We start from the raw sequence: 55923 nt of genomic DNA on the forward strand, positions 1-55923 counted from the left end.
ACCAGAACGTGAAGGCTGATTACGTGAAGGCGATCTGGGACATCGTGAACTGGGCTGATGTCCAGGCACGGTTCGAGACGGCGCGCGCGACCGGTTCCGGTCTGGTCATCCCGCAGGTCTGATCCTGCCTCGTCGGCCCTGATCGGTTCGCAGGTTGATGGGTCGGCAGGTCGAGAGAGCGACGCAGCGGCCGGTCCCCGAGGAATCGGGGGCCGGCCGCTGCCGCGTGCGGCGTGGAGCGCCTCAGCGACCGTTCGCGAGCGCTTCGCCCAAGGGGGTCAGGGTGTGCAGGACGCGCACGCCGCTGCGTTCGCTGTCCACCAGGCCCGATTCCCGCAGCACCGAGAGGTGATGGGAGGCCGTGGAGACCGAGAGGTTCGTCAGCTCGGCACATTCCGACGTGGACAGGGGCTGCTGGAGCTCCAGCAGCAGGTGCGCCCGCCCCTGCCCGAGTAGGGCGGTGAGCGTTACGAGCGCGTCGGACCCGTCCCGGTACCACGTCTCGGACACCCCGTGGGCGGGGTAGAAGATCGTCGGCTGCGCCGGCTTCTCGGTGAGCACGGCGCACCCGCGCGGCTCCATCATCACCGAGGGGACCAGCACCAGGCCGGTGCCGCCGCAGTCGACCACCTCCTCATGGGCGGTCATCCTCACCTGCACGACCTCGTCGGACCAGGTCACCGAGGAATGCAGGGTGTTCGCCATCGCGGCGAGCCCCGCGTTGCTGCTGCGTCGGGCCCGCACACTGATGTCCGCGCGCATCAGATGGAGCATCTGCGGCCAGACCGGGGCCAGGAGCGACTCCCAGACCTCGTGCCAGGCGTCGGCGATCGCGGCGCGAGTCCGGTCCGGTGCCGCGATCAGCTCTCGGATCTCCTGCTGCCGGGCCCCTGAGGAGCGCACCGCTCTCTTGTCGAGGTCGAAGCAGAGACGGTCGGCCGGGGTCTCGCGAAGGCGTTCCAGCTCCTCCTCGGGGGACATGTCGCCGGACGGGGTCGCGGTGAGGAAGTCGGGCAGGTATCCGGAGGACCCGCAGACCAGGGTCATCACGTGGAAAGCCGGCCCCGTCGGCCGTCCCGACAGGGTGCGCAGCCACCCCCAGTGCAGCGGGGCGGATTGCGGACGGAGCAGGGCTCGGATCGCATGCACCAGCTCGTGCCCCGGTGAGATCCCGAAGCGTACCGCCGAGATGTCGCTCGAACCGAGGTGGAACTCCACGAACTTTCGATCCACATCGAAAGGGTAGCCAGACCCGCTCCGCACGGGAAGGGTAGGAGCTCACCGAGCACTCCCACCCGAGGGGCAGTCACCATGAGCACCGCCGATGTCATCCCCGCCGACGAGATCCGCATCGCCGGCAGCCGCACTCTCCGCTTCGAGGGCGAGGCCCACGGAGCGAACGTGTCGTTCTTCCTCGTCACCGGTGATCCCGGCCAGGGACCCCGCCTGCATCGCCACCCCTACGACGAGACCTTCCACGTCCTCCAGGGACAGGCCACCATCGTGATCGGGGACCGCACGGTCACCGCCGGTCCCGGAGAGACCGCGATCGCCCCGGCGAACGCCTGGCATCGCTTCACGAACACCGGCACCGGGGTGCTGCAGATCGTCTGCATCCACGCGTCCCCGGTCATGATCCAGGAGTACTTCGACCACTCCTGAACCGGTCCCGTCCGCCGCCCCACCACGCACGAGGAGCGCCATCCCATGACGCAGTACTTCCTGGCCCTACCGCACGACTCGACCGAGGAACCGACGATGGAATCGATGCAGGAGATGGACCCCGCCGCGCTCGAGGCCCTCTTCGCGGCGGTCGGAGACCTCAACACCGCCCTGCAGGAGTCAGGTGCGCTGATCGCCGCAGGCGGGCTCCAGCCCCCCTCGACCGCGATCACCGTCGACGCCACCGGGAACCCTCCGACCCGGACCCCCGGCCCGTTCGTCGAGGCCGCCGAGTACGTCGGCGGATTCTGGCTCATCGAGGCGGCCGACGACGAGACCGCGCTGGGGTGGGCGGAGAAGGCCTCCGCCGCAGTGCAGTCGCGGATCGAGGTCCGCGCGCTCCAGGAGCAGCCCGGGTGACCTGATCGCTGACGGATGAGCACCGGCGCGGTTACGCTCCTGGGGTGACGGTTCCCGTGGAGGATCTCGACCATTTCGAAGCAGCCAGGTATCACCTGGGTGCTGTCGCCTACCGCCTCCTCGGCTCCGCCGCCGATGCGGAAGACGCCGTGCAGGAGACCTATCTGCGCTGGTCGGCCACCGACCGGTCCGTCATCGAGGTGCCACAGGCCTGGCTCACCCGGGTGCTGACGAACTACTGCCTGAACCAGCTCACCTCGGCTCGCGCGCGCCGCGAGGACTATGTCGGTCAGTGGCTCCCGGAACCGCTCCTCGAGGGCGACCCCCTGCTGGGCCCCGCCGAGACCGTCGAGCAGCGCGACACCGTCTCCTTCGCCGTGCTGGGACTGCTCGAGACCCTCGCACCCCAGGAGCGCGCGGTCTTCGTGCTCAAGGAGGCGTTCGCCTATCCGCATGCGGAGATCGCCGAGATCCTCGGCACCACCGTGGCCGGCTGTCAGCAGGCGTTCGCTCGCGCCAAGCGGCGGTTGGAGAGGGGCGAGCGCCGCACCGTGGTCGACCAGGAGACCTCCAGGGCCGTCGTCGGCGCATTCCTCGAGGCAGCCGAGGGCGGCGACCTCGACCAGCTCATCGGGATGCTCAGCGAGAACGTCGTGAGCATCGCCGACGGTGGCGGGAAGGTCCCTGCGGCCCGTCGTCCCCTCAGCGGTGCCGAGACGGTCGCGAAGGTGCTGCGGGGCGCCCTGCGACCGACGGAGGCGAAACGGAACTTCCTCGGTGGGCCTCTGGACGTCTACGCCGATGTGGTCAACGGTGCCCCCGCCCTGCTCGCCGTGACCGACGGCCGTCTGGTCGGGGTGATCGTCCTCGAACTCGTCGACGGCCGGATCCGGGACATCCGCGTCCAGGGCAACCCCGACAAGCTCGAACGCGCGACGGAGCGCTGGCGTGCGGGCAGCCCCGGAGAGCCCCTCTCCAGCGCCTGGTGAGACGCCACTTCCGGGAAGCACGTCAGGAATCGGCGTGCTGCCCGGTCCAAGGGGTACATCTCTCGGACACAGGAGGTCCACCATGACCCACCGCATCCTCATCCTCGGCGCCGGATACGCCGGGGCACTCGCCGCCGGAGCGCTCGCCCGCCGGCTGCATCCCTCGGGCGTCGAGATCACGCTCGTCAATGCCGTCCCGCACTTCGTCGAGCGCATTCGTCTGCATCAGCTCGCCGTCGGCCAGACCCTTGCGCAGCGGCCGCTGCGCGACATGTTCGCGAAGACCGACGTGAACGTGGTCATCGATCGGGTGACCTCCCTCGAGGTCGATGCCCACCAGGTGACCCTCGAGGCCGGGGGAGCGCTCGGCTACGACTCGCTGATCATCAGCCTCGGGAGCACCCAGGCTCCACCAGCCCTCGAGGTCGAGGGGGACACCGTCCGCAGCGTCGCGAGCCACAGCGAGGCCCTGCGACTGCGCGACAGCCTCTCCGCGCTGGACCCGGGGAGATCCGTCGTCGTGGTCGGAGCCGGTCTGACCGGGCTCGAGGCCGTCACCGAGATCGCCGAATCCCGACCTGATCTCGACGTCTCCCTGCTCACCGGCGACGCGATCGGCGCGAACCTGTCGGCGAAAGGGGCCCGGCACGTGCGCGCCGTGCTCTCGCGTCTCGGGGTCACCGTCCACGAGCGCACCCGGGCGGGCCGGATCACTCCCGACGCGCTGATGACCGAGGACGGTCGCTCGCTGCCCGCGGATCTCGTGGTGTGGACGACCGGCTTCGTGACGAACCCGCTGGCCGCGGCCAGCAGCTTGGCGACCAGCGAGGACGGTCGGATCGTCGTGGACCGCACCATGCGCTCGGTGTCCCATCCGGCTGTCCGGGCGGTGGGGGATGCGGCCTGGGCGCTGGGGCACGGAGAGAAGCCGCTGCGGATGTGCTGCGCCTCCGGCAACGCCCTGGCCTGGCAGGCGGCGGAAGGGGTGGTCGCGGACGTCAGCGGCGGCCGTGCCCCGAGCGTCCCGCGTGCCTATGTCGCGCAGTGCATCAGCCTCGGTCGCCGCGACGGACTGCTCCAGATCGTGCGCCCGGACGACACCCCGCGCGAACTCGTCCTCACGGGACGGCTCGCGGCGCGGAACAAGGAGTTCGTGTGCAAGGGGGCGGCTTTCGGCGTCGCGAACCCGACCTTCCGGATTCCTGTCCCTTCCCGCGGACCAGCGCGCGTGACCGTCTGAGCACCGCAATCGGTATATTCCTTGACGGGAATATACCGATTGCGGTAGACAGGCGTCATGTCCACCGCCTACGCCGCGCTCTCCCTGCCGCTGCGGCGCGAGATCCTCGACCAGCTCCGGGCGGGCCCCGCCACCGTCGGGGATCTCGCGGAGGCGCTCGGCGTGCCCCAGGCCGTCGCCTCCAAACAGCTGGGAATCCTGCGCGAGGCGGGATTCGTCCAGGCCAGAGCCGATGCTCAGCGTCGTTGGTATGCGCTGCTCCCCGAGGCCTTCACCGAGGTCGCACAGTGGTTGGAGCCGTATCGCTGGCTGTGGGAGGACCGGCTCGACCGACTCGGCGACCGGCTCGATCAGATGCAGGAGCACGACCAGATGCAGGAGGAGGAGCAGTCATGACCAGTCCCGACCCGGTGCTCACGAAGGCCGATGGCAGGTCCGCCGTCGTCGTCGAGCGTCGATACCCCCACCCCATGGACCGCGTCTGGCGTGCGGTCACCGATCCCGAGCACCTTGCGCTGTGGTTCCCGGGTGCCCCCGAGTTCGAGCTGCGCGCCGGCGGCGCCGTGCGCTTCCCGGATTTCGCCGGCACCCCGGCGGAGCTCGGGACGGTCCTCGAGTGCGAGGCCCCGTGCCGGCTCCGCTTCAGCTGGGACACCGACGAACTGCTCTTCGAGCTCGCCGAGGAGGTCGACGGCACCCGCTTCGTGCTCACCCACGTCTTCGACGACCACGGCGGGGCGGCGAGCTTCGCAACCGGCTGGGAGGCATGCCTCGAGGGGCTGCGCTCGGTGATCGACGGCTCCGAGGTGTCCGATCCGGGACCGCGGCGCGACCGGCACGAGGAGCTGGCCCATCGCTTCGAGCTCGGCCGGGCGTCGGTGCTCGAGACGGCCGACGGGTGGTCCGCCCGCTTCGAGCGTCAGCTCGTCTGCCCGGCCCGGACGGCCTGGGAACTTTTCGTCGGGGGAGGCGTGGAGGGGCTCGACGGCCCTCCGGTGCTCGTCTCCGGCGAGGAGTTCCATGCTCCGCAGGCGCCCGAGGTCGTGCTCGGGTACCTCACCGAGGTGGACCCCCCGACGCTCCTCGCCTTCGACACCGCGCCGGGAGAGCCCGGCGATCACGTGCGCCTGGACCTCGTCGACGGCACCGGCCACGGCGCTCGGATGCTCCTCACCGTGCGCGGGAAGGACCCGACCGAGAAGGACGCGGCGCTCGACCAATGGGGCCCCGGAGCCGTCGAGTCGATCGCCCGAGCCGCCCTCGAGGCCGCGACGACAGGGCGGTAGAGCCACTGCCGCCACGACGGCCTGATCGCGTGATCTGCGCCTCGTGAGCAACTGGTGCCGTACTGACCTGCGCGTTCACTGCTGGACGCGGCCGGTCGGGCAGGAGGGTTCGCCGTAGCCTTCTCCCGGTGCACCCCGCCGCCGGGCGGAGAGACGGACAGGCGCCGCGAGACGCGTCGCGGCCAGGAGAGGACAGCCGTGACCACGGAACTGACACGTAATCTCGGGGTGGCGGGCATCGTGCTAATGGTCGTCGCCGCAGCCGCCCCCATCACCGTGGTGGTCGCGAACTTCCCGCTGATCATCCTGGAATCCGGATCCGTCGGCGCCCCGCTGATGATCCTCGCGGCCACCGTGATCCTGCTGCTGTTCTCCGTGGGCTACACCTGGATGACTCCCCACGTCCCGGACGCCGGGGCGTTCTACGCCTACGTGGACCGCGGGCTCGGCCGCCGCGCCGGGCTCGGCACCGCCGCGATCGCACTGCTCTCCTATGTCCTGCTCACGGTCTCGATGACCTGCTATCTCGGGGTCCAGGCCGGGAACCTGCTCGCACTGTGGACCGGGGTCGCTCTGCCCTGGTGGCTGATCTCGGCGCTCATGATCGTGATCGTCGGGCTGCTCGGATACCGCAAGATCGACCTGTCCGCCAAGGTCCTCGGCGTGGTGCTGGTGCTCGAGATCGTGGCGGTCGTCGCGATCGACCTCGGCGTGCTCTTCTCCGGCCGCGCGCTGAGCGTCGCCCCGTTCAGCCCTGTCGAGGCCCTGTCCGGGGCTCCCGGGCTCGGCCTGCTCTTCGCCTTCCTCGGCTTCTTCGGCTTCGAAGCCACCGCCGTGTTCCGTCACGAAGCGAAGGACCCGCTGCGCACCATCCCGCGCGCCACGTACATCGCGGTGATCCTGATCGGCGTGCTCTACACCGTCTCCGCGTGGCTCGTGATCTCCGGGCTCGGCGCCGACACCGCCCTCGCCGCGGCCACGGAGAACCCGGACGGCGTGATCGTCGCCCTCGCCGGTGAGGTGGTCGCCCCGATCATGGCCGACATCGCCCAGCTCCTCGTCGTGACCAGCATGTTCGCCTGCATGCTGGGATTCCACACCATCGTGACCCGCTACCTGTTCACCCTCGGCCGTCGCGGCGTGCTGCCCATGAGCCTCGGCCAGGCGCACCCCACCCGCCGCGCCCCGTCACGAGCCTCGCTGTGGGTCAGCGGCATGACGGCGACGATCGTCGTCGTCTCAGCGCTCGCCCAGCTCGACCCGGTGGTGGAGATCTACACCTGGTACTCCGGACTCGGCGCTGTCGGGGTCATCGTCATGATGGCCCTGACCAGCATCGCCGTGGTTCGTTTCGGCGCCACCCACCACGCGGCCCCGGCCTCGAAGCCCGTGCTGGTCCTGACCGGCATCGGCGGGCTCGGCCTGCTCGTGGTCCTCGCGATCTCGCTCGCGAACTTCCCGCTGCTGGTGGGCGGGGCGGTTGCGGCGATCGTCTGCGGCGTGATCCTGGTGGCTGCGTTCCTCGCCGGCGGCCTCGCCCCGAAACGCTCCGTGTCCACCGACGGGCTCGTGGACACAGTGCATCGCTGACAGGTCGCGGACAGCAAGCACCGGCGGCACCTGCTGCAGTGCCACCGGTGGGTTGGATGCCGGTGCCGGAAGAACTCCGAGGTCACCAGCGATGGGCGATGTCGACGACGAGCCGGGAGCCGTTCCCCGGTCCGTCCAGGACGAACGTCCGCATGGGCAGTCGGGCGCGCACGCCCAGGCCCACCAGCGTCTGCCCCTCGAAGCTGCCGGCGAAGGCGACCTGGTCGAAGGTGCGGTACCCGCTGACGTTCACAGCCGTGCGGGGACGGGGCGGGGAATAGGTTGCCCGGCCGGCGTCGTCGTAGGCCGGTGCATGGACGATGATCTCGAGATCGGCGCCACCGGCCAGGTGGACCCGGGTACCGGAGCCGAACTGATGGACCGCGCTCACGTACGTCACCGAATATCCGGTGACGTCGTGGTCGAGGTCGATGACGAGCCGGTCGTAGCAGGTGTGCTGACCGGCACGCAGATTCGTGACGTGGGCCGAGGACATGCCGGCCCGCGATGCAGGAAGGGACCCCCAGGTGATGCCGCAGTACGGTGCGGCATTCGCTGCGAGAGGCGTGATCATGCCCAGACCGATGAAGAGCGCAAGACTGGCGAGGACAGCGAGCAATCGTTTCACGGTTACCTCCTCCGAGGCCCGGCCGGTGCCAGGCGGCATCGCCCGTGTCCCGATTGTCCGCCTCGAGGGGAAGGTGGACCAGGTGCTCGACGGTATTGACGACTGAACCGTGACATGTGCTCTGACCTGCGTTCCCGGATCGTTCCTCGGGCAGGGTGAGTGGTGGCGGAGGGGAGAGGGCCCCGATCGCGGGGCCGCTCTCCGTACCTCTGGCAGGATGACCTCCATGAGCGTGCTCGTCGCCTACGCGACCCACTCCGGAGCCACCCGCACCCTGGCGGAGACCATCGCCCGGACTCTTGGGGACGAAGGCTTCGAGGTCGCGCTCCTCGATGTCGAAGAGGCGCCCGACCCGTCCGCCCACGACGCGCTCGTGCTGGGTTCCGCGGTGCGCGTCGAGTCCATCGAGAAGAGCGCCGTGGCCTGGATGGACCGGCACGCCTCGGCCGTCGCCGAGCGACCGTTCGCCTTCTTCTCCTGCTCCGGGTCCGCTTCCGACCCTGCCAAAGGTGGCAGGCAGAAGGCCACGGACGTGTTCCTCGACAGGCTCGACGCCACTCCGGTCGCGGTGAAGAACTTCCCCGGCTGGGTGATCATGGAGAAGATCCCGCTGCACGAGCGGGTCCTGCTGAGGTCCCTGCGCACGCCCATCGGAGACTTCCGCGACCTGCCCGCCGTCGCCGCGTGGGCGCGCGAGATCGCGCCGCTGCTCACCGCCTGAGGGCCCGCTCCAGGAAGCGGCGGTGGAATCGGGTCTCGCCCGTGGACTCCGGGTGGAACGCCGTGCCCAGCAGTGATCCCTGCTCCGCCGCGACCACGCGCCCGTCGGGCAGGGAGGCGAGCGCCGTCGCACCCGGCCCGAGCTGCTCGACCACCGGGGCGCGGATGAATGCGGCCCGCACCGCCGGCGGTCCCAGCACGCGCACGTCGAGGTCCGCCTCGAAGGAGTCGACCTGCCCGCCGAAGGCGTTGCGCCGCACCGTGACATCGAGCCCGCCGAAGGTCACCTGGCCGTCGATCCCGTCGGCCAGACGGTCCGCGAGCAGGATCAGCCCCGCGCAGGTGCCCAGCACCGGCAGGCCGTCGGCGATGGCCGCGCGCAACGGCCCCCGCAGGTCGAAGGCGCGCGACAGCTTGTCGATGACGGTCGATTCCCCGCCCGGCAGCACCAGGCCGTCGACCCCCGCCAGCTCACCGGGTCGGCGGACCAGGGCGACCTGAGCACCGAGCTCCGACAGCACCCGGGCGTGCTCGCGCACATCGCCCTGCAGCGAGAGGATGCCGATGCGCGGCCCCGTCCCGCGGGCGCTCACCAGCCGCGCTCGGCCAGACGGTGGGGTGCGGGCAGGTCGGCCACGTTGATGCCGACCATCGCCTCGCCGAGCCCGCGCGAGACCTCGGCGATCACGGCCGGGTCGTCATGGAACGTGGTCGCCTTGACGATCGCGGCGGCACGCTGCTCCGGGTTGTCGGCCGTGAAGATGCCGGAGCCGACGAAGACCCCGTCGGCCCCCAGCTGCATCATCATCGCGGCGTCTGCCGGGGTGGCCACGCCGCCCGCGGTGAACAGCACGATCGGGAGGGTTCCGGTCTCGGCGACCTCGACGACCAGGTCGTACGGGGCCTGCAGCTCCTTGGCCGCGAGGTAGAGCTCGTCCTTGCTCTTGGCGGCCAGCGCGTTGATCTCCGCGGTGATGGTGCGGATGTGCTTGGTGGCCTCGGAGACGTCGCCGGTGCCGGCCTCGCCCTTGGAGCGGATCATGGCGGCGCCCTCGGTGATGCGGCGCAGGGCCTCGCCGAGATTCGTCGCGCCGCACACGAAGGGCACCGTGAAGCGGTGCTTGTCGATGTGGTGGGCGTAGTCCGCGGGGGAGAGCACCTCGGACTCGTCGATGTAGTCCACGCCGAGCTGCTGCAGCACCTGAGCCTCGACGAAGTGGCCGATGCGGGCCTTGGCCATGACCGGGATCGAGACGGTCTCGATGATGCTGTCGATCATGTCGGGGTCGCTCATGCGGGAGACGCCGCCCTGGGCGCGGATATCGGCCGGGACGCGCTCGAGGGCCATCACGGCCACGGCGCCGGCGTCCTCGGCGATCTTCGCCTGTTCGGCGGTGACGACGTCCATGATGACGCCGCCCTTCAGCATCTCGGCCAGCCCGCGCTTGACCGTCGCCGTGCCTGTGGTGGAAGTGCTCATCGGATCCATCCCGTCGCTGTCGCGGCGCGGGCCGACGGCATCCGACGCGCCGGCCCTCCCTGCACCACATTGGCCTAGGTCAAAACGTAGCATGGCCTGTGCCGTCGGGCGAGGGGCTGTTCATGGAGCGATCCGGGAGGGCGTGAGCGGCGCCGCGCCGGAGCCTTCGGCGAGGCCGGCGCTCGCCGCGGAGCCGGTGCGGCCACGTGCTGCGCTCCGCCTAGACTCAGGAGCGTGCGAACGGACAGTGACCTGGTGATCAGCGGCGGGACCGCCGTGGAGATCGCCGACAGCGTGCGGGCGCTCGTCGACCGCGGCGAGCTGACTCCCGGGCAGAGCCTGCCCTCCGTGCGCGCGCTCGCCGAGCAGCTCGGCGTCAACCGCAACACCGCCGTGGCCGCCTATCGGAACCTCGCCCGCTCCGGAGTCGTCGTCTCCCAGGGGCGCGCCGGCACCCGGGTCGCGCAGCGGTCCGCCGTCGCGCAGGAGGGTTTCGCCGCCGCCGGATCGCTCCGCGACGTCGGCACCGGCAATCCCGATCCGCACCTGATCCCGGATCTCGGACCGGCGCTGTCCGCCGCCACGGGCCGCCCGGTGCTCTATGGGGAGCCCCTCATCGACCGGGACCTCGAGCAGTGGGCACGGGACTGGATGACCGTCGACGCTCCGGGGGATCCGGCCGACGTGCGCCTCACCCTGACCAGCGGCGCCGTCGACGCGGTGGAGCGGCTGCTCGCCCAGGCCCTCATACGGGACGACGCCGTGGCCCTCGAGGACCCGTGCTTCCTGGCCAGCATCCACATCGCCCGACTCGGCGGGTACCGCGCCGTGCCCGTCCCGGTCGATGCCGAGGGGATGACCGTCGCCGGTCTCCGAGCCGCCCTGGAGGACGGCGTGCGCGCGGTCGTGTGCACTCCGCGCGCGCAGAACCCCACCGGGGCCTCGCTCAGCGAACGCCGGGCGGCCCAGCTGCGGGAGTCGCTCGCCGAACACCCGTACGTCCTGGTCATCCAGGACGACTACTACTCGTTCCTCTCCCAGCGGCCCTTCCACTCGATCGTCGGTCCCGAGCATCGACGCTGGGCGCTGCTGCGGTCCGTCTCGAAGTTCGTAGGGCCCGATATGTGCCTGGCCGTGACCGCCACGGACCCCGACACCGCGGGCCGGCTCGCGCTGCGGCTCAGCCCCGGCACGACCTGGGTCAGCCACCTGCTGCAGCGTCTCACCCACGCCGTGCTGCGGGACCCCGACGCCCTCGCCCTGATCGACCGCGCAGGGGCCCACTACGCCGAACGGAACGCCGCCTTCGCCGCTCGCCTGACGGCGCAGGGACTGCCGGTCGAAGCGGGCGACGGGATGAGCCTGTGGACCCCCGTTCCGGCGCCGGCGCGGGACGTCGCCGAACGGCTCATGCGCCGCGGGTGGCTCGCGCGAACCGGGGACGACTTCCGCCTTGCACCGGACGCGGAACCCTCGCGCCACCTGCGGCTGACGGTGCACGACCTGTCCGAGGAGGACGCCGCGACGCTCGCTGCGGATGTCGCCGGAGCCTCCCGCGAAGCACTCTGACCGGCGCGAGAACCGAGCGGTGATGCACGTCACACGCTAGGATCCACGGCATGCTGGATTCCCTGACCCGCACCCGTCTCTCGGCCATGATGTTCCTCGAGTTCTTCGTGTGGGGAGCCTGGTTCGTCACCCTCGGCACCTACCTCGCCGCGAACCTCGAGGCCAGCGGCAGCCAGATCGCCCTCGCCTTCCTCACCCAGAGCCTCGGTGCGATCCTCGCCCCGTTCATCGTGGGCCTGATCGCAGACCGCTTCTTCGCTGCCCAGCGCATCCTCGGGGTGCTGCACCTGTTCAGCGCGGTGATGCTGTTCCTCGCCGGCCGCCAGGACGACTTCGGCGGCTTCTTCGTGTTCGCGCTGCTCGCGATGATCTCCTTCATGCCCACCCTCGCGCTGGCGAACTCGATCTCGTTCCGCCGCATGGAGAGCCCCGAGAAGCAGTTCCCCAGCGTGCGCGTGTTCGGCACCATCGGCTGGATCATCGCCGGGCTGCTCATCGGATGGCTCGGCTGGGAAAGCGGCGGCGCGCTCCAGCACACCTTCGTGATGGCCGCGATCGGCTCCGCACTGCTGGGCATCTACGCCTTCACCCTCCCGCACACCCCGCCCGAGCAGAGCGACGGCCCGCCCACGGTGCGCGACGTGCTGGGGTTGGATGCGCTGGCGCTGTTGACGTCCCGCTCCTACCTGGTCTTCTTCATCGCCTCCATCCTGATCTGCATCCCGCTGGCCTTCTACTACAACTTCACCAACCTGTACCTCAACGAGATCGGGGTGCCCAGGGCCGCCGCCGTGCAGTCCCTCGGGCAGGTCTCCGAGGTGCTGTTCCTGCTGGTCATGCCGCTCATGCTGAAGAAGCTCGGCATCAAGCGGACCCTGCTGATCGGCATGCTCGCCTGGGCTGCCCGTTACGCGCTGTTCGCCTTCGGCGACGCCGGCTCGCTGATCTGGCTGGTGATCCTCGGCCTGGTCCTGCACGGTGTCTGCTACGACTTCTTCTTCGTCGCCGGGCAGATCTACACCGACCGCTTCGCCCCGGCGAAGGTGCGCTCCGCCGCCCAGGGCCTCATCTCCCTGGCCACCTACGGCGTGGGCCTGCTGATCGGCTCGCTCATCTCCGGCCCGATCGTCGATGCCTTCCTCGCGAGCGACGGGACGCATGACTGGCTCACGATCTGGCTGATCCCGGCCGCCCTCGCCGTGCTGGTCACGGTCTTCTTCGCCGCCCTGTTCCGGGAGAAGGAGACGGTGAAGGCCGCCGACGTGCCGGCGTAGACGCGCAGCGCCCCGAGCGGCCGGTCCGGGCCGCATGTCGTTCCCGATCGTGATCGGTTCGGTGCGCTCCCGCTGCCAGCGCTCAGCCCAGCGACCCGTACCAGGGCCGGCAGACTCCCTCCTCGCTCGGGGCCGAGGTGATCTCCAGCAGGTGCCCGGTGTGGGTGCGGGTGAAGGTCGGCGAGTAGTTCGGGCAGTAGTTGTTGTACGGATCCTCGACCGGCACCGGGGCGGGTTCGACGACCCAGCGGATCCGTCCCTGCAGGGCGCGATCTCGCGTGCGCAGCACCACCTGACCGTTGTGCTCGGAGAGCTCTCCGTCGGAGGTGTAGTGCATCTGGGCGCCGAGGATCACGGAGCCGTCGTCATCGATCGTGAGAGTGGGAGTGTGGCGCGGCTCGGTGCCGTCCGCCGCCCGGATCAGCGGGTCCCGGGAGGTCGTCGGGCCCCACTCGCGCGGGTCCTCGGACGTGCGCAGGTACGTGCGGCAGTGGTCCTGCGGCCCGCAGATCTCGTAGCTCATGGCCCACCGGCCGGTGCGCAGGCGGCGCACGGTGGGCATGCCCGGGCGAGCGGTCGGATCCTCGAGCTCGATGATCGGCTGCGGCTCGGTCCAGGTCAGGCCGTCGAGGGAGGTCTGCTGCACGATCTTCTGCGAGTGCTTCTCCCCGTCGGTCTCGTCGCAGTACCAGAGCACCAGGGTGCCGTCGTCGGTCACGGCGAACTCCGGCTCCCACAGGCCTCCGGCGTTCTCGGCGACCGCGGTGATCGCGATCCGCTCCCAGCTGCGGCCGACGTCCGTGCTCGCCCAGAGACGGATCGACATGTGGCGATCCGCGATGTCGGCGCCGACCGAGGCGCTCCACAGCAAGGTGCCCTCCGGCAGGTCGCCGACCGCGCGGGGCAGCTCGTACAGCGTGGCGCAGCACAGCCCGCCGCCGGCATCGGTGGCTTCATCGAACACTGTGCTCACCTGCGCGAACGTGGCGCCGCCGTCGACGGATTCCCAGATCCTGCCGAATCCCGAGGGGCCCTCGAAGGAGACCGCGGAGGCGAGCAGGCGGTCGTTCGCCGGGCCGTTGTGGGCCAGGCGCACCACCCGTGGGTAGAGGCCGGTGCCGTCGAGGAGCAGCTGCGGGGGGCGATCCTCGGGCCGGTGGCGCCCTCCGGACGTGCCTGAGCGGTCAGTAGGGCCGGTCCCGTCGGCGAAGGAGGGGGCGGCCATTCCGGCAGCGGCCGTCGTGGTCAGGGCCGCGGTCAGGGCGGAGGTCAAGGTGCGTCGTCGCATGGTCGTGCCATCACTTTCTGCAGGGGGCGGGGGAGTCAGGGGCGCGCGTGGAGGCGGATCATGGCCCAGCTGATCGGGGGGAGGGTGGCGGTGAGCAGGGCGTCGTCGAGCTGCACGCCGGGCAGGGGGCGCGGCACGACACGGTCGGGGTCATCGGCCGTGTTCACGGCGTAGGGGTCCTCCTCGTGCAGAAGGACGGATTCGCTGATCTCGAACGTCCCGTCCTGTCCGCCAGCGCTCCGTTGTCCGAAGGCACCGAGCGGGAGCGAGATGTCGACCGCCTCGCCGGGGGCGCGGTTGACGGCGAACACGGTGAGGGCGCCGGCCCCCTCGTCCCAGGTGGCCACGGAGTCCAGGGCGAGACTCTGCCCGAACTTCGCATTCTCGGTGGCAGGGGAGTCGATCGCCGCTCGCAACACCTGACCGGAGGCGTGCTTCGAGGTGAGCGCGAAAGGATGGAAGATGGTCTGACGCCAGGCCCGCCCGCCCGGCTCGGTGCGGATCGGGCCGAGCACGTTGACCAGCTGCGCCTGCGAGGCAGAGGCCACCCGGTCCGTGTGCCGCAGCAGGCTGATCAGCAGCGACCCCACCACGACGGCGTCCTGCGCGGTGTACGTGGACTCGGCGAAGCGCGGCGCGATCGGCCAGTCGTCCCCCGTGGGCTCCGTGCCGGGGTCGCCGTGGGCATTGTTGGTCACGTTCCATTCGTCGAAGCTGATCATGATGCGCTTGTCGTGCCGCCCCAGCGCCCGCACGTGATCGCAGGCGGCGACGACAGCGTCGATGTAGGCGTCCATGTCGTCGGCAGAGGCGAGATAGGAGGCCTGGTCGCCGTCCTCCTCGCGGTAGTACACGTGCGCTGAGAGCATGTCGATCGCGTCGTACCCGGCTTCGAGCACCGCTTGCTCCCAGGCCCCGAACGTCGGCATCGAGGAGTGCGAGGACCCGCAGGCCACGAGCTCGAGGTCGGGATCCTCCAGGCGCATGGCGCGGGCGGTCTCCGCGGCGAGGCGGCCGTACACCTCGGCGGGACGATGCCCGATCTGCCACGGCCCGTCCATCTCGTTGCCCAGGCACCACATCCCGATGCCGTACGGCGCGGGATGTCCGTTGGCCGCGCGCCGGTCCGAGAGCGCGGTGCCCACGGGGGCGTTGGCGTACTCCAGCACGTCCAGGGCTTCCTGCAGCCCGCGGGTGCCGAGGTTGACGGCATACATCGGCTCGACGCCCGCCTCGGCCGCCCAGGCCATGAACTCGTCGAGACCGAAACTGTTGGGCTCCATCGAGTGCCAGGCCAGGTCGTGTCGCCGTGGTCGGTCCTCGGCCGGGCCCACGCCGTCCTCCCAGCGGTAGCCGGAGACGAAGTTCCCGCCGGGGTAGCGGACGGAGCTGACGCCCAGCTCACGGGTGAGCTCCAGGACGTCCGTGCGCCGTCCGGCGGCGTCGGCCGAGGGGTGTCCAGGTTCGAAGATGCCGGTGTACACGCAGCGCGCCATGTGCTCGACGAAGCTGCCGAAAGTGCGCCGGCGCACCGGGCCGACGCGGTGGGCGGGATGCAGATCGATCGTGCCGTGGAGGGTCATCGGTGACTCCTTCGCCCGCGGGGATCGACAGTGGGAGAGGTCCGCGGCCGGGTGCTTGCTGACTCTAGTTCAACGATGTACCTTGTGCCACACCTCACAGCGAATCTTTGCGAAGAGCGGTCGGCCGGCCGATGGGGGCCCCGACGCAGAACCCCGGGACGGCGTGCGCCGCCGGGTGGTCTCGACGACGAGACAGATCGGATCACGATGAGACGACGACGATTCCTGACCGGTGCAGTCGGCGCCGCCGCAGCCGCCACGGCGGGCGCCACCACCGGATGCGGCAACCTCCATTCCGGCGACCCCGACGTGCTGACCTTCATGTTCCGCGGCTCCACCGAAGAGCGCGAGGTGTTCTCCCGCGCCGTGGCCGTGTTCGAGGAGCGCACCGGGCACCAGGTCGACCTGATCTCCACCTCTGCCGACCAGTACGCGACGAAGCTGCAGACGGCGATCCTCGGCAATTCCACCCCCGACGTCTTCTACCTCGAACCGCCGCGAACCATGGCGTACGTGACCAACGGGGTGCTGGCGGACCTCACCCCCTTCGTCGAGGCGACCGACCTCCCCGTCGACGACATCTGGCCCGCCGGCCTGGACCTGTACCGCTTCGACGGTGATCGCGTCGGCACGGGGCCGCTGTACGCGATGCCCAAGGATGTCGGTCCGTTCTCCTTCGGCTATAACAAGACCCTTTTCGAGGAGATGGGCGTCGAGCCTCCCGACCCGAGCGTGCCGCTGGACTGGGATGAGTTCCTGGCCCGCTGTCTGGCGCTGACCGGGGACCGCGACGGCGACGGGGTCACCGACTCCTGGGGCACCTCGGTGAACATCGGGGCCGAGCTCCACAGCTACGTGTGGTCCAACGGGGGCTCCTGGCTCAGCGAAGACGCCCGCACCGTTACCATCGACACTCCCGAGTTCGCCGAAGCGCTGCAGTACGTCGTGGACCTGCGCGAGGTGCACGGGGTGACACCGTCGATCAACGAGACCGAGGGCCTGGACGGGTACCAGCGCTGGCTGCGTGGCCAGATCGGGTTCTTCCCGGTCGCACCGTGGGATCTGACCCTCTACCGCACCCTGGATTTCGAGTTCGACCTGTGCCCCTATCCGGCAGGCCGCACCGGCATCTCCGCCACGAACATCGGCTCCCTGGGAATCGGCGTCTCGGCGAGCAGTCGGCGCCCCGACCGGGCCGCCGAACTCGCGATGTTCCTCGCCTGCGATCCCGAGGCCCAGGCGATCATCGTCGGCGAGGGGCAGACCATCCCCAACACCCGCTCTCACGCTGCGACGTGGGTCCAGGACACGTCGATCGAACCGCAGAACAAGCAGGAGTACCTCGACATCGTCGAGGAGTACGGCCGGTTCGTCCCCAACACCCTCACCTACACCCCCGAATGGCTGGATGCCTTCTTCACCAATCTCCAACCCGTCCTCGAAGGCCGGCAGGACGTCGGCGAGTACCTCGCCGCCACCCAGCCCGTGATGCAGGGCTTCCTGGACACCGGGCGCGAGCAGTTCCGCATCGACCAGGAGGCGAACTCGCAATGAGCGCTACGACAGCCACGTCGAGCACGAGCCCGCCCATGAGCAGCCCCCTCCCGGCAGAGACCCGCCGGCCCGGACACATCCATCGCCCCGAACGGGTCTGGGGCCGGATCTTCATCGCCCCACCGGTGATCGGGTTCGCTCTGTTCGCGCTCGCGCCGCTGATCTTCTCCTTCTACGCGGCATTCACCCACTGGAACGGACTCTCCGCCCCCCTGTTCTCCGGGCTCGCGAACTTTCGCACCATGGCCGGGGACCCGCAGTTCTGGCAGTCTCTGGGCAACACCCTCTTCCTCATGCTGGGCGTCCCCCTCGGACTGGCCATCTCGCTGGCCCTCGCGCTCGCGCTGAACCGGCGCATCCCCGGCCGCGCCGCATTCCGCGTCATCTACTACCTGCCCGGGGTCTCTTCAGTCGCCGCCATCTCGATCCTGTGGCAGTGGGCCCTGAACGGCGACTTCGGCCTGGTCAACCAACTCCTGGCGACGGTCGGCATCGAGGGCCCGAACTGGCTGGCGGAGAAGATGTGGGTCAAGCCCGCGCTGATCATCATGGGCGTGTGGAAGGGCATCGGATTCTCCACCCTGCTCTATCTCGCGGCGCTGCAATCCGTGCCGCGCACCCTGCTGGAGGCGGCGATGCTCGACGGTGCCGGAGCCTGGCTGCGCTTTCGCCACGTCACCCTCCCGATGCTCAGCCCCGTCACGTTCTTCCTGGTCGTCACCGGGATAATCGGCAGCGCGCAGATGTTCGCCGAGATCAACATCATGACCCCGACGGGCGGCCCCGAATTCGGCTCCGCCACCATCGTCTGGTACATCTGGCAGCAGGGCTTCCAGAACCTCCAGCTGGGTTACGCGACCGCCATGAGCCTCGTCCTGGGGCTGATGATCTTCCTGGTCACGGCGATCCAGTTCTACCTGAACTCACGCAATGTCTTCACGGTGGAATGAGGAGGCCCCCATGGCTACCACCAGTGCTATCCCGACCGGACCCCTGCAGACCTCCGGGGTCACGCCCGACGATGCCCGTCCCCGTCCCAAGAAGAGCGACCGTCGCTTCCAGACCCCGGCCGATGTCGTCGTCTTCATCGTCCTGTGCCTCGGCGCGTTCACCATGCTGCTGCCCCTGGCGTGGATGCTCTCGACCTCCCTGAAGACCCAGGAGAACGTGTTCACCCTGCCGCCGCAGTGGATCCCCGATCCCGCGCAATGGGGCAACTATCTGCGGATCTGGGAGGCCGGTCCACTGCTGACCGGCATCATCAACTCCTCGATCGTGTCGCTGACGGTGATCACGATCGGCACGATCACCTCGTGCTTCGCGGCCTACGGGTTCGCGAAGATGCGAATCCCCGGCAAGAACGGGATCTTCCTGGCGCTGCTGGGAGGAATCATGATCCCGTTCCCGGCACTCATGATCCCCACCTTCATGCTGTTCTCGAAGATCGGCTGGGTGGACACGCTGCTGCCGCTCATCGTGCCGGGTCTGTTCGGCAACCTGATGATGGTGTTCTTCCTGCGCCAGTATCTGATGAGCGTGCCGGACTCCCTGATCGAGGCGGCCGTGATCGACGGGGCCACCCACCCGCAGATCTTCTCCCGCATCGTGCTGCCGCTGATCCGCCCAGCGATCGCTGCGCAGGTGATCCTGTGGTTCATGGGCACCTGGAACGATTACCTGGGCCCGATCATCTACCTGAACTCGGAGAACGTGCACACTCTGCAGCTGGTGATCGCGAACTTCAACGCCACGTACGCGGTCCAGACCGACTACCCGCTGATCATGGCGGCCTCGATCGTGGCGCTGCTGCCGGTGCTCGTGGTGTTCCTGGTGTTCCAACGCCAGATCATCGAGTCCATCGCGCTGACCGGCAACAAGGCGTGAGGGCGTGACCCTGACGGGCGCTCGCCCGAGCGCCGCCGGCGGCATCATGGTGGTCCTCGCCTGGGTGCCCCGGCTGGTCGCCGTCCACCTGACCTGGGTGGTGCTCGTGCTGATGGGGGCCGTGGTGGGCGGAGTCGCGCCGGCCACGGCGACTCTGGTCGCACTGCTGCATGGGGACGAGGATCTCGGTCGGGCCACCGGGCCCAGCGCGCTCGCCGTCGCGGTCCTGCGTCGGTTCCGCCGTGAGCTGGTCGCGGCGAATCGCGCCGCCGGGCCCTTCGTGGTGATCGCCCTGGCCGCCGGGCTGAACGTGGCCCTCGCGGCGGCGGGCGCCCTGCCCGGCTGGTTCTTCCCCGCGGGTTTCGCGGCCTCCGTCGTGCTGCTCGTGATCGCGACGCTCGCGGGCTTCCACGCGATCGCGCTGCACGTGCTGCGCCCCTCGGCCCCGGCGTCGACGCTCTGGCGCGGCGCGCTCGCCGGGGTGGTCCTGCTCCCGATCGCCACCGCGTCCTGGGCGATCACGCTGGCGGCGACGCTGCTGATCTCGGTGATCGTCCAACCCGTGGCCCTGGCCTGTGGAGGTGGGATCCTGGTGGCCGTGACCACTATCGTCCTCGTCCGCACCTGGCAGTCCCGGCTCGATGATGCCCTGCCCTCCGGGGCGGGTCGATGATGTCCGGGCCGGGGGAGCGGCCGCGCAATGCCACGATGCGGGACATCGCCGCCCGGCTCGGGGTGTCGATCAAGACGGTCTCCAACGTGGTCAACGACCGTCCCAATGTGGGCCCCGGCACTCGGGAGCGGGTGCAGGACGCGATCCGTGAGCTCAACTACCGACCCCAGGTCAGCGCGCAGCAGATGCGCACCGGCACCAGCGGGCTCATCACCCTCGCGATCCCCTCCCTGGCCGGCACCTACTTCTCCGAACTCGCCCAGGCCTTCGCGGACGAGGCTCAGCGGCGCGGGCGCAGCATCATGCTCCACAGCACCGCCGCCGGGCGCGAGGAGGAGCGCAGCGTGCTGGCAGGGTTCACGCGCGTGCTCGGCGACGGCGTCGTGTTCAACCCGTTGCTGATCGGAGAGGACGTGCTCGCGCACCTGGGACGCACCATCCTGCCCACCGTGTTCATCGGCGAGCACGTCGAGGAGGCGGACCTGCCCGCCGGCAGCGATTACGTGCGCACGGACAACCAGAGCGCCGCCCACGACGCGGCCGCGCACCTGCTCAGCCATGGCCGACGCCACCTCGCCTATCTCGGTGCGCTCGAGTCCACGGAGGCCCAGCAGGAGCACTCCACCAGCCGGCTGCGCCTGGGCGGCTTCCACCGGGCCCTCGCGGCGGCCGGTGTCATGGAGCCGGTGGTCCAGGCGGTGCCCGCCTGGAGCCAGGAGGGCGGCATCTCCGCCGTGCGCACCCTGATGCGGCAGCATCCGGAGATCGACGGGATCGTGTGCGGCAACGACGACCTGGCGCGCGGCGCCCTGCTGAGCCTTCACGCCCTGGGGATCGAGGTGCCCGGCAAGGTCTCGGTGATCGGCCATGACAACATCCTCGAGGCCCCGTTCACGTCGCCGCCGCTGACCACTGTCGACCCGGACAAGCGGACTCTCGCCGCGACCGTGCTGGACCTGCTGCTCGAGCGGATCGAGGGCTACGACGGCCCGCCGCGCGTGGTCGAGGCCCCGTATCAGCTGGTCGAGCGCGGAAGCACCGCAGCGCACGGCTGACGAGCCGCCCTCACACCACGCAGAACTCGTTTCCTTCGGGATCGGCCATGATCACGTGGTCGGGCCCGTCGGGGCCGGGGACCTCCTGGACCACGCGCGCCCCGAGGTCGGTGAGGCGCTCGACCTCCCTCCGTATCCGTGGCCAGCGCTGCTGCGCGGGGACCTGTCGGCCCCCTCCCACCTGCAGGTCGAGGTGGAGGCGGTTCTTGGCGATCTTGGGTTCGGGGACGCGCAGGAACGAGATCTTCGGTGCACTGCCCTGCGGATCATGGAGATAGGCGCCGTCGTCCCACTCCGCCTCGGGGACCTCGTGCGCGATCAGCCACGCCTCCCAGCTGTCGAATCCGGCTGGCACGGGGGCCGGCTCATAGCCGAGGGCCGCGGCCCAGAACCGGGCCAGCGCGGCGGGCGCGGAGCAGTCGATCGTGAGGTGCCAGGCGGTGGTCATGGCGCGGGGCGCTCCTGGTGTCGCGGGTGGTGTGTGGGCGGCCAGTTGATCATGACGGCACGACGTTCGACCCGCACCGGTCGTTCCTGGCCTTGCGCGCCCTGCCGGCGTGCCGTACGTTCGACGACGGATGTGTAAGCGGTTTCACCGCGGGAGTTCTCCGGCGACAGGTTCTCTCGCGCGCCCTGCCCCAGTGCGGCATCCGCCGCCCCACCTCGACCTGAAACCGTCGACCTCGATGCCTCTTGCGGAGGGCAGACCATGAGCCAGGACAGCGACCGCGCCGCGACCATCTACGCCGTCGCCCGGGAGGCGGGTGTCTCCACCGCCACGGTCTCCCGCACGCTCGCCGGCAGCGCCCAGGTCGCGCCACGCACCCGCGAGGCCGTGCTCGAGGCGGTGCGCGAGCTCAATTACCTGCCCGACGGCGCCGCCCGTGCCCTCGCCGGCCGGCGCACCCACGCGCTCGGCCTGGTCCTGCCCGATATCGACGGCCCCTACTACGCCGCCCTGCTGGTCGCCTTCGAGATGGCGGCCAGCGAGCTCGGTCTGTCCGTGGCGATCGCGCTGGCGGGCCAGGGGAGCCAGCCCGAACGCGCCGTGCGCAGGCTCGCCGGCAACGTCGACGGTCTCGCCTTCATGGCCCGCAGCTCCGCCGAGGATTCCCTCATCGCCGAGGTCGCCAAGCGCAAGCCCGTGGTCACTGCCGCTCGTGCCCGCATCCCCGGCCGGGATGCCCTGTTCGCCGAGAACCACGCGACCGCCGCGCGGCTGACCCGCCACCTGCTGGAGACCGGTCGGCGCCGCCTCGCTTTCGTCGGGCGGCCCGAGGAGCACTCCGACGTGGGAGCCCGTCATCGCGGCTTCGAGGCCGCCCTGGCCGAGGCGGGCCTGGAGCCCGCGCTCCTGATGGAGGTCGATTCCGTCGAATCGGAGGGGCTGGCCGTCGCTCGTCGCGTCGTCCAGGAGCGTCTGGAGCTCGACGCGGTGGTCTGCGGCAACGACGAACTGGCGCTCGCTCTCATGCACGAGCTGCAGGACCTCGGCGTGGACGTGCCCGGCGACATCGCCGTGGTGGGCTGGGACGACGTGATCGCCGCCCGCTACGTGCGACCGGGATTGACCACTGTGGCCCAGCCCGTCGACGAGCTCGGCGCCCTGGCCGCCCGCCGCCTCGCCGCCCTGATCGACGGCGATGAGGCCGCCGCGGAGCCCGTCGTGCTGCCCTCGCGCATCGTGCACCGAGCCACCTGCGGCTGCGATGCCCCGGGAGCCGAGCTCGAGGCATCGCCGTGACGAGCCTCCACCCTGCGGGCCGATCCCGGGCTCGACGAACCTGCCTGGAAGGGCGCTATCGGTACCGCAGAACGCCTTGTCAGGCGGGGTGCTCGCACGGGAGGGCCCGGTGCCCGACGGAACGAGGTGCTTCCCGGTGCGGATCTGGCTACGATCGACTCGGCCACTACACGCTCCAGTGACGGAGAGGGACACCATGCCCCACGAGGACCCCGCCGCGCCCCTGCGCGTCGGCATCATCGGCACCGGAGGGATCTCCCGCGCGCATACGCCCGGATGGATCGAGACCGGAGCCGAGCTGCACTGCCACAGCCTCGAGGGCGCCGACGCCTTCGCGGAGACCTTCGGCGCCACGGTCCACGCGACCCTCGAGGAGCTGCTCGCAGCGGTCGACGTCGTCGACGTCTGCACGCCCACCCCGGTGCACGCCGAGATCGTCCATCAGGCGCTCGACGCCGGCAAGGACGTCGTCTGCGAGAAGCCGCTCGCCCTGACCACCGAGGATGCCCGCTCCGTCGTCGAGCACGCCCAGCGCGTCGGCCGGACGCTCTTCCCCGCGCACGTCGTGCGGTTCTTCCCGCAGTACGCGGCGGCGCAGCGCGCCGTGGAGACCGGGGCCATCGGCCAGATCGCGGTGCTGCGCTTCGAGCGCACCGGCTCCTTCCCCACCCAGCCCTGGTTCGGGGACGAGTCGCAGTCCGGCGGCATCGTCATGGATCAGATGATCCATGACATCGACCAGGCCATCTGGCTGGCCGGGCCCGTCGAGCGGGTCTACGCGCAGCAGTCGATCTCGAGCGAGACCGACACCGTGCGCACCGCCCACGCGGTGCTCACCCACGTCGGCGGTGCCATCAGCCACTGCCGCGGGCTGTGGGGTGCCCCGGGAACCCAGTTCCGCTACACCTTCGACCTGGCCGGGGACGCCGGCCGCCTGCAGTACGACTCCGCAGGCGACCCGGGCGTCGTCTTCGACGAGGTCGCCACGCAGCGGCAGTCCACGGGTGACGGCTTCCTGCCCGACGTGAGCGGTATGCGCAGCCCGTACGCCGAGGAGATCCTCGAGTTCGCCGCCGCTCTCACCTCCGGCGGCCCCTCCCGGGTCAGTGCGGCCGACGGCGCCTACGCCGTCGAGGTCTCCCGCGCCGCCCTCGAATCCCTGCGCACCGGACGGAGCATCACATGCTGACCGCATCGCCCACCACGGGCACGCTGAAGATCGCGCTGATGAGCTGCGCGCACACCCACGCCGGCGCCTACGCCAGCCGCTTGGAGGCGAAGGCCGACATCGATCTCGTCGTCGCCGACCCCGATGGATACGGCGACGTGCAGGGCACGCGCCTCGTCGGCTCCTACCAGGAGGCCTGGAACGCCTGGCCCGATGGACCCGATGCCATCGTCGTGACCAGCGCGAACGCCCATCACAAGGATCTCGTGCTGGAAGCGGCCCGTCGCGGCGTCCATGTGCTGTGCGAGAAGCCCCTGGCCACGAACATCGCCGACGCCGAGGCGATGGTGGCCGCCTGCCGCGAGGCCGGTGTGGTGCTCATGACCGCGTTCCCGGTGCACTTCGCCCCGGCCGCTGAGGCCCTGCGCGCCGCGGTCGCCGACGGCGCCCTCGGCGAGGTCATCGGCATCACCGGCACCAACAACGGCAAACTGCCCGACACGCGAGCATGGTTCACCGACGTCGAGCTCGCCGGCGGCGGTTCGCTCGTGGACCACACCGTGCACATCGCCGAGATCCTCGATTCGATCTTCGGGGAGCCCGCCACGGTTCACGCCACCGTCAACCGCATCCTGTGGGCGGACCGGGCCGGCGAGGGCGCGGAGACCGGAGGGCTCGTCACACTCACCTACTCCTCCGGGCTGGTCGCCACCATCGACTGCTCCTGGTCCCAGCCGGCCGACGCCCCGACCTGGGGCGGCCTGCGCATCCAGGCGGTCGGCACCGGCGGGCAGCTCCAGGTCGACGCCTTCGCCGAGCACGTCGGCGGGCACGGCCAGTGGCTGGCCTATGGGGTCGACTCCGACTCGGCGCTGCTCGAGGCCTTCCTGGGTGCCGTCCGCTCCGGTGCGACCGCGGAGCCTTCGGGTGACGTCGGTCTGCGCACGGTGCGGGTGGTCGCCGCAGCGCAGGAGTCCGTGCGCAGCGGGCAGCCGGTGGAGCTGGCGAGCATCTGAGCGGAGCGGCGTCGGCGCCGCTCCCTGGGCAGGGGTCCGCTCCGAGCAAAGTCCTGATTCTGGTCCCCTGGCCAGGCCAGCTAGGTATCCTATGGGAAAACGGATAACCAGTGCGTGAGGGCATGGAGTACTGACCCGCCCTGACGCCGTCGAAGGGACTCACCATGGCCATCAAGCGACAGGTTCTGCGCGACGAGGTCGAGGGGCTCATGCTGGAGCGGCTGCTCGAGTCCCGCTGGGCCCCGGGCTCGCGTCTGAGCATCGATGGGCTGGCCCGGGACCTCGAGGTCTCGCCGACGCCGGTGCGGGAGGCGATGGTGTCCCTCGAGCGCTCCGGCCTGGTGGAGTATGTCGCTCTGCGCGGCTACGTGGTCGCCCCGATGCTGAATCGCGATCAGATCACCGAGCTCCTCGAGGCTCGCAAGACCATCGAGCTGGCCGTGCTGGACCGCGCCTTCGAGCACTGGGACGAGCTGGTCGAGGACCTCGAAGCGGCCCAGGCGGTGCACGCCGAGATCATCACCCGCATCGAAGCGGCGGGCGACGTGTCCTACGAACTGGTCAGCGAGCACTTCCAGGCCGACTGGGGCTTCCACCAGACTCTCTACAAGTACGCGGACAACCGCTACCTGGCGCAGATGTTCGAGAGCCTGCGCACCCACACCCACCGCATGCGCCAGACCTGGGAGGGCGGGCCCCTGCAGCTCGACGCCCGTGAGGCGTACGAGGAGCACGGCGCGATCCTGGAGAAGGTGCGCCGTCACCACCATGACGCGGCGCTGAAGGCGCTGACCGATCACCTCGACGCCGTGCTGGAGCGCTCGCTCACCACCGTTCAGGACGAGTCGGCGACGGCCGCGGATGGCGCCCCGGCCTGAGCTGGACCCCGACGACGCAGGGAGACTCCTCAGGGCCCGACCTGACGGAGGTCGGAGTCGACCTGGCTCCCGGAACCGGTCAGGTCCTTCCTCATCCACCGACACGGCTCTGCCGCATGATGTTCGGTGTGCTGATCGTCGATCCAGGTGTACCGGTCGATGTAGTCCTGACGGGTGTCCTCGTAGCCGAGCCGCAGGTACAGCGCCTTGGCCCGAGGATCGTCCACGCCGAGTCCGAGGACGCGATGCCCGCGCCCCGTCACCTCGTGCTCGAGCAGGCCGAGCATCTGGGTTCCGATCCCGTGGGATCGGAGATGCTCGGGCCATACCTGGAGACCGTTGACCTCGGGGCACCGGGGAACGGTCGGATCGACGCAGCCGTTCCACCGGATCTCGCAGGATCCGACGAATGCCTCCGGGGACTGCAGGCACGATGCCAGGTAGTACGTGCTGGTCCCGGCCTCCTGGCGCGCGAACCTCACCGAATGGGTGCGGCTGTTGCCGGTGGGCGCCCACGCTTCCAGCGCCTCCAGATCGGTTGGCTCGCACGGACGGAGGAACACGTCGCAGCTCTGCATGCCTCCATCGTCGGGCACATGAAGGGTCGACGCTATGCACCAACCGGGGCGAGGGGCACGTGACGGGCTAGCAGAGTGCGGGTTTCAGCGGTCCTCGAACGGGCTCGCGCTCTGGTCGGGGAGTCGCAGTCGGAGGAATTCGGAGTGGACGTCGAGCGATCTGGTGACCCCTTCGACGGCGTCGCGTTCGATGCGGTCCAGCTCTTCGCCGAGGGCCGTCAGCTGCTGGTCGATGCTGTGCAGATTCGTCAGCGCGCGCTCTTGAGCTTCACCCGTGACGGATGAGAGGAAGCCGATGGTGTCCTCCAGGGCGCTCACCAGGTCGGGGACGTAGCGGGCGGCCGTCCCTTCCAGCATCAGCATGTCCTGGTCCGACGCGCGACGCGCCTGCATCGGCGCGGAGTCCACCAGGGAGTCGATCCGCTGCAAGAGCGACTCGGCGCGGTTCAGCACCGGCTTGACGGCGGGACCGGGCCGACGTCGTCGCATCCGACTGAGGCGTCGGCTCTCCTGCTTCGTGGATCTCACGATCTTCTCGAGCACCGGGCGAGTGCCCACAGGCATCTCCGCGCGGGCCGTGTTCAGCCGCACTGGCCCCTGTCGCCGGTTGCGCAGCAGAAACGCTGCACCTCCGCCGACGACGACGCCGACCCCCAGGCCGGCCAGTACGGGGGCCAGGAGTCCGGCACCCCCGATGAGGCTGCTCACCCCGAGCACGAGGAAGCTGCTGATCCCGATGGTGCCGCCCAGGACAGACGGGACGACGACGGTGAGCCAGCGACCCCGCCGCCGTGGCATCGCGAGAGTCTTCGGGACCGGGGCATGGACGGTGCCCTCGAGCGGGTGCGGGACGGGGCTCCACGCCGGGGCTCGTCCTCGCGACGTGGGTGGACGGACGGGGGCGCGGCCCCTACGATCCGGCCGAACATTCGGTGATCGGCTCGTGTTGCTCACAGATACCCCCTGATCTCCCGTGGGATAGAGGTCAGCGACGAGACGGCAGGTCCGTTCCGATTCACGGGCAGAGCCCGCCTGCACACCTCGTCATCGACCGGCACCAGGATATCGCGCGTTCTCGAACCCGGCCTGGGGGCAGGCACCCGGGCGGACCACCGCGCCAGTACCCACCGTGTGCGGCGCGCCTGGGGAGGGCGAGCGCTGCAGCTCGATGCCCGACCCTCCTGCTACAGCTCGCGCAACGGCGAGGTCATCTCCCCTCCGGCATCGCCGGTGTTGACCGTTCCGCGGGGTTCGATGAGCAGCGCGTGGACCTCCTGGGTGGCTTTCGGGCGATGCTCGACGCCCCGCGGGACCACGTAGACATCATCCGGGCCGAGGAGGACATCGCGGTCACGGAGTTGGATCGTGAGTTCGCCCTCCAGGACCAGGAACAATTCGTCGGTGTCGGGATGGGAGTGCCAGACGAACTCCCCCTGAAGCTTGACGATCTTCAGGTCATAGTCGTTGATGCTGGTCAGCCGGTGCGGTTGCCAATGCGCGGTGACCGCAGCGAGTGCCGACCGCAGGTTCTGTACGTCGTTGTCCATGGGGCGACGCTAGCGGCCGTGGCTGGGCAGTGGGTACGTCGGAATCAGCCGTAGTCGACCGAGACGGTGCGGCCGGCGCCTTCGAGGCGGATGGTGCCTCCGTAGGGCAGGATCCACTGCGGTCGAGTGTGACCGAAGGGCACCCCGATGCAGACCACGGCACCTGCGTTGTAGCGTCCGAGCTGCTCGAGGATCACGTCGCGCTGCGCCGCCCGCAGACTCTCGCGCCGCTCCGAGAGGGGCGCGGGGGAGCCCAGCGCGCTGACCGGTGGACGGGCGACGAGCACGCCGGAGACCGCCTCGAGGACTCCCCGCTCGCCCAGGGCGCGCACCCAGCGTGCTACCTCGTTCGCAGAGGGGAGCTCCTCGCTGGTCTCGAGTAGGAGGATTCCGCCGGCAAGGCTCTTCACGGCAGGCATCCGACCGGCCATCGCGATCTGGTCGATCACTTCGAGGCAGCCGCCCCAGGTGCGACCTTCTACCGTCACCTCCGGACCGGACCATGCCCACGGCCCGGTCGGTTCCCGCGAGCCGAACTCGGTCAGTGCGCGGGGATCGGTCCAGGAGTGGCCGACGTCCTCCGACTCTCCCGGCTCAGTCAGCTCGATGACGCCACCGTCCAGCAGAGCGGCGCGTAACGAGCGCCGGTGGATTTCGTCCACGCGCGGGCCGGGGCCGAGATGAACCTGCGTCGAACCGCCGTAGAAGCTGGGGACCCCGAGGCTCCAGAGCAGATTGTGAAGGTTCGTGTTGTCGCTGTAGCCGAGGAATGGCTTCGGATGTGCGGCGAGGACATCTCCTTCCAGGTGCGGGATCACGGTGATCTGGTCATCGCCGCCGACCGTCGCGATGATCGCCCGGATCGACGGGTCGGTGAAGGCGCTCATGACGTCGTCGGCGCGCGCAGCGGCACTGGCGCCCAGCTGTCGAGTGGTCGGGTACTCGACAGGGACGAGCCCCGTCGTCTCGGTCAGCCTGCGCATCGCCTGCTCGTGGACCGACTCTGAGATGGCGGGCGCGGCGAAGGCCGGGGAGAGGACGGCGATGCGGTCACCGGGCCCGGCCTTGGCAGGTGAGCTGAAGCGTGGGGGAGTCATGACCTGAGTGAAGCAGACCCCTCGTCCCAGTCGCATCGGCGGGAGCACCTGCTGATCAGCGTGCGGAGACTTCCAGATAGCGGTCGAGCAGCTCAGGGCCGAGCGTGGCGGCGGCGCCCGGCTCCATGCCCGCCAGTTGCAGCGCGAGTCCGTCGACGACGGCTTCGAGCACAGCTGCATCCCGGTCGTCGAGGGGCTCGGGCTCAGCGCGCGGAGCGTCGCGGTCGCCGAGGATGGCGTCACGCCGGGCTCGGAGGAGTCGCTGGTAGAGCTCGCGCAGCTGCCCCTCGAAGCGCCGTGAGAGTGCGGTCAGCTCGGAGTCGGTATGGGCGTGGGTGGTGAAGGAGAGCCACACCCGGAACTCGCGGTGGCGCTCGTCGTTGAGGGGGAGCAGTTCGAGCAGGATCGCACGGGTCCATGCCAGGACGGGTCCGGTGCGCGGCATGGCCGTCAAGCGCTGCGTGAACCGTTCGGCGAGGAGCTCCATCGCGAAGTGCACCATCTGAGCGCGAGCGGGGAAGTGGTACTGAACCGTCCCTCCCGTCACGCCGGCCTCCGTGGCGACCGCACGGACGCTCACCCCTGCGACGCCCTCGCGGGCCACTGTCCGCCACACAGCTTCGGCGATTCGGAGCTTGCCATCCCTTGAGTTCTCCACGAGCGGCATCATACACTCGTAAGACGAGTCTTACGTTCGTACGGGAGGTGGGTGAATGGCACAGGTCCTGGACTCAGCTGATGCCGAGACCGAACGGGTGCCTGGGCGGCGGCTGGCACTGCTGTGGGCGCTCGTCGTCGTCGGCCTGGCACTCCACAATGCCGAGGAATGGATGTTCGGCCTGACCAGGTGGATCGACGATCATCCCTGGATGCCGGGTGGCTCGCTGCACGGTGATCAGGCACAGTTCGGGCTCGCGCTCGCCCTGGTGACCGTGGCGGTGCTCGCCACGGCCATCACCGCAGTGGTGAGCCGCGCCAGGTGGAGTGAAGCGGCGCTGGTGAGCATCGCCTACGCGGTGATCGTCAACGCCGGCAGCCACCTCGTGATGAGTGCAGCGTCCTGGAGCCTGATGCCCGGGGTGGTCAGCGGTGCCCTGGTGCTGCTGCCGATCGGGCTGCTCGTGACCAGATCGCTGCCGCCGATGAGATGGACGACGGGGTCACTGGCGATCACCATCGCCGCGGCAGTCCTGCTGGTGCTGGGATCGCTCGTGATCGCCGCGGCACTCTCGACGGTGCTCGGGGCGCTGCGTTGATCCGGCGGGCGCGGTCTGTGGGATCCCGAGATCGCCTGAGGGGAAAGGGCCGGAGCGAGAGCCTGAAGGTACGCCGACGGGACACCGAACCGGCTCGTTCGTCGGGCCACCTCGCCTCGGTCCTGTTCCTGTTTGCGGTCATCGCCGTCGTGGCGTGGCAGTTCGGGGGAGTGGCGGACGACGGAGCGCAGATCCAGGTCCTGAATCCCCAGCTGGCGCCCGCCTGGCGCGTGCTGATCTTCGCGGTGCTCGCGCTCGAGGTCGCGCTCCTCGTCACGGCGTGGAGCATCGGCCGCTGGACCCCTGCTCTGGCGGTGGCGAACATCGTCATCAATGGTCTCGGCGTCGCCGTGACCCTGATTCCGCTGGCGCAGGGCGTCCTGCTGATGGACGACGTGCCTCAGCAGATCTCCGGAATCACCGGCGACGATGGCGAGTGGTCCGTGCCCGTCGATCTCCTCGCCATCGCCGTGATCGTGCTGGCGGTGTGGGACAGCGTCGATCGTGCGCGCCGGGCCGGTCTGGGTCGCGGGTGAGGCGACGGCCGGCTCGGGCGGACGCAGGGCGCCGGTGGGACATCGCCGGGCCTGCAGCCACTGGAGAGGGTGCAGGGCCTCGACGTGCGTCGAGCGGCTCGGGATCAGCGCGCGGCGTGCGCCTCGGCGATCCGCAGCAGCTCGAGATAGCCCCCGAGCTCCCAGGCGGTGCGGCCGACGAACAGCCCGGTGACGTGCTCGATGCGCAGCAGCTCGGCGGCGTTGTCCAGGTTCACGGAGCCGCCGTAGAGGATCCCGGTGACCTTTCCGGTGTAGGCCTCTCCGAGCGCGGCGAAGGGCTCGATCAGTTCTTCGACGGTGGCGGGGCGGCCCTTCTCGCCGATCGCCCAGATCGGCTCGTAGGCGATGACCACCCGGGAGAGCTGGTCGGCGCTCAGACCCTCGAGAGCGCCCGCTGCCTGCTCGAGGATGAACTCGGCGGAGCCGCCGGCGTCCTTCACCTCGAGGCTCTCGCCGATGCACAGCAGGGGAGTGAGCCCGTGGCGCAGGGTCGCGGAGACCTTCCGCCGGGTGGTCTCGACGGTCTCGCCGAAGTGCTCGCGCCGCTCGGAGTGGCCGATCTCGACGATCTGGGCCCCGGCGTCCTTCGCCTGAGGGACGGAGACCTCACCGGTCCAAGCGCCGGCGTCCTCCCAATGGGCGTTCTGCACGCCGAGCAGCACCGGCGAGTCGGCGCCGAGCACCTCACCCACCGCGGTGGTGGCGGTGAACGAGGGGATGACGAAAGGCTGCACGCCCGTCGGGGCGACCCCGCCGAGATCGTCGCGAAGGCTCTCGGCCCAGGCCCGACCCTCGTCGAGCGTCTTGGTCATCTTCCAACTGGTGCCGATCCACAGGGTGCTCATGGCGCGTAGTCCTTCCGTCCGGGCGAGCGTGCCGCCCGTCGTGGTGGTTCAGGTCAGGTGTTCTCGTCGATCACTGCCGCCAGCCGCCAGCCGCCAGCCGCCAGCCGCCAGCCGCCAGCCGCCAGTCGCCAGTCGCCAGCCCCAGCCACTGCCTCCGCCCCCCCCGGGGCACTGTCGTCATCCCTCGGGGCCGTCGCGAATCGCCTCGCGCCGACCACACAGGGTGTCGAGCACCGAGCCGCCCCAGTTGATCGACGAAAACTTCCCATCCATGGAAGTTTTCGTCGACAAACTCGGTAACCCGCGGGTTGCCGGGGATCCGCGGGTGGCCGGGGATCCGCGGTGGCCAGGGTGGCCAGGGATCCGCGGTGGCCGGTGTGGCCGGGATAGGCGGGTTGGGCGGGGTGGCCGGGTCAGCGGGCCCGGCGGTTGTTCAGGCCTGGTCGAGGGAGCCGTCGTAGGCGCAGATCGCGTCGACCTTCTCGGCGGAGGACGAGGTGGGGTCGAACTCGAGGTCCAGCCATACCTTGATCAGCTCCTTCGCAGCTTCGAGGCCGATGACGCGCTGACCCATGCACAGCACCTGCGCGTTGTTCGACAGGACCGAGCGCTGCACGGAGTACAGGTCGTGCGCGGTCACGGCACGGACGCCGGAGACCTTGTTGGCCGCGATCGCCACGCCCAGGCCGGTGCCGCAGATCAGCAGGGCGCGATCGGCCTCGCCCGCGGCGACCTTCTCCGCTGCCGCGACGGCGACGTTGGGGTAGAAGGTGCCGTCGTCGGCCGAACCGACGCCGACGTCGAACACCGACTCGACGCGGTCGTCCGCCTCGAGCAGCGTCTTGAACTCTTCCTTGTAGCCGAAGCCGGCGTTGTCGCCGCCGACGATGATCTTCAGTGCCATGAGGTGTGCTCCTTGGTGAGTGGTGGTGCCGGGGGACGAGAGCTCAGGCGAGATGCTGCCCGAGCTCGGTCATGAGGATCGAGAAGGAGATCGCGCCGGGGTCGGGAGTGCCGAGCGACTTGTCGCCCAGCACGCGGGCACGGCCCAGATTCGCGGTGATGTCCGCGGTCGCGTCGGCGGCGGTGCGCGCGACGCCGGCTGCCGCGAGGATCGCCTCGGACGCATTCTCCCCGGTGAAGGCATCGGCCAGGGCCGCGCGGAAGGGAACGAGGGCGTCGACCATGGTCTTGTCGCCCACCTTCGCACCGCCCAGGCGCAGCACCGCGTCGATGCCGGCGTCGATCGCGTCGACGACAGCGCGCTGAGAGCTGCCCGCGTCATCGGCGAAGACGCTCGCGGCAGCGGTCAGGGCGCCGCCCCACAGGGCTCCGGACGTGCCACCGGCGGATTCGGCCCAGGCCTCGCCAGCGCGGACCAGCAGGGTGCGGGCACCGGCCCCGTCCTGGAGAGCAGTCTTCGCGGCGGCCGCGGCACCCTTGGAGCCATAGGCCATGCCCTGCCCGTGGTCGCCGTCGCCGGCGATCGCATCGATCCGGCCCAGCTCGGCCTCCTCGCGCACGCAGACGGCGGCGAACAGGTCCAGCACGGCGGCGGCCTTCGTGGCGACCTCGCGGGACTCCTCGGTGGACGCGGGCGTCTCATCGGCCCCGGCCTCCCAGAAGGAGTCGCGACGAGGACGCTGAACGGCGGGCATCGCCCCGCGGTGGAAGGCGGGGGTGTCGACCGGGGCCAGCCAGTGCGCCTCGAGCTCCTCGTCGAGGAAGACCAGGGACAGCGAGAGCCCGGCCATGTCGAGGCTGGTGATGAACTCGCCGACCTCGGGGCGCACAGGCGTGATGTCCGCGGCCTCGAGCAGCTCGGCGACCTTCTTGTAGACGACGAACAGCTCCTCGTACTTCACGGTGCCCAGACCGTTGACGATCACCGCGGCGCGGCCCTGGTAGCCGCCCTCCGCCCGCTCCGGCTGCTCGGCGAGGACGCCCTCGACCAGGAGCGTCGCGATCTCCGCGGCGGTGCCGATGGGCTCGTCGCGCACGCCCGGCTCGCCGTGGATGCCCAGGCCCACACCCATCTGGCCGTCGGGCACATGGAACAGCGCCTCGGGGGCGCCGGGGAGGGTGCAGCCGTCGAAGGCGACACCGAAGGATCGGGTGGCGTCGTTGGCCTTCCAGGCGATCCGCTCGGCCGTATCGACATCCGCCCCGCCCTCGATCGCGGCGCCCGCGATCTTGAAGACCGGCAGGTCACCGGCGATGCCGCGGCGGTCACGGTGGTTCTGCGGCGTGTTGGAGACGATGTCGTCGCTGACCTTGATGATGCGCACGTCGATGCCCTCGGCGCGCAGCTTCTCGGCGGCCGCGCCGAAGTGGAGGACGTCCCCGGCGTAGTTGCCGAAGCCGAGGATCACGCCGCCGCCGTTCTCGGCATTGCGGGCGACCGAGTACACCTGGGAGGCCGACGGCGAGGCGAACACGTTGCCGCAGGGGGCGCCGTGGCCCATGCCCGGGCCCACCCAGCCGGCGAACGCCGGGTAGTGGCCGGAGCCGCCGCCGATCACCAGGGCGGGCTGGCCCTGCGGGGTCTCGGTGGCGCGCACGACGCCGCCGTGCACCACTGCGACATGGTCGGGATGGGACAGGGCGAGGCCGGCGACCGCATCGTTCGCGAACTCGGCCGGGTCATTGAAGAGATACGTCATCGGTGAAAATCCTCCACGGGCGTCCGTACGGGGAGCCGACGGCGCGCGGTCGTTGCCGAACTTGTCGGGGCGAGGGCCCCGTAGTCCAGATAATCCTATAGGAATTGTGGGCGGGCGAACAGTGGGAGTGTGACGCGGTGACCGAACTCGCCGGTCATCGGTGCAGCGGTGGTGCCGGCGCTCGGCCCCTCCGCCGCTCGGCGAACCGGTCAGACGATCAGCCAGACGACCCCGAGGATCGCCATCGAGGTGAATCCGAGGATCGTGGTCATCACCGACCAGGTGCGCAGGCCGTCGGCCACGGAGAGCCCGAGGAACTTCGTGGCGATCCAGAAGCCGGAGTCATTGATGTGCGACAGGGACACCGAACCCAGACCGATCGCCAGGATGATCAGGGCGACCTGCACCGGTGAGTAGTCGCCGGCCAGAACGGTGCCCTGGACGATGCCCGCCGCGGAGAGCGTCGCGACCGTGCCGGAGCCTTGGGCCACCTTGAACGCGAGGGCCACCAGGAAGGCCAGCAGCAGGATCGGCACGCCCGCATCCAGCAGGAGCCCCGAGACGGCATCGCCGACCCCGGTCTCGGTGAGGACCTTGGCGAAGACGCCGCCGGCGCCGGTGACCAGGATGACGATCGCGGCCGGGCCGAGAGCGGCGTCCATCACCTCGCTGACCTGCTGCCTGCCCCATCCGTACATGATGCCCAGCAGGTACATCGCCCCCAGCGTCGCGACCAGCAGGGCGAACCCGGGAGCGCCGACGAAGGCCAGCACGTTCGCCGCGGTCGAGCCCTCCGCGGCCAGGAGGGTCCCGACGGTGCCGCTGGCGATCATCAGGATCGGCAGCAGGATCACCGCGACGACGAGCCCGGCCGGCGGGCGGCGCTGCGCGTGCGCGGGACCATCCGCCCCGCCGGTCGAGCCGGCACCGGTGGGGCTGCCCTCGCTGTCCGCGGCGCCCCGGCCCGTCGAGTAGTCCAGGCTCGCGGCGCCGGCTGCCGCGTACTTCTCCTGCATCGCCGGCGAGAGCTCGAACACCCGGGAGGTGATGCGCTTGCCCAGGACGTACACGAGAACGCCCATCGGGATCGCCAGCGCGATGCCCATGATCGTCACCAGGCCCATCAGGTCCTCACCCAGCAGGGTGGTGGAGCCGACGACGCCCGGATGCGGCGGGACCGTGTTGTGGATGAACACCATGAACACCGCGACCGGCATGCCGAGGGCGACGGGGCTGCGATGCCCGGCGGCCTTGGCGAAGGCGAAGATGATCGGCACCAGGATGATGAAGGCGACGTCGAAGAAGATCGGGATCGCGATCAGGCCGGCAGACGTCAGCAGGGCGGCCTCGAGCCGCTTCTCGCCGAGGACCTCGGCGGCGCGTCGGGCGATGATCTCGGCGCCGCCGGTCTTCTCGATGATGCCGCCGAGCATCGCGCCGAGACCGACCAGCAGAGCGACCGAGCCGAGGGTGCCGCCCATGCCCTCGATCATCAGGGGCACGACGTCCTGGATGGCGATGCCGCCGGCCAGCGCGGTCAGGACGGCCACGAACAGCAGCGAGATGAAGGCCGGCCACTTGAGCTTGATGACCGTGAACAGGAGGATCGCGATCGCGACGACCGCGATCGTGATCAGAAGAAGAGGGTCCATCATTGGGCCTTTCGGGAGGGGCCGGGGCGACCCTCAGGCCGCCCCGGCGACGAACTGCGGTCTCAGCGCTCGATCGAGTCGAGGTCGAGCATCGTGGCCAGGACCTTGTCCAGCTCCGCGTCGTCCCAGATCTTCGTCCAGTCCTCCTTGATGATGGATTCGCGGCCGTAGTCCATGGCGCGCAGGCAGGCGTCGGAGAAGGGGTTCGATCCGCGCAGCGCATTGGTGAGCGAGATGAAGATGTGGCCATAGAACAGGGCCTTCACGGCCTTCTCCGGGATGCCGACCTCGTTGATGGCGTGGTCCATCGAATCCTTGAGGAACTGCCCGATCATGCAGCCGGTGGTCTCGACCAGGGTGGGCTCGAGCTGGGCCAGCTGCTTGATGGTCACCCAGTGCACGTCGATGACGGGGGCGTAGATCGCGCGGATCACCGCGGCGGTGCGCTCTCGGACGGCGTCGTCCTCGCCCTCGTAGGCGGCCACGACCTCCTGAGGTGCGGCGATGCCACCGAAGGTGTCGGCCCACTCCTCCTTGGTGGTGCGCTCGAGGAAGACCGACGGGTGGGCCGGGTGCGCGCAGGCCTGATGCACGCCCTCACGCTGCGCGAGCAGGCCCGCGTAGGCGGCCGCGGGATCGAGGGTCAGGAGCACTGAACCGTCCTTCATCAGCGGAACCACCTGCTCGGAGACCTTCCCGAGGATCACGTCGGGGATCGCGAGGATGACCACGTCGGCCAGCTGCGCGGCCTCCTCGAGCGCCGTGACCTCGCGGCCCAGCTCGGCCAGGCGCTCCTGGCCGGCCTCGGACGCCTCGACGTAGTAGACGGGTGCGTCGGTGAGGTTGAGGTTGTTCGAGACGCGGGTGCCCATCTTGCCGGCGGCGCCGACGACGGCGACGCTGATCGACGGATCCAGCTCGACGCTCTTGCCGAACAGGGGGTTCAGTTCCTTGCTGGTCATCTCTGACTCCTTCGGTGTGCAGCGTCCCGGGGTGGAGCGCTGGGGTCGGCCCGTGCGGGCCGGGGGACGACTCGGCCGCGAGGGCCGGGTGGGGCGGGTGCGACCGGCGTCGGCCGACGGTCGCGTGCTCAGGTGACGTGGGTGTCGCGCCACTCGCGCAGGGCGGCGAGCGTGCGGTCGGTCCATTCGCGCTCGGTGGCGAGCGTGGTCTCGAGATCGCCCTGCCAGGGCAGCCAGTGCTCGACGATCGCGCTGGGGGAACGGCGTGCGGCGTGGGCGGGTCCGTCGTCGGTGCGTGCGGAGCGCTTCCCGGAGAGGGGGGCGGCCCCGCTGTACACGGCGGACAGCTCGTGGTCGAGGTCGAGCAGGCCGTCGCCGAGGGGTGCGCCGGAGTAGGTGAAGCCCACCCAGCCCTCCTGGCGGGCGAAGGCGAAGTCCTTCACGTGCAGGTTCACGGTGTGCGCTGCGCAGGATTCGACCACCTGCTTCGGGTGCTCGAGGGCGGAGACGCAGTTGGCAGGATCCAGGCAGATCCCCACCAGTGGACTGTCGACCTGCTCGATCACCGCGAGCAGGGTGGCGGTGGGCACCTGTTCGTAGGTCTCCAGGGCGAGGGCGATCCCGCTGGCCTCCAGGCGCGGGAGGGTGGCGCGCAGCTCGTCGGCCGCGGTCGCCGCACCGCCGGCGATCTCCGGGGCCTGGATCATCGAGCGCAGCGTGCGGGCGCCGAGGGCCTCGGCGATGTCCACGTAGCGGGCAAGGTGCTCACGGCCGATGGTTCGGGTGCCCAGCTCGAGCTCGATGCCCAGGATCTCGGCACGCTCGCGCAGGGCGCGCAGGCCGGCGGGGTCCTCGGCCTCGATGCGGGGGTCGTCGCAGATCTGGAACACGTCGCAGCCCAGGCGGGCGGCGCGGTCGATCATCCCGGGGATGCTCAGGGGGTCGCGGTGGGTGTTCTGGAACTCCCAGAACAGGGCGTAGGTGCCGATGCCGATCTTCATGCGCGGTTCACTCCATCGTGCGAGTCGCGGTCTGCCGAGGGTCCGGTCGGAGGGATTCGTGCGACGGGACCGGAGAGATGCTTCCGGTCGGCCGTCGTTCCGGACGTTGCACCGCACACTAAGCCCAGATCGACAGATTGGTCAACCGGTTGGCCAGTTGAGAGGTTGTGCCCGGGGGAACCCGCCGTGATGTCGGGAGCGGGACACAGGGGTGCCGGTACTGTGAGGCGCTGTGAGCACCTCATCGCAGCCCTCCTCCGGGCCCGTTGCCGACGACGCGTCGACGCCGCCCCGCTTCGGGCCGGGCCGGGCCGTGCCGGAGGGGTTGAGCCGTTCCCCGAGCAGCGCCGTCACCTACCGCCTGCTGGATCTGCTGCTGGGCGAATCGATGCGTCCCGGCGACCGGCTGCCGGGGGAGCGCGCGCTCGCCGAGGAGCTCGGCGTCGGTCGCAGCGCGGTGCGCGAGGCGATCTCCGCACTCGAGGTGCTCGGGGTGGTCGCGACCCGGGCCGGCTCCGGCACCTACTTGCGTTCGAGCACCTCGGAGCTGCTGCCCAGCACCTTGTCGTGGTCCCTGCTCATGGATCAGGAGCGCACCGCCGAGCTGAGCGTCGTGCGCGGGGCGCTGGAGCGTTCGGCAGCTCAGCTGGCCGCCGCGACCGCGACCGCGGAGCAGAAGGCCGAGCTGATGCGTCTGGTCCAGGAGCAGCGCGCGGCGGCGAACGACCCCGAGGGGTATGTCGCCGCCGACGTCGCGTTCCACCGCGTGCTCGCCCAGATCGGCGGGAACGGCCTGATCAACGAGCTGCTGGCCACGACTCGCACGCTCCTGCGGGTCTGGTTCGACCGCGCCGTCGACAACCGCCAGGACATCGACCGCGCGATCGCCGAGCATGACGCGATCGCGCGTGCCATCACCGCCGGCGACGCCGCCGGGGCCGGTGAGGCGATGGAGCAGCACATGGCCACCGCCTCCGAGCGCATCCTGCGCGAGGCGCGCCCGAGCGACTGATCCCGGCTCTCCCCGAAACCTTCTGGTTCTCGGCGCCGAGTCGACGCTCGCTGGCGACGTGAAGACGCCCAGAGAGCCGAAAGTCTGCAGTGACCCGCGGAGGCTGCAGGAATCCGGGTGTCTGAAGCGTGCCGGGACGGAGCAGCTCGACGCCTGTGGCGGCGCGGGAGCCGGAGTTCGGCCGTGCCGTGTCGCAGCGACCGCCGAGGCTGCGGAGCATCACACGAATGGCCGGACCGACAAGGTCCGGCCATTCGTCCTCTCTTGGTGGTCAGTTCCGTACTAGGCCCATGGACCTGCAGCCCTTCGCCCGCTCACTCATCAGGAGCTCAGGGCCGCTGTCGGTGGCGTCCGGGCGGCGCGGACCGCGGGGTAGAGACCGGCGATCGCACCGATGAGGAGCGTGGCGGTGACTGCGACGACGACCGCGACGGGCGGGAGGGCGAACGGCCAGCCGTTGATCCCGGCCATGATGCCGGTCGCGGCCGTCCCGAGGGCGCTCCCGAAGACACCGCCCAGTGCGGACAGCAGCAGCGCCTCCGTGAGGAACTGGACCAGGATGTGCCGCCGGGTAGCACCCAGGGAGCGCCGCAGCCCGATCTCTCGCCGGCGTTCGAGCACGGAGATGATCATGGTGTTGGCCACGCCGATCCCGCCGACGAGCAGCGCGATCGAGCCGAGCCCGAGCAGCAGGCCGGTGAACGCATCGTTGGCGGCGGTCCGCGCAGCGAGGGCGTCCGAGGGCCGGGACACCGTGACCTCGTGAGGCGCTTCCGGCGCGATCGTCGGGGGCAGTAGGTCCCGGACGGTCTCGACCGCCTCGTCGGCCGAGCGCTCGTAGATCGTGGTGGGGCTGCCGGTGAAGTCGAACAGGTCGATGGCGATCTCGGTCCCGATGAGCGCCGCGGCGTCCAGCTCGGGGGCCAGCGGCACCGGGTCCAGAATGCCGACCACGGTGAAACCGGTGCCGCCCAGCCAGATCTGGGTGCCGGGGGCGACCACCCCCAGCCGCTCGGCGGCGACGCTGCCGAGCACCACCGCGGGGAAGGTCTCCGTGGCCGAGTTGAGCCAGACCCCCGAGCCGACCTGGCCGGAGACCACGCCGAGCAGGTTCTGGTCAGCGACCAGGGTGGTGATCCCGCCCGTCGCGTCGGGGTCAGACAGCGAACTGCGGTAGACGGACTCCTGGAGGGTCGCCGTGCTGGTGGCAGTCGCGATCCCCTCGACCCGCCGCACCTTGCCCAGGGCGTCGGGTGGCAGCTCGGGCTCTTGACCCATGAGGCTCTCGCCGGCTTGCACGGTCAACAGGTTCGTGCCGAGCTGCTCCAGCTGGGCGTTCAGCCGGGCCTGGCTGGACGACGAGATGCCCACCACGGCGATCATCGCGGCGATGCCGATGGCGATCCCCAGCGCGGAGAGCACGGCGCGGGTCGGTCGTGACCTCAGCCCGGAAGTGCCCAGACGCAGCACGTCCCGGACGAGCAGGCGAGACCGCTCCGGAGGTCGCGCGGGTGAGGGTGGGCTCGTTGCTTCCGGCGGGGGAACGGCGGTCACGGTGCTCACGTCTCCGCCCTCGAGCTCCCCGCAAGGGCACCGGCAGTCCCAGATCCGGTCGAATCTCTGGTCACACGACCATCCCGGAGGGCGATCTGCCGAGGCAGTCGTCCAGCGAGCTCGGTGTCGTGGGTGATCACCACGACAGTGGTGCCCTGCGTGTTGAGCTCATGGAGCAGCTCCACGATCGAGGTGCCCGAGGCGGTGTCGAGGTTGCCGGTGGGCTCGTCGGCCAGCAGCAGGGGTGGGTCACCCACCACGGCGCGGGCTATCGCGACCCGCTGTCGTTCCCCGCCGGAGAGCTGGTTGGATCGATGGCCGAGCCGCCCGCCCAGGCCGACACGGTCCAGCGCGACGGCGGCCTGACGACGGCGCTCGGCGCGCGGGACCCCCGCGTACAGGAGCCCGTCGGCGACGTTGTCCAGGGCGGTGACGCCGTCGGCCAGGTGGAACTGCTGGAACACGAACCCGATGCGATACGCCCGCAGGGCCGAGAGAGTCCGGTCGGGCAGGTCGTCGACGTCCAGGCCGTCGATGCGGGCGATCCCCGCCGTGGGACGGTCCAGGGTGCCGATGAGGTTGAGCAGGGTGGACTTGCCGGACCCGCTGGGCCCGACGATCGCGACCAGCTCGCCGGGCATGATCCGCAGGGTCACCCCCGCGACGGCCAGGACCGGCGGCTGGCCGTAGGCCCGGTGGACGTCGTCGAGCATGATGAGCGGGTTCAGTGCCGAGTGCGCGGGCAGGGTGGGCGTCGTAGTGGACCTCATCGTTGGGGCACCACCACGTTCTGGCCGGCCTCGACGCCGTCGCCCGAGATCTCCACTCGACCGCCGGCGAACAGGCCCGTGGTCACGGGGATCTGGCGGGTGGTGCCGTCGGCCGCCACCAGCTCGATGCCGAACTGCTCGGGTGAGATCGCGATGAGGGCCCCTACGGGTACCGAGAGCACGTCCTCGCGCCGTTCGCTGGGGATGTCGACGGTCACCGTGGCCTGTTGGAAGGCCGCGGCATCCTCCGGGGCGTCCAGGGAGATGACCACCGGGATGACGGTGCTGGAGTCTTCGGTCTCGGTCGGGCCGCCGACCGAGGTGATCGTCCCGGTGGTCTGCGACCCGCCCGGGAGGCGCACGGTGACCGGGTTGTCGACGACGGCGAGCTGCTGAACGTCCAAGGGCAGATCCACGTTCACGACCTGGCTGGTGTCGCTCACGGTGAACAGCTCCGTCTCGGAGCCGGCCTGGCTTCCGACGCTCGCGGTCAGCGGGCCGATCCGCAGGTCGCCGTCGGCGAACAGGACCGATCCGAGGGCCAGCTTGCCGGTGCGTTCCTGGCCCACGGCATCCTGCCAGTCCATGACCGCTTCGGCGGTGGCCCAGGTGAACGTCTCGTCGGGCTCGGCGTCGAGGTGGCCGAGGTCGAGCAGGTTCTGCTCCAGCTGCCGCACGTCCGGCCCGTCGCTCATGTCGACGGCGAAGTCACGCCATGCCGGCAGTGTGCCGCGCAGCAGGAACACCGGGACGTTGTCGACGGCGTAGAGGCGTTCGCCCGGGCTCACCACGGCTCCTGCCTTCGGCAGGCCGGTCAGGACTCCCGGCCGCGCGGACCGGGTGGGGCGCGGGTCGGAGAATCGCAGCGTGCCCTGGGCGGTGGTGCTGCCCTCCAGGTCGCCGCGGACCACCTCGTCGGTCTTGCCCCGGAACACCGGGGAGGTCTCGCCCTGCTCGTCGGCCTGGCTCGCGACCGCGTGGATCCCGAATCCTGCGCCGCCCGCTATCGCGGCCATGACTGCCAGCGAGAGGACCAGACGCCGTCGGGGGTGCCGGGGGTGGGGGTCGGCCGCGCCGTTCTCGTCGGTGCCCGCCATCAGTTGTCTCCCGAGAGTCCGCCGTGGCTGACGCCGCCGGAGCCGTTCGAAGCGCACTCCTCCAGGACCTCTTCCGGGGCGTCGTCGGGAATGGTCACCAACTCGCCGGGCTTCGGGTCCGGGACGTCGACGCCGTGGTCGCGGAAGCACGCGGCCAGCATCAGCATCGCCGCCTGCCTCTCCTCGTCCGACTCCTCCGGCTCACCCCCGGGCCGTGCCGGCGGATCGCCCAGTTCCTCCACGCACGCCTCGGACGCCTCCATGAACCCGTCGTCCGACGGCGGTTGGATCCCCCCGTCCGGGCCCGGATCGGGTAGGTCGACACCCTGCTCACGCAGGCAGGAGGCGTACTCGAGCTCCCACTGCTCGAAGGACTGGTCCGTCGCGGCCGGGCCGCCGGCACTGCTGTCCGCATCCGGCGAGTCACCGGTGGTGCCGCACGCCGTGAGCGCGACGAGCAGCAGCGGGGCCGCCAGGGCTGCGGCGGTGAGCTTCACGATCCGGTACGTGTGCATGAGGTGCTCCTTGATCAGGGGTCACGGGCTGTCCGTGGACCTGTCCAGTCGAGCACCGGGGGTGTTGCCAGGGGGTTCAGGGATTCCTTGACGTTCTCCGAACCCCGGATGTGTTTCCCTGGTCCTGTTCCGAACTCATGCCTTGACCTAGATCCGGGGGCCGGTAGTGCGCGTGCTGATCGTGGAGGACGAGCCCTATCTCGCCGACGCCGTCCGGGTGGGTCTGCGTCGCGAGACCATCGCCGCCGACGTCGTCCACGACGGAGGGGCTGCTCTCGAGTCGGTCGCCGTGGACGGCTACGACGTGGTGGTCCTCGACCGTGACCTGCCCGGGATCCACGGCGACGAGGTCTGCGCGCGGCTCGCCCGGGACCACCCCGAGGTGCGGGTGCTGATGCTCACCGCCGCGCGCTCCCTGGGCGATCGCGTCTCCGGGTTCGAGCTGGGCGCCGATGATTACCTGCTCAAGCCGTTCGAGTTCCCCGAGCTGGTCGCCCGGCTGCGTGCGCTCGAACGCCGCAGCCAGCCGGCGCGACCCCCGGTGGTCGAGGCACACGGCGTCCGGCTCGACGTCTTCCGCCATGAGGTGTACCGCGACGGGCGGCTGGTCCGTCTCAGCCCCAAGGAGTTCGCGGTGCTCCAGCTGCTGATGAACGCCGACGGCGGGGTGCTCAGCGCCGAGACCCTGTTGGAGCGCGCCTGGGATTCGAACGCGGACCCGTTCACCCACACCATCCGGGTCACCATCTCCACTCTGCGCCGACGTCTCGGCGATCCCTGGGTCGTCCAGACGGTGCCCGGCGCCGGCTATAGATTCGGTGCCTGAGGTGACCGGTGGGCCACGCCGGGCCGAGCGGCGGCGCACGCTGACGATCCGTGCCCGGCTCACGCTCACCTACGCGGGTCTCGTCACCGGGAGCGGCGCGGTGCTGATCGCGATCGTGTACCTGTACATGCGCTTCGTGCCCAGCTATCAGATCGCGCCCCTCAGATCCGGTACGAGAGGGGCCACGGAATCCGGCGCGAACGGGGCCCCTGTTCCGGCCCCGATCCAGCCGACGACGCGCGGCATCTCGATCAGCAGCGCCGAGGATTTCCTCGACAACCTGCTGGTCGCCTCGATCATCGCGCTGGCTCTGCTCGCGGTGCTGAGCGGCGCCGTCGGCTGGCTGATGGCCGGGCGCATCATCAGGCCGCTCGCCGTCATCAACGCCGCGGCGAACCGCGCTTCCTCCGGCACGCTCGACCATCGCATCGCTCTCGACGGCCCCTCCGACGAGATCCACGACCTCGCGCACACCTTCGACCGCATGCTCGCGTCGCTCGAGCGTTCGTTCGCCGCCCATCGCAGGTTCGCTGCCAACGCCTCCCACGAGCTGCGTACCCCGCTGGCCACCACCAAGACGATGATCGATGTCGCCCTCGCCGACCCCGACGCGGACCGGGCGGAGCTGCGCCGGCTGGCCGAACGGGTCGGGGAGGTCAACCGCACCAGCGTCGAGACCGTCGACGCGCTCCTCGACCTCGCCGACGCGGACTCCGGCACGGCGGTTCGCGTCCCGGTCGACCTCAGCGCCCTGGCCCACGACGTGGTGGCGGGCCTCGCCGACGAGGCGGTCGCCGCCGACGTCGACCTGACCGCCGCCGGCCCGCCCTGCGTGGCCCTGGGGGGACCCGGTCCTTCTGCGCCAGGCCGTGACCAACCTGGTGCGCAACGCGATCCGGCACAACGTGCTGGCGGGGCAGGCCACCGTGGGCGTCTCCCCGGACGCCGGCCATGCGCGCGTCACCGTCTCCAACACCGGTCCGCTGGTCCCGCGTGAGTCGCTCGACGCGCTCACCGAACCCTTCGCGCGTGGCGCAGGGCGCACGCTCATTCGCGGGTCGGGCCACGGACTCGGCCTGCCCATCGTCGCGGCCGTCGCCACCGCGCACGACGGGGCACTCGCGCTGCACCCCAATGCGGCCGGTGGCCTCACCGTGCATCTCGACCTGCCCCGCGCTGACGTCGAACCCGAGCCGACCTCGTAGGTTCCGCCGAATAACGAGGCCCCCGGTCGCACTCACCCCGAGCCGGTGCGTTCACCCTCCGTTCCCCACGGAGAGATACCTCCAACGCCGCCATCGGCTCTCCGGAAGGTCCCGGGAATCCTTGGATCTCGGCCGGGACCTTTGCGCAGATCTGCCTTGCCGAAGCGCCACGGCGCGCGTGGCCGGACCGAATCCGTCGAGTACTTCACAGCAGCCCATTGATCCTATAGGATCCATGGTGAGATGACTTCCACGGGAAAGAGGACGACGATGTTCACAGCGGAGAATTGGCCCATCGGCGCCAACATGCTGTCCTTCGGCAACACCACTCCGGACGGCACCCCCACCCTGGAGGCCCCCGCCTCCGTCTGGGCGTCGCAGCTGCGCGAGGTCAAGGCGCTCGGCGTCGACCAGATCGACCCCACCGATGCCTGGCTCCCGCTCGCCAAGCTCAGCGACGAGCGCGTCGAGGAGTTCCGCAGCGTCCTCGACGGGGAGGGCATGTCCCTCTCCTCGATCTCCATGACCCGCAACTCGGTGGTGGACGTCGACAACGGCGAGGCGAACCTCGCCGACGCACTGCGCTTCATCGAGCTCGCCCCCAGCTTCGGCGTGAGCATCGTCAACACCGGCTTCATGCAGGCCATCACCGAGGCCCAGGCCAAGGCCATCTGGTTCTGGCTCGAGGACGGCCACGTCGACGATCCGGCGCTGCGCGACCTCGCCATCGAGCGGATCCGCACCCTCGGCGACGCCGCGAAGGATCAGGGCATCCAGGTCAGCCTCGAGATGTACGAGGACACCTACGTCGGCACCGCCGACGAGGCCGTCGCCTTCGTGACCGAGGTCGATCACGAGGCCGTCGGCCTGAACCCGGACATCGGCAACCTGGTGCGCCTGCACCGCGAGGTCGAGCCCTGGGAGGACATGTTCGAGAAGGTCCTGCCGCACTCGAACTTCTGGCACATCAAGAACTACACCCGCGACTTCGACGCCGCGACCGGCGCGTACTCCTCGGCCCCGATGCCGCTGAAGTACGGCTACATCAACTACCGCAAGGTCATCCAGCGCGCCGTCGAGGTCGGGTACACCGGGCCCTTCTGCTGCGAGCACTACGGCTCCGACTCCCTCGGCGTCATCGCCGAGAACGTGCAGTACATCAGGCAGGTGCTCGCCTCGGCCCTCGCATGAGGCCTAGGGTCGAGACCCCCTGATTCCCTGAGGACAAAGGAGTTCTGATGGATCCCATCCTGCTCATCGCGCTGCTCGTCGGCATCGCGCTCATCGTGGTCATCGTCCTGAAGACGCGTCTGGACGCGTTCTCCGGACTGCTGATCGCCTCCGTCGTGGTCGGACTGATCGCCGGGCAGTCGCTGCCCGACATCGTCGGATCCATCAAGACCGGCTTCGGCAGCACGCTGGCGTCGATCGGCATCGTGATCGGCCTGGGCGTGGCCATCGGGAAGATCCTCGAGGTCTCCGGTGCCGCCCAGGCCATCGCCATGGCGTTCCTGCGCCTGTTCGGCAAGGGCCGCGAACCCTGGGCCATGACCAGCATCGGCGCCCTGATCTCGGTGCCCGTCTTCTGCGACTCCGGCTACGTGATCATGAACCCGCTGGCCAGGGCGATCGCGAGGGTCAAGCGGTACGGCTACGCCACGCTGGGCATCGCCCTCGCCGGCGGCATGGTGATCACGCACCACTTCGTCCCGCCGACCCCCGGGCCGCTGGGAGTGGCCGGCATCCTCGGCGTCAGCGTCGGTTCGGTGATCATCACCGGCCTCGTCTTCACCGTGCTCATGATCCCGGTGGTCACCCTGTACGCGAAGTGGATCGGCCCCAAGGTCGAGCCGCTGATCGACGCCGAGATCCAGGAGGCGGTCTACGGGGACGTGCGCGCGGACCGATCCTCGGTGGCCGTGGCCACCGGTGGCGGCAGCGGCTCAGGTGAGGCCCCCGTCGACCTCGAGGATCTCGAGGACCCCGACCCCGAGGACGACGGGCTGGGCGAGCGCCCGGCCGGCGCCGCGCCCCACCGGGTCGGTGCCTTCATCGGTCTGCTCCCGCTGGTGGTGCCGATCGTGCTGATCGTCATGAACACCGTCGTCTCCGCGATCGACATGAATGCCCAGGGCACAGCTCTGGCGGCGGACTACGAGCCGTCCTCCTGGGCCGGACCCTTCGTGTTCATCGGCGACCCGGTGATCGCGCTGCTGATCGGCCTGGTCCTGGCCGTCTACCTCCTGCTGCCGCGCTGGACCCCGCGCACGAAGAGCCACAAGTGGCTCGCCGACGCTGCGGCCGACGCCGGTCTGATCCTGCTGATCACCGGTGCCGGCGGCGGCCTCGGCCAGGTGCTGCGCGACACCGGGATCGGCGATGCTCTCGCCGGAGCGATCAGCGGTCTCCCGCTGCCGTCGTTCCTGCTGCCGTTCCTCATCGCCTCGATCGTGCGCATCGCCCAGGGCTCCGGCACGGTCTCGATGATCACCGCGGCTTCCGTCACGGCTCCCGTGATGGCGACGATCGGGCTCGACCCGCTGGTCGCGGTCATGGCCTGCGTGGCCGGAGCCATGGTGTGCAGCTACTTCAACGATTCCTACTTCTGGGTCGTCACTCGCTTCCTCGGTCTTGAGGGAACGGCGGCACTGAAGGCGCACTCCGGACTGACCACCGTGATGTGGGCGGCGTCGATCCCGATGCTGTTCGTGCTGAGCCTCGTGCTCGGCGCGAGCGGCTGACGGGTCGACTCGCCGGCGCCCGACGGCGGACACCTCGTCGGGCGCCGCCCCGCATCACTTCACGAATCACCCCACGAATCCCACCACGAACGGAGATCACGATGACCCTCGAGATCCAGAGGATCCAGCCCTTCCCCGACGAGCGCACCGCGATCGTCACCGGCGCCGGCGCCGAGCGCGGCATCGGCCGCAAGGTCGTCCGCAAGCTCGTCTCCGAGGGCTGGAGCGTTGTCGCGGCCGACATCGACGGCGCCGCCACCGAAGCCTTCGCCGCCGAGCTGACGGCCGAGATCCCCGCCGAGAGCGGCCTGAAGGTCCTCGGCGTCGGCGTCGACATCTCCGACCAGGCCGCCGTGGATGCGGCGTTCGAGCGCATCGACGCGGAGATGCCGCCGATCGCCGCTCTGGTGAACCTCGCCGGCATCCCCAGCCCTCACTCGATCCTCAAGATCACCTCCGAGATCTGGGACAAGGTCATGAACGTCAACGGCAAGGGCACCCTGCTGATGATCCAGGCCGCGGCCAAGCGCATGATCGACGGCGGCTTCGGCGGTCGCATCGTGAACACCGCCTCGATCACCGCGCTCGACGGCGGCGGCACCTTCTCCAAGACCGGCTACGCCGCGGCGAAGGCCGCCGTGCAGGGGCTGACCCGTGGCGCCGCGCGCGAGCTGGGCGAGTACGGCATCACCGCGAACGTGATCCTGCCCGGCCCGATCGACACCGACATCATGGGCGGCACCCTCACCGACGACCGCAAGGTCGGCATGTCGGCCAACATCCCGCTGCACCGCGTGGGCCAGCCCGAGGAGGTCGCCGGCCTGATCAACTTCCTGGTCAGCGAGGACTCGAGCTACGTCAACGGCACCTCGATCAGCGTCGATGGCGGCAAGCACATGCACTGAGACGCGCCGGCCCCGGGGCGAGCGTCCCGGGGCCCCGTCGTCCGTGCGTCGTGTCGTCGCATGTCCCGCTGCACCGCGCAGCACCACGCATCCCGCTGCACCTCCGGTCCCGCTGCATCGCCCGTCCCACCGCACCGCAGGACCAGGAACGCCGCAGGATCCGCCCCACCGCAGGAACCGCCACACCGCACTCACAGGAGAGCCCCCTATGGCCGACTCGACACTGTCCGGAGCCCTCGAATTCGCGAAGATGCTCGCCGCCGGCGGATTCCGCCTGGACCCGATGGAATCCGCCCCGTCCATCGAGGACATCCGGCTGCTCGCGAAGAAGCGCCTGCCCACGATGGCCTTCGACATCGTCGACGGGGCCTCCAACCACGAGGTCACCCTCGATGCGAATACCCGTGACCTGCGCGAGGTGCGCTTCCGCCCCCGTTGGATGACCGACATCTCCACGATCGACGTCACGACCTCGGTCGACGGGAAGGACCTGCAGCGCCCCTACGTGCTCGGGCCCCTGGGCCTGCAGCGGATGATCGGCGGCGAAGGCGAGCTGGGCGCGGTGCGCGCAGCGGGGAAGGCGAACATCCCCTTCACCATCTCCACCGCCTCGAACTGGGCGATGGAGGAGCTCGCGGACCAGGCCACCGGGCCGCTCTGGTACCAGCTGTACATGTACAAGAGCCCGAAGATCGTCTCCAACCTCATCGCCCGCGCGAAGGCCATCGGCGCCGAGGCGCTCGTAGTGACCGTCGACGTGCCGCTGAACGGCAAGCGGTACCGCGACCACCGCAACGGGATGTCGATCCCCCCGAAGATCACCCCGCGCAACGCGGTGCAGGCGGTACGGCACCTCAACTGGACCCGCGCCATCATGAAGCCCCCGGCCATCGGCTTCCGCAACCTCGCCGGCGAGGTCCAGGGCAACAACGCCGTCTCCCATCAGGAGTTCGTGAAGCGCTACCTCACGAATCTCACCCTCACCTGGGCGGACATCGAGGACGTACGGCGCCAGTGGGACGGGCCCGTGTACATCAAGGGCATCCTCACGCCGGAGGACGCCATGCGCGCCCGCAGGGCCGGGGCCGACGGCATCTACGTCTCCAACCACGGTGGCCGCCAGCTGGACTCCTCGCCCAGCACGATCAGCGTGCTGCCCTCCATCGTGGATGCGGTGGGAGAGGACATGACCGTCGTGTTCGACTCCGGTGTGCGCACCGGCGACGACATCGCCAAGGCCCTCGCCGTCGGCGCCGACCTGGTCTCCATCGGCCGGGCCTGGGGCTACGGCAACGCCGCCGGGGGCGAGAAGGGCGTGCTGCGCGTGCTCGACATCCTCGACGAGGAGCTCGAGCTGGCCATGGGGCAGCTGGGCGCGACCAGCATCGACGCACTCGACCGCAGCTTCGTCGACTACCCGGAGGCCTGGCACGGCGTGGGCCTGCACCGCGAACCCGAACCCACCGAACCCACCGAGGAGCCCCTGCGATGAGCACCCCCTGGAAGCTCGCCGTCACCGCCGACTACGGACACGACGACGGCTCCACGATCTACGGCGACATCGGTCTGGACACGCTCGCCGAACACGGCATCGAGTGGTCCCTGGTCGGCGAAGCGGGCCGGGACCTGCGTGCCGAGGAGCTCGAGGGCTACGACGCCCTCCTGCTGCTGAGCGGCACGCCCTTCGGCGCCGAGCAGCTCGAGGGGGTCACGACTCTCCAGCACGTCGCCCGCTTCGGGGCCGGCTTCGACTCCGTGGACCTCGCCGCCTGCGACGCCGCAGGCATCACCGTCACCAATGCCCCCACCGGGCTGCGGGTGCCGATGGCCCACACCGCGCTGACCTTCCTGTTCGCCCTCGCCCACTCCCTGCTGCCCAAGGACCGTCTGGTCCGCGAGGCCGACTGGGGCCGCAAGGCCGAGTACCGCGGCCCGGGCCTGGCCACCGCGACGATCGGCATGATCGGTCTGGGCGGCATCGGCCAGGAGACCGTGCGCCAGCTGCGCGCCCTGGACCTCGAGGTCATCGCCTGGAACCGCTCCCCGCGGCCCGAGTTCTGCGCCGAGGTGGGGGTGGAGCAGCTCGAGCTCGACGAGGTGATCGCCCGCAGCGACTACCTGATCGTCACCGTGGCGGCGAACTCCGAGACCCGCCACCTGATCGGGCAGCGGGAGCTGGAACTGATGAAGGACACCGCGTTCTTCATCAATATCGCCCGGGGCGCCGTGGTCGACGAGCCTGCGCTGATCACCGCCCTGCAGGACGGCACCATCGCCGGCGCCGGCCTGGACGTGTTCGAGGTGGAGCCGCTGCCGGCCGACAGCCCGCTGATCGCGCTGGAGAACGTGGTCCTGGCCCCGCACTCACTGTGCTGGACCGCGGACTTCGCCGCCGCCACCGGCGCCGAGGTGCTCGGCGAGGTCGCCGCGGTCGCGAGCGGCAGCACCCCGCGCAACGTCGTCAATGCGCCGCGCCCGGTCGCGGAGACGTTTCCTCCGACGACGGATCACGCTGCGGCAACGGCCGACGCACCCGGTCCCGGAGTCGCTCAGGACTCCGACGCGTCCACCACCGGGCAGGCGCGAGGATGACCGAGCGCTCCGCGGCCGACGAGGCCCGCATCGGCGAGCTGACCGCCGTCGTCACCGGGGCGGCCTCCGAGCGCGGCATCGGCCGCGGGGTGGCGCTGCGCCTGGCGAGGCAGGGCCGACCGGTGGCACTGCTGGACCTCGACCCCGTCGGGCTCGAGTCCGCTGCCGCGGAAGCGCGCGCCGCCGGCGCGAGCCACGTGCTCACCGCGCAGGTGGACGTGTCCGACCAGGCGAGCGTCGACGCCGCGATCACGGCCATCGAACGGGACCCCGCAGCCCCGCCGATCGGGGCCCTGGTCAGCTGCGCCGGCATCGCCGACCCGACGCCGTTCCTGGAGATGACCAGCCAGAACTTCCTGCGCACGCTCTCGATCAACACCCTGGGCACCTTCCACCTCGCGCAGCGGGTGCTGCCGGGGATGCTCGAGCAGGGCCTGGGCCGGATCGTCGCGATGAGCTCGACCGCCGCGCAGGACGGCGGCGGGAACTTCTCGACCTCCGCCTACGCCGCCTCCAAGGCCGGCGTGGAAGGACTGATCCGCGGTCTCGCGAAGGAGACCGCCGGCACCGGCGTCACCACCGCCGCGATCGCCCCGGCCAACATCGACACCGACATCATGGGCGGCCGCCTCGAAGGGGAGCGGCGCGAGCAGTTCGTCGCCCGCACCCCGGTGGGCCGCCTCGGCACCGTCGAGGAGCTCGGCGAGCTGGTCGCCTTCCTCGTCGGCCCCCACGGAGGGTTCACCACCGGCTCCACCTACAACCTCAACGGCGGCCTGCGGGTCGGCTGAGCGAGCTGGCGGCAGGCCCCGCCCGCGCACTCCCCGCGCCGTTCCGGCCCAGGCGGCGCTCCGTCGCCGAGGGGCGCGTCAGCGCAGGCGGGAGCGGGCGTCGCGGGGGCGCTCGACGGGAACGCTGCTCGTGGCCGAGAAGCTCTCGGACAGGCGAGTGAAGGCACCCAGGAGATGAGCGCGCATAGCCGTTTCCGCGGCGTCCGGGTCGCGGGCCTCGATGGCCCGGACGATCGCCTCGTGCTCGATGTCGGTCTGACGGCCCTCGCCATCAACCTGGAAGAGCCGGAAGACGTGCACGTGGGCGTGCAGTCGCTCGAAGGTGGTCGACAGCAGCGAGTTGCCCGAGGCCTCGATGATCAGCGCATGGAACCGGCGGTCCCCGACCGCGCGCTGCGCCTGCGCCGCCCGCCCGCTGCCCCGCAGGGAGTCCAGGATCTCGAGTTCCTCCCGCATTCGCGGCGCGGGATTCGTCAGTCGCGCCGTCGCGGACTCGCGCGCCGCCCACGGCTCCAGCAGCAGACGCACCTCGAACAGCGCCACCAGGCCGTCGTGGTCGATCAGCGAGGTGACGTCGTATCCGCGGGACGCGGAGCGCACCACCAGGTCGTCTCCCTCGAGCCGGTGCAGGGCCTCGCGCACAGGGGTCTGGGACACGTCGAGCCGAGCGGCCTCGCCCGCGATCGAGATCCTCGCGCCGGGCTCGAGATCATGCTGGATGATGCGGGTGCGCAGCGCCTCGTACACGCTCTCCGAACCCTGAGGCGACGATGGTGGGACAGGTTCCTTCTCGACCACGGTCGATCCTTCCTGGAAGTGCTGACGGGCCCCGGTGCGCCGTGCACCGTGACCCAGCCGGATCGGAGGGGTCAGCCTCCTACGAGGCCTGGCAGCCAAGTGCTGATCAGGGGGATGAAGGTGATCAGCAGTAGCACCACGAGCATGGGTCCGAAGAAGGGCAGCACGCCCTTGATGACGCGGGTGACGGGCACCTTCGTCACCGACGACAGGACGAACAGCACCAGCCCCACCGGTGGGGTGAGCAGGCCGAGCATCAGGTTGAAGATCATCATCACGGCGAAGTGCGTGGGGTCGATGCCGTACACATCGGCGATCGGGGCCAGCACCGGGACCAGGATGAGGATCGCCGCCGTCGGCTCCAGCACGGCACCCACGACCAGCAGGAGGACGTTGACCAGCAGCAGGAACACCAGCGGGCGGTCGGTGATCTGGAGGATCAGCTCGGTCATCACCTGCGGTGCCTGCTCGCGGGCCAGGACCCAGCCGAACAGAGAGGCACTGGTGACGATGATCAGCACGCTGCCGGTGGTCTCCACCGTGGAGGCGGCGATCCGGCCCAGGGTCTTTCCGTTCAAGGTGCGATAGCAGATCGCCAGGATCGCGACGTAGGCGACGCCGAGGGCGGAGGCCTCGGTCGGGGTGACGATCCCCGACAGGATGCCACCCAGGATGATCACCGCCGCACCCGCGACCGGAAGCGCCTTGGTGACGTCCTTGACGCGCGTGGCCATGGGCGGTTTCTCCAGGCGCAGGTCGTCGCGCTTGCGCATCAGGACCCACACCATCACGCACAGGACCACGACGAGCACCAGGGCCGGGACGATGCCGGCCATGAACAGCGAGCTCACCGACAGGCCGGCCGTCACCGCGTAGATGATCGCGGGGATGCTCGGCGGGATCATCGGGGCGATCAACGACGAAGCACCGGTGATGCCGAGGGCGAAGCCCTCCGGATAACCGCGCTGCTTCATCGCCGGCACCTGGATGCGGCCCATGGCGGCGGCGTCGGAGATCGCCGCACCGCTCATCCAGGAGAAGCCGAAGCTGGTGGCGATGTTGACGTAGCCCAGGGAGCCGCGCACATGGCCGATCGCACTGGTCGCGGCGTTGAACAGTCGGTCCGTGGCCCCGGAGACGTTGGCCAGGTTGCCCAGCAGGATGAACATCGGCACCGCGAGCAGCGCGAAGTCGAAGACCCCCGAGGCGGTCTGCTGGGCGGCCAGCGCCGCCGTGGCGGTGTCATCGACGATGATGTAGACGATCGAGGGGATCAGCAGGGCGATCCACACGGGGACGCGCAGGGCGAGCAGCACCAGCAGGGCTGCGAACATGATCAGCAGAACCATGGGGTCACAGACCTTCCATGGAGGCGGCCTTGTCGACCGCGTCCGGGACCTCGGCGGGGTGGCGCAGGTACATGACGATGTTCAGGACCGTGTGGCCCAGGATCATCAGATAGCCGACGAACACCGCGCCGTACAGCAGGGGCAGGGGCAGGGAGGTGGCCGTCATCTGCAGCGAGCCGGTCAGCACCATCAGGGAGATCGCGGCGATCACCATGTACGTCGAAGCGGCGGCGACCACGAGCATCGCGAAGATCTGCGAGGCGGTCGCGAGCTTGCGGGGCAGGTACACGGCGAGGATGTCCACCGCGATGTGCGCGTTGCGGGAGGCCACGAAGCCGGCGCCGACGAAGGTCAGCCACACCACCAGCAGGCGGGCCACCTCTTCGCTCCAGGACAGGGGCATGTTCAGCACGTAGCGGGTGAACACCTGGAAGATGATCATCCCGAACACGGCCAGCAGCAGGCCGCCGGCGACGAACCGTTCCGCGTCCACCAGCCAGGAATAGGGCCGCCACTTGCGCTCGTAGTAGTCCCGCTCTATGTAGGTGTCCAGGTCCGGGACCTGACCGTCCCGGGAGCCCTCGACGGGCTTGGGGGATTGCATGCTCACTGGACCGACTCCTGGATCTCGAGGTAGAGGTCTCCCCACTCGACCTTGCTGGGGAACTCCTCGGCGATGAGCGTCTGGAAGGCCGCGACGTCGACCTCGTCGTTGATCGTGATGACGCCGTCGTCCTCCCACTGCTGGAGGGTCTCCTGCTCGGCGGCGACGATGCAGTCGCGGGTGGCGACCCGGGCCTTCTCCATGGCGTCCTCGAACCCGGCCTCCTCGTCGGCGCTCAGGGAGTCCACGAAACGCTGCGAGGAGACGATGTTGACGGCCTGGACCATGTGCCCGGTGAGGTTGAGGTAGTCCTGCACCTCGTAGAACTTCTGCACGTCGATCGTCGGGATCGGGTTCTCCTGGGCATCGATCGCTCCCTGCTGGAGCCCGAGATAGGCCTCGGACAGCGCCATGGGGGTGGCGCTGCCGTTCATGATGGCGAAGCTCGTGATGTAGAGCGGGGCATCCGGCGTACGGATCTTCACCCCGGAGAGGTCCTCAGGAGCGTTGATGGGATTGTTGGAGGTGATGTGCCGAGTGCCGTAGTACCAGGTGGAGTTCACCCGCAGGCCGGTCTCCGCGGCCATCTCGTCGTACACCTCCGCCATGATCGGACCGTTGGTGGCCTCGTCGAACTGGTCGACATCGGTGAACAGGAACGGGGCGTCCAGCACGGCGGCATCCGGGTACCAGATGCCGAGGAACGACGGGCCGACGACGCCGAGTTCGAGGCCGCCGGTGGCGATCTGCTCGGTGGTCTCGCCCTCGCCGCCGATCTGGCCCGAGGGGTAGGTCTCCACGGTGAAGCCGTCGTCGGCCAGTTCCGTGCGCAGCGTGGCGGCGCCGCAGGCTTCGACCGGGTGGGCCGGGTCGTACTGGTGGGCGAAGCGGATCACTCGGGCATCGGGGTCGACGGATGCCTTCTCGATCTGGCTGGTGTCGACCGGCGCCCAGAGTCCGCAGCCTGCCAGTGCCAGGACGGACAGGGTGGCGAGCAGGAGCGAGCCTGCCCGGCGAGGTCGGTGAGAGGCGAACGGTGCCGTGCGTCCGGAGGACGGGTGGGTCATCGCGAGCTCCCTTCGGTCAGAGGTGTCGGGAAGGGGATGTCGTGCAGGGCGGCGAGGGCGCGCAGCGACTCCACGGTCGACTCCGAGAGGTCGACGGCGTCGGCGTTGGCGGTGAGGTGCGCGTGCTCGAGATCCCCGGGGGAGTGGACGGAGCCGTCCGGAGCCGAACTGCGCACCTCCTCCTGGAGCTGGGCGACCTTGGCGCGGATCTCGTCGACGTCGCCGAAGGCGGCGAGGT

Annotated in this window: 59 protein-coding genes (1 of these 59 only partly in view); 32 read left to right on the forward strand and 27 right to left on the reverse strand. The window is 70.1% G+C overall.

All coding sequences use genetic code 11. The features are described from left to right. On the forward strand, window positions 1-122 hold a 122-nt coding region (locus tag INT51_RS11335; protein ID WP_226832289.1), incomplete at its 5' end, for a Fe-Mn family superoxide dismutase. 121 nt (window positions 123-243) lie between these two features. On the opposite strand, the gene INT51_RS11340 is transcribed toward INT51_RS11335, so the two are convergent. Then, window positions 244-1233 carry a helix-turn-helix domain-containing protein gene (locus tag INT51_RS11340; protein ID WP_193105423.1) on the reverse strand — a complete coding sequence of 330 codons (990 nt, stop codon included), beginning with the start codon at window positions 1231-1233 and terminating at the stop codon, window positions 244-246. Window positions 1234-1311: 78 nt separating this feature from the next. Here INT51_RS11340 and INT51_RS11345 point away from each other — a divergent pair, with 78 nt between their 5' ends. The 7 genes from INT51_RS11345 to INT51_RS11375 all read left to right on the forward strand — a co-directional run bounded on the left by INT51_RS11345 (window position 1312) and on the right by INT51_RS11375 (window position 7187). Then, complete coding sequence (locus INT51_RS11345) at window positions 1312-1662, forward strand: cupin domain-containing protein (RefSeq protein ID WP_193105424.1); 351 nt, start codon at window positions 1312-1314, stop codon at window positions 1660-1662. A 45-nt stretch (window positions 1663-1707) separates the two neighbouring features. Continuing rightward, complete coding sequence (locus INT51_RS11350) at window positions 1708-2082, forward strand: YciI family protein (RefSeq protein WP_193105425.1); 375 nt, start codon at window positions 1708-1710, stop codon at window positions 2080-2082. A gap of 44 nt (window positions 2083-2126) precedes the next feature. Beyond that, a complete protein-coding gene (sigJ, locus tag INT51_RS11355) occupies window positions 2127-3071 on the forward strand; it encodes an RNA polymerase sigma factor SigJ (protein ID WP_193105426.1) in 945 nt (314 codons plus the stop codon). Window positions 3072-3153: 82 nt separating this feature from the next. Continuing rightward, window positions 3154-4311 (forward strand): NAD(P)/FAD-dependent oxidoreductase, encoded by a 1158-nt coding sequence (locus INT51_RS11360; RefSeq protein ID WP_193105427.1) that lies wholly within the window; start codon window positions 3154-3156, stop codon window positions 4309-4311. A gap of 57 nt (window positions 4312-4368) precedes the next feature. Beyond that, window positions 4369-4707 carry a helix-turn-helix transcriptional regulator gene (locus tag INT51_RS11365; protein WP_193105428.1) on the forward strand — a complete coding sequence of 113 codons (339 nt, stop codon included), beginning with the start codon at window positions 4369-4371 and terminating at the stop codon, window positions 4705-4707. Next, on the forward strand, window positions 4704-5597 hold the full coding sequence (locus INT51_RS11370) for an SRPBCC family protein (protein WP_193105429.1): 894 nt from the start codon (window positions 4704-4706) through the stop codon (window positions 5595-5597). The genes INT51_RS11365 and INT51_RS11370 overlap by 4 nt, the downstream gene beginning before the upstream one ends. A gap of 198 nt (window positions 5598-5795) precedes the next feature. After that, entirely contained in the window at window positions 5796-7187 is a 1392-nt protein-coding gene (locus INT51_RS11375) for an APC family permease (RefSeq protein ID WP_193105430.1), read from the forward strand. A gap of 82 nt (window positions 7188-7269) precedes the next feature. Here the strand turns inward: INT51_RS11375 and INT51_RS11380 are convergent, their stop codons facing one another. Further along, on the reverse strand, window positions 7270-7815 hold the full coding sequence (locus tag INT51_RS11380; protein ID WP_304502165.1) for a hypothetical protein: 546 nt from the start codon (window positions 7813-7815) through the stop codon (window positions 7270-7272). A 226-nt stretch (window positions 7816-8041) separates the two neighbouring features. On the opposite strand from INT51_RS11380, the gene INT51_RS11385 reads away from it, so the two are divergent. Beyond that, window positions 8042-8536, forward strand: a complete 495-nt coding sequence (locus INT51_RS11385) for a flavodoxin domain-containing protein (protein ID WP_193105432.1) — start codon at window positions 8042-8044, stop codon at window positions 8534-8536. On the opposite strand, the gene pdxT is transcribed toward INT51_RS11385, so the two are convergent. Both pdxT and pdxS read right to left on the reverse strand, forming a co-directional pair. Next, entirely contained in the window at window positions 8526-9128 is a 603-nt protein-coding gene (gene pdxT, locus INT51_RS11390; RefSeq protein WP_304502166.1) for a pyridoxal 5'-phosphate synthase glutaminase subunit PdxT, read from the reverse strand. The genes INT51_RS11385 and pdxT overlap by 11 nt on opposite strands. Next, a complete protein-coding gene (gene pdxS / locus INT51_RS11395) occupies window positions 9125-10015 on the reverse strand; it encodes a pyridoxal 5'-phosphate synthase lyase subunit PdxS (RefSeq protein WP_193105433.1) in 891 nt (296 codons plus the stop codon). The genes pdxT and pdxS overlap by 4 nt, the downstream gene beginning before the upstream one ends. Before the next feature lie 234 nt (window positions 10016-10249). Between pdxS and INT51_RS11400 the strand changes: the two genes are divergently transcribed. Both INT51_RS11400 and INT51_RS11405 read left to right on the forward strand, forming a co-directional pair. Next, complete coding sequence (locus tag INT51_RS11400; protein WP_193105434.1) at window positions 10250-11584, forward strand: aminotransferase class I/II-fold pyridoxal phosphate-dependent enzyme; 1335 nt, start codon at window positions 10250-10252, stop codon at window positions 11582-11584. A 50-nt stretch (window positions 11585-11634) separates the two neighbouring features. Further along, complete coding sequence (locus INT51_RS11405; protein ID WP_193105435.1) at window positions 11635-12858, forward strand: nucleoside permease; 1224 nt, start codon at window positions 11635-11637, stop codon at window positions 12856-12858. Window positions 12859-12940: 82 nt separating this feature from the next. Here INT51_RS11405 and INT51_RS11410 read toward each other — a convergent pair whose 3' ends face one another. Both INT51_RS11410 and INT51_RS11415 read right to left on the reverse strand, forming a co-directional pair. After that, window positions 12941-14146: a sialidase family protein gene (locus tag INT51_RS11410; protein ID WP_193105436.1), complete on the reverse strand. Its 1206-nt coding sequence runs from the start codon at window positions 14144-14146 to the stop codon at window positions 12941-12943. A 35-nt stretch (window positions 14147-14181) separates the two neighbouring features. Beyond that, window positions 14182-15729: an alpha-N-arabinofuranosidase gene (locus INT51_RS11415; RefSeq protein WP_193105437.1), complete on the reverse strand. Its 1548-nt coding sequence runs from the start codon at window positions 15727-15729 to the stop codon at window positions 14182-14184. 207 nt (window positions 15730-15936) lie between these two features. Here INT51_RS11415 and INT51_RS11420 point away from each other — a divergent pair, with 207 nt between their 5' ends. The 5 genes from INT51_RS11420 to INT51_RS11440 are packed head-to-tail and all read left to right on the forward strand — an operon-like array spanning window position 15937 to window position 20895. After that, window positions 15937-17283, forward strand: a complete 1347-nt coding sequence (locus tag INT51_RS11420; protein ID WP_193105438.1) for a sugar ABC transporter substrate-binding protein — start codon at window positions 15937-15939, stop codon at window positions 17281-17283. A gap of 35 nt (window positions 17284-17318) precedes the next feature. Beyond that, window positions 17319-18233, forward strand: coding sequence for a carbohydrate ABC transporter permease (locus INT51_RS11425; protein WP_193105439.1), 915 nt, complete (start codon window positions 17319-17321; stop codon window positions 18231-18233). Window positions 18234-18243: 10 nt separating this feature from the next. Beyond that, a complete protein-coding gene (locus INT51_RS11430; protein ID WP_193105440.1) occupies window positions 18244-19167 on the forward strand; it encodes a carbohydrate ABC transporter permease in 924 nt (307 codons plus the stop codon). A gap of 4 nt (window positions 19168-19171) precedes the next feature. Next, the gene (locus tag INT51_RS11435) at window positions 19172-19840 is read left to right on the forward strand and encodes a DUF624 domain-containing protein (RefSeq protein ID WP_193105441.1); all 669 of its coding nucleotides are present in this window, start codon (window positions 19172-19174) and stop codon (window positions 19838-19840) included. Beyond that, window positions 19837-20895, forward strand: coding sequence for a LacI family DNA-binding transcriptional regulator (locus INT51_RS11440; RefSeq protein WP_193105442.1), 1059 nt, complete (start codon window positions 19837-19839; stop codon window positions 20893-20895). The genes INT51_RS11435 and INT51_RS11440 overlap by 4 nt, the downstream gene beginning before the upstream one ends. A 10-nt stretch (window positions 20896-20905) precedes the next feature. On the opposite strand, the gene INT51_RS11445 is transcribed toward INT51_RS11440, so the two are convergent. Continuing rightward, on the reverse strand, window positions 20906-21343 hold the full coding sequence (locus INT51_RS11445; protein WP_193105443.1) for a VOC family protein: 438 nt from the start codon (window positions 21341-21343) through the stop codon (window positions 20906-20908). A 261-nt stretch (window positions 21344-21604) separates the two neighbouring features. Between INT51_RS11445 and INT51_RS11450 the strand changes: the two genes are divergently transcribed. The 4 genes from INT51_RS11450 (at window position 21605) to INT51_RS11465 (ending at window position 25701) form a co-directional block, all read left to right on the forward strand. Continuing rightward, entirely contained in the window at window positions 21605-22639 is a 1035-nt protein-coding gene (locus INT51_RS11450; protein WP_193105444.1) for a LacI family DNA-binding transcriptional regulator, read from the forward strand. Window positions 22640-22835: 196 nt separating this feature from the next. Then, entirely contained in the window at window positions 22836-23828 is a 993-nt protein-coding gene (locus INT51_RS11455; protein WP_193105445.1) for a Gfo/Idh/MocA family protein, read from the forward strand. After that, a complete protein-coding gene (locus tag INT51_RS11460; RefSeq protein ID WP_193105446.1) occupies window positions 23822-24823 on the forward strand; it encodes a Gfo/Idh/MocA family protein in 1002 nt (333 codons plus the stop codon). Before INT51_RS11455 ends, INT51_RS11460 begins: the two co-directional genes overlap by 7 nt. Window positions 24824-24987: 164 nt before the next feature. After that, window positions 24988-25701, forward strand: a complete 714-nt coding sequence (locus tag INT51_RS11465; RefSeq protein WP_193105447.1) for a GntR family transcriptional regulator — start codon at window positions 24988-24990, stop codon at window positions 25699-25701. 29 nt (window positions 25702-25730) lie between these two features. Here the strand turns inward: INT51_RS11465 and INT51_RS11470 are convergent, their stop codons facing one another. The 5 genes from INT51_RS11470 to INT51_RS11490 all read right to left on the reverse strand — a co-directional run bounded on the left by INT51_RS11470 (window position 25731) and on the right by INT51_RS11490 (window position 29581). After that, window positions 25731-26279 (reverse strand): GNAT family N-acetyltransferase, encoded by a 549-nt coding sequence (locus INT51_RS11470; protein WP_193105448.1) that lies wholly within the window; start codon window positions 26277-26279, stop codon window positions 25731-25733. A gap of 84 nt (window positions 26280-26363) precedes the next feature. Beyond that, window positions 26364-27077: a hypothetical protein gene (locus tag INT51_RS11475; protein ID WP_193105449.1), complete on the reverse strand. Its 714-nt coding sequence runs from the start codon at window positions 27075-27077 to the stop codon at window positions 26364-26366. 386 nt (window positions 27078-27463) lie between these two features. Further along, on the reverse strand, window positions 27464-27826 hold the full coding sequence (locus INT51_RS11480) for a cupin domain-containing protein (RefSeq protein WP_193105450.1): 363 nt from the start codon (window positions 27824-27826) through the stop codon (window positions 27464-27466). Window positions 27827-27870: 44 nt separating this feature from the next. Further along, window positions 27871-28923, reverse strand: coding sequence for a S66 peptidase family protein (locus INT51_RS11485; protein ID WP_193105451.1), 1053 nt, complete (start codon window positions 28921-28923; stop codon window positions 27871-27873). A 55-nt stretch (window positions 28924-28978) separates the two neighbouring features. Continuing rightward, window positions 28979-29581, reverse strand: a complete 603-nt coding sequence (locus INT51_RS11490) for a TetR/AcrR family transcriptional regulator (protein WP_193105452.1) — start codon at window positions 29579-29581, stop codon at window positions 28979-28981. A 55-nt stretch (window positions 29582-29636) separates the two neighbouring features. Here INT51_RS11490 and INT51_RS11495 point away from each other — a divergent pair, with 55 nt between their 5' ends. Together INT51_RS11495 and INT51_RS11500 are read left to right on the forward strand one after the other, a co-directional pair. Next, window positions 29637-30179: an HXXEE domain-containing protein gene (locus INT51_RS11495; RefSeq protein WP_193105453.1), complete on the forward strand. Its 543-nt coding sequence runs from the start codon at window positions 29637-29639 to the stop codon at window positions 30177-30179. 17 nt (window positions 30180-30196) lie between these two features. After that, complete coding sequence (locus INT51_RS11500) at window positions 30197-30715, forward strand: hypothetical protein (RefSeq protein WP_193105454.1); 519 nt, start codon at window positions 30197-30199, stop codon at window positions 30713-30715. Between the two features lie 104 nt (window positions 30716-30819). On the opposite strand, the gene INT51_RS11505 is transcribed toward INT51_RS11500, so the two are convergent. The 6 genes from INT51_RS11505 to INT51_RS11530 all read right to left on the reverse strand — a co-directional run bounded on the left by INT51_RS11505 (window position 30820) and on the right by INT51_RS11530 (window position 37859). Next, window positions 30820-31581, reverse strand: a complete 762-nt coding sequence (locus INT51_RS11505; RefSeq protein WP_193105455.1) for a triose-phosphate isomerase — start codon at window positions 31579-31581, stop codon at window positions 30820-30822. Window positions 31582-32014: 433 nt separating this feature from the next. Continuing rightward, window positions 32015-32485 (reverse strand): ribose-5-phosphate isomerase, encoded by a 471-nt coding sequence (locus INT51_RS11510; RefSeq protein WP_193105456.1) that lies wholly within the window; start codon window positions 32483-32485, stop codon window positions 32015-32017. A gap of 43 nt (window positions 32486-32528) precedes the next feature. Next, window positions 32529-34244 carry a dihydroxyacetone kinase family protein gene (locus INT51_RS11515; RefSeq protein ID WP_193105457.1) on the reverse strand — a complete coding sequence of 572 codons (1716 nt, stop codon included), beginning with the start codon at window positions 34242-34244 and terminating at the stop codon, window positions 32529-32531. A 209-nt stretch (window positions 34245-34453) separates the two neighbouring features. Next, window positions 34454-35896, reverse strand: coding sequence for an SLC13 family permease (locus tag INT51_RS11520; protein ID WP_193105458.1), 1443 nt, complete (start codon window positions 35894-35896; stop codon window positions 34454-34456). Window positions 35897-35958: 62 nt separating this feature from the next. Further along, window positions 35959-36858: a phosphogluconate dehydrogenase C-terminal domain-containing protein gene (locus INT51_RS11525; RefSeq protein WP_193105459.1), complete on the reverse strand. Its 900-nt coding sequence runs from the start codon at window positions 36856-36858 to the stop codon at window positions 35959-35961. Between the two features lie 128 nt (window positions 36859-36986). Next, window positions 36987-37859 carry a sugar phosphate isomerase/epimerase gene (locus tag INT51_RS11530; protein ID WP_193105460.1) on the reverse strand — a complete coding sequence of 291 codons (873 nt, stop codon included), beginning with the start codon at window positions 37857-37859 and terminating at the stop codon, window positions 36987-36989. Window positions 37860-38091: 232 nt separating this feature from the next. On the opposite strand from INT51_RS11530, the gene INT51_RS11535 reads away from it, so the two are divergent. Then, window positions 38092-38871: a FadR/GntR family transcriptional regulator gene (locus tag INT51_RS11535; protein ID WP_304502167.1), complete on the forward strand. Its 780-nt coding sequence runs from the start codon at window positions 38092-38094 to the stop codon at window positions 38869-38871. A gap of 321 nt (window positions 38872-39192) precedes the next feature. Here the strand turns inward: INT51_RS11535 and INT51_RS11540 are convergent, their stop codons facing one another. From INT51_RS11540 to INT51_RS11555, 4 genes are read right to left on the reverse strand one after another with little or no spacing between them, the layout of a single operon-like run. Next, window positions 39193-40434 carry an ABC transporter permease gene (locus INT51_RS11540; RefSeq protein WP_304502168.1) on the reverse strand — a complete coding sequence of 414 codons (1242 nt, stop codon included), beginning with the start codon at window positions 40432-40434 and terminating at the stop codon, window positions 39193-39195. Continuing rightward, the gene (locus tag INT51_RS11545) at window positions 40431-41195 is read right to left on the reverse strand and encodes an ABC transporter ATP-binding protein (protein WP_255509783.1); all 765 of its coding nucleotides are present in this window, start codon (window positions 41193-41195) and stop codon (window positions 40431-40433) included. Before INT51_RS11545 ends, INT51_RS11540 begins: the two co-directional genes overlap by 4 nt. Beyond that, window positions 41192-42292: an efflux RND transporter periplasmic adaptor subunit gene (locus INT51_RS11550; protein ID WP_193105461.1), complete on the reverse strand. Its 1101-nt coding sequence runs from the start codon at window positions 42290-42292 to the stop codon at window positions 41192-41194. The genes INT51_RS11545 and INT51_RS11550 overlap by 4 nt, the downstream gene beginning before the upstream one ends. Further along, a complete protein-coding gene (locus tag INT51_RS11555; RefSeq protein WP_193105462.1) occupies window positions 42292-42807 on the reverse strand; it encodes a hypothetical protein in 516 nt (171 codons plus the stop codon). The genes INT51_RS11550 and INT51_RS11555 overlap by 1 nt, the downstream gene beginning before the upstream one ends. 166 nt (window positions 42808-42973) lie before the next feature. On the opposite strand from INT51_RS11555, the gene INT51_RS11560 reads away from it, so the two are divergent. From INT51_RS11560 to INT51_RS11595, 9 genes are all read left to right on the forward strand, one after another. Continuing rightward, window positions 42974-43633, forward strand: coding sequence for a response regulator transcription factor (locus INT51_RS11560; protein WP_193105463.1), 660 nt, complete (start codon window positions 42974-42976; stop codon window positions 43631-43633). After that, window positions 43626-44630, forward strand: a complete 1005-nt coding sequence (locus tag INT51_RS22695; RefSeq protein WP_304502169.1) for a HAMP domain-containing sensor histidine kinase — start codon at window positions 43626-43628, stop codon at window positions 44628-44630. Before INT51_RS11560 ends, INT51_RS22695 begins: the two co-directional genes overlap by 8 nt. Next, window positions 44515-44838, forward strand: coding sequence for a HAMP domain-containing sensor histidine kinase (locus INT51_RS22275; protein ID WP_304502170.1), 324 nt, complete (start codon window positions 44515-44517; stop codon window positions 44836-44838). Before INT51_RS22695 ends, INT51_RS22275 begins: the two co-directional genes overlap by 116 nt. A 270-nt stretch (window positions 44839-45108) precedes the next feature. Further along, window positions 45109-46029, forward strand: coding sequence for a sugar phosphate isomerase/epimerase (locus INT51_RS11570; RefSeq protein WP_193105613.1), 921 nt, complete (start codon window positions 45109-45111; stop codon window positions 46027-46029). A gap of 47 nt (window positions 46030-46076) precedes the next feature. Continuing rightward, the gene (locus INT51_RS11575) at window positions 46077-47579 is read left to right on the forward strand and encodes a GntP family permease (RefSeq protein ID WP_193105464.1); all 1503 of its coding nucleotides are present in this window, start codon (window positions 46077-46079) and stop codon (window positions 47577-47579) included. Window positions 47580-47680: 101 nt separating this feature from the next. Next, window positions 47681-48484: an SDR family NAD(P)-dependent oxidoreductase gene (locus INT51_RS11580; RefSeq protein ID WP_193105465.1), complete on the forward strand. Its 804-nt coding sequence runs from the start codon at window positions 47681-47683 to the stop codon at window positions 48482-48484. Window positions 48485-48692: 208 nt separating this feature from the next. Continuing rightward, on the forward strand, window positions 48693-49976 hold the full coding sequence (locus INT51_RS11585; protein WP_193105466.1) for an alpha-hydroxy acid oxidase: 1284 nt from the start codon (window positions 48693-48695) through the stop codon (window positions 49974-49976). Further along, window positions 49973-51076: a D-isomer specific 2-hydroxyacid dehydrogenase family protein gene (locus INT51_RS11590; RefSeq protein WP_193105467.1), complete on the forward strand. Its 1104-nt coding sequence runs from the start codon at window positions 49973-49975 to the stop codon at window positions 51074-51076. Before INT51_RS11585 ends, INT51_RS11590 begins: the two co-directional genes overlap by 4 nt. After that, window positions 51073-51867, forward strand: coding sequence for an SDR family NAD(P)-dependent oxidoreductase (locus INT51_RS11595; RefSeq protein WP_193105468.1), 795 nt, complete (start codon window positions 51073-51075; stop codon window positions 51865-51867). Before INT51_RS11590 ends, INT51_RS11595 begins: the two co-directional genes overlap by 4 nt. A gap of 78 nt (window positions 51868-51945) precedes the next feature. On the opposite strand, the gene INT51_RS11600 is transcribed toward INT51_RS11595, so the two are convergent. The 5 genes from INT51_RS11600 to INT51_RS11620 form a co-directional block, all read right to left on the reverse strand. Next, window positions 51946-52665 (reverse strand): GntR family transcriptional regulator, encoded by a 720-nt coding sequence (locus INT51_RS11600; RefSeq protein ID WP_193105469.1) that lies wholly within the window; start codon window positions 52663-52665, stop codon window positions 51946-51948. A gap of 71 nt (window positions 52666-52736) precedes the next feature. Beyond that, window positions 52737-54014 (reverse strand): TRAP transporter large permease, encoded by a 1278-nt coding sequence (locus tag INT51_RS11605; protein ID WP_193105470.1) that lies wholly within the window; start codon window positions 54012-54014, stop codon window positions 52737-52739. A gap of 4 nt (window positions 54015-54018) precedes the next feature. Then, window positions 54019-54618, reverse strand: a complete 600-nt coding sequence (locus tag INT51_RS11610) for a TRAP transporter small permease (RefSeq protein ID WP_193105471.1) — start codon at window positions 54616-54618, stop codon at window positions 54019-54021. A gap of 2 nt (window positions 54619-54620) precedes the next feature. Then, window positions 54621-55685: a DctP family TRAP transporter solute-binding subunit gene (locus tag INT51_RS11615; RefSeq protein ID WP_193105472.1), complete on the reverse strand. Its 1065-nt coding sequence runs from the start codon at window positions 55683-55685 to the stop codon at window positions 54621-54623. Beyond that, window positions 55682-55923, reverse strand: partial view of an Ldh family oxidoreductase gene (locus INT51_RS11620; protein ID WP_193105473.1) — the final stretch only. 823 nt of this gene lie beyond the right edge of the window; the window shows 242 of its 1065 coding nt (coding positions 824-1065); the start codon falls outside the window, past its right edge; it ends in the stop codon at window positions 55682-55684. The genes INT51_RS11615 and INT51_RS11620 overlap by 4 nt, the downstream gene beginning before the upstream one ends.

The organism is Brachybacterium sp. FME24, from assembly GCF_014897705.1.
GTDB lineage: Bacteria > Actinomycetota > Actinomycetes > Actinomycetales > Dermabacteraceae > Brachybacterium.

Coding starts and splice junctions, on each gene's coding strand:
- INT51_RS11345 (WP_193105424.1), top strand. CDS start 1,312: ATGAGCACCGCCGATGTCATCCCCGCCGACGAGATCCGCATCGCCGGC.
- INT51_RS11350 (WP_193105425.1), top strand. CDS start 1,708: ATGACGCAGTACTTCCTGGCCCTACCGCACGACTCGACCGAGGAACCG.
- INT51_RS11360 (WP_193105427.1), top strand. CDS start 3,154: ATGACCCACCGCATCCTCATCCTCGGCGCCGGATACGCCGGGGCACTC.
- INT51_RS11365 (WP_193105428.1), top strand. CDS start 4,369: ATGTCCACCGCCTACGCCGCGCTCTCCCTGCCGCTGCGGCGCGAGATC.
- INT51_RS11370 (WP_193105429.1), top strand. CDS start 4,704: ATGACCAGTCCCGACCCGGTGCTCACGAAGGCCGATGGCAGGTCCGCC.
- INT51_RS11385 (WP_193105432.1), top strand. CDS start 8,042: ATGAGCGTGCTCGTCGCCTACGCGACCCACTCCGGAGCCACCCGCACC.
- pdxS (WP_193105433.1), bottom strand. CDS start 10,015: ATGAGCACTTCCACCACAGGCACGGCGACGGTCAAGCGCGGGCTGGCC.
- INT51_RS11405 (WP_193105435.1), top strand. CDS start 11,635: ATGCTGGATTCCCTGACCCGCACCCGTCTCTCGGCCATGATGTTCCTC.
- INT51_RS11410 (WP_193105436.1), bottom strand. CDS start 14,146: ATGCGACGACGCACCTTGACCTCCGCCCTGACCGCGGCCCTGACCACG.
- INT51_RS11415 (WP_193105437.1), bottom strand. CDS start 15,729: ATGACCCTCCACGGCACGATCGATCTGCATCCCGCCCACCGCGTCGGC.
- INT51_RS11420 (WP_193105438.1), top strand. CDS start 15,937: ATGAGACGACGACGATTCCTGACCGGTGCAGTCGGCGCCGCCGCAGCC.
- INT51_RS11425 (WP_193105439.1), top strand. CDS start 17,319: ATGAGCAGCCCCCTCCCGGCAGAGACCCGCCGGCCCGGACACATCCAT.
- INT51_RS11430 (WP_193105440.1), top strand. CDS start 18,244: ATGGCTACCACCAGTGCTATCCCGACCGGACCCCTGCAGACCTCCGGG.
- INT51_RS11440 (WP_193105442.1), top strand. CDS start 19,837: ATGATGTCCGGGCCGGGGGAGCGGCCGCGCAATGCCACGATGCGGGAC.
- INT51_RS11445 (WP_193105443.1), bottom strand. CDS start 21,343: ATGACCACCGCCTGGCACCTCACGATCGACTGCTCCGCGCCCGCCGCG.
- INT51_RS11450 (WP_193105444.1), top strand. CDS start 21,605: ATGAGCCAGGACAGCGACCGCGCCGCGACCATCTACGCCGTCGCCCGG.
- INT51_RS11455 (WP_193105445.1), top strand. CDS start 22,836: ATGCCCCACGAGGACCCCGCCGCGCCCCTGCGCGTCGGCATCATCGGC.
- INT51_RS11460 (WP_193105446.1), top strand. CDS start 23,822: ATGCTGACCGCATCGCCCACCACGGGCACGCTGAAGATCGCGCTGATG.
- INT51_RS11465 (WP_193105447.1), top strand. CDS start 24,988: ATGGCCATCAAGCGACAGGTTCTGCGCGACGAGGTCGAGGGGCTCATG.
- INT51_RS11470 (WP_193105448.1), bottom strand. CDS start 26,279: ATGCAGAGCTGCGACGTGTTCCTCCGTCCGTGCGAGCCAACCGATCTG.
- INT51_RS11475 (WP_193105449.1), bottom strand. CDS start 27,077: ATGCCACGGCGGCGGGGTCGCTGGCTCACCGTCGTCGTCCCGTCTGTC.
- INT51_RS11480 (WP_193105450.1), bottom strand. CDS start 27,826: ATGGACAACGACGTACAGAACCTGCGGTCGGCACTCGCTGCGGTCACC.
- INT51_RS11485 (WP_193105451.1), bottom strand. CDS start 28,923: ATGACTCCCCCACGCTTCAGCTCACCTGCCAAGGCCGGGCCCGGTGAC.
- INT51_RS11495 (WP_193105453.1), top strand. CDS start 29,637: ATGGCACAGGTCCTGGACTCAGCTGATGCCGAGACCGAACGGGTGCCT.
- INT51_RS11505 (WP_193105455.1), bottom strand. CDS start 31,581: ATGAGCACCCTGTGGATCGGCACCAGTTGGAAGATGACCAAGACGCTC.
- INT51_RS11510 (WP_193105456.1), bottom strand. CDS start 32,485: ATGGCACTGAAGATCATCGTCGGCGGCGACAACGCCGGCTTCGGCTAC.
- INT51_RS11515 (WP_193105457.1), bottom strand. CDS start 34,244: ATGACGTATCTCTTCAATGACCCGGCCGAGTTCGCGAACGATGCGGTC.
- INT51_RS11520 (WP_193105458.1), bottom strand. CDS start 35,896: ATGGACCCTCTTCTTCTGATCACGATCGCGGTCGTCGCGATCGCGATC.
- INT51_RS11525 (WP_193105459.1), bottom strand. CDS start 36,858: ATGACCAGCAAGGAACTGAACCCCCTGTTCGGCAAGAGCGTCGAGCTG.
- INT51_RS11530 (WP_193105460.1), bottom strand. CDS start 37,859: ATGAAGATCGGCATCGGCACCTACGCCCTGTTCTGGGAGTTCCAGAAC.
- INT51_RS11545 (WP_255509783.1), bottom strand. CDS start 41,195: ATGAGGTCCACTACGACGCCCACCCTGCCCGCGCACTCGGCACTGAAC.
- INT51_RS11550 (WP_193105461.1), bottom strand. CDS start 42,292: ATGGCGGGCACCGACGAGAACGGCGCGGCCGACCCCCACCCCCGGCAC.
- INT51_RS11555 (WP_193105462.1), bottom strand. CDS start 42,807: ATGCACACGTACCGGATCGTGAAGCTCACCGCCGCAGCCCTGGCGGCC.
- INT51_RS11570 (WP_193105613.1), top strand. CDS start 45,109: ATGTTCACAGCGGAGAATTGGCCCATCGGCGCCAACATGCTGTCCTTC.
- INT51_RS11575 (WP_193105464.1), top strand. CDS start 46,077: ATGGATCCCATCCTGCTCATCGCGCTGCTCGTCGGCATCGCGCTCATC.
- INT51_RS11580 (WP_193105465.1), top strand. CDS start 47,681: ATGACCCTCGAGATCCAGAGGATCCAGCCCTTCCCCGACGAGCGCACC.
- INT51_RS11585 (WP_193105466.1), top strand. CDS start 48,693: ATGGCCGACTCGACACTGTCCGGAGCCCTCGAATTCGCGAAGATGCTC.
- INT51_RS11590 (WP_193105467.1), top strand. CDS start 49,973: ATGAGCACCCCCTGGAAGCTCGCCGTCACCGCCGACTACGGACACGAC.
- INT51_RS11595 (WP_193105468.1), top strand. CDS start 51,073: ATGACCGAGCGCTCCGCGGCCGACGAGGCCCGCATCGGCGAGCTGACC.
- INT51_RS11605 (WP_193105470.1), bottom strand. CDS start 54,014: ATGGTTCTGCTGATCATGTTCGCAGCCCTGCTGGTGCTGCTCGCCCTG.
- INT51_RS11610 (WP_193105471.1), bottom strand. CDS start 54,618: ATGCAATCCCCCAAGCCCGTCGAGGGCTCCCGGGACGGTCAGGTCCCG.
- INT51_RS11615 (WP_193105472.1), bottom strand. CDS start 55,685: ATGACCCACCCGTCCTCCGGACGCACGGCACCGTTCGCCTCTCACCGA.